Raw genomic sequence first — 46,216 nt, 5'->3', positions numbered from 1 at the left:
TGCAAAGCAATTCCTTCAAATTTAAAGTACACGGCAGGTTTTTCCATCAGCTTTAGGTAAATGTCCTGGTCAAAACGTACCTCGCGGTGGTAGCCGTACTCTTTTTCATAATAATCGGTAAGTTTCTCTACCTGAAGGCGGTACTCGTTACCCATAAAAAAACGGGAGGCTTTTACACGTTTGCCATCTATGCGCAGGTAATTAAGGCAATTGTTTTCTATATCTTCGGTGCTTAAGCTTTCTGAATTATACGGATTTAGCGCAATACTCCATGTGCCTGTCGAGAGTAACAAAAATGGCTTTTTTTTGCTTAGAATATACGGCAGCAATGCCGAAGAGCTGTCGTGTATGCCCACCCCTATTTTTATCTTTTTGTCTTTATAGGTGGTGTTTATACTGGCCGATGTAGGCACTATGGGCGGTAATATTTTGTCGATACCTTCGGCATGTACCCATGCGTGGTACTCTTCGGCATCAAAATTCCACAAATTGGTATGGCAGCCAATGCTGGTGTACTCGCTTACCGGTATACCCGTAAACAGATACGAAAGGTACTGCGGCAAATGCAGGCTGTATTTTATCTGGCTAAAAACCTCTGGCTTATAATATTTTAGCCAATACAATTGCATGCCCGAATTAAGCATACCCGATTGTGGCGATGCCGTTTGGGCAGCAATGGTTAACGAGTCGCCGTATTTTTTATAAAACTCATTGGTAATATCTGCGGGAATATCTTTGGTATAATTATACAGGGGCGTTAGCGCTTTACCTTTATAATCAAGGTGCACAAAACTGGCCCCGTACGATGAAAAGTTGAGCGTTTTTACATCAAACTCCGCATTTTCAAGCACGGTATCAAAGGTATCCTTCATCCAATGGCGAAGGGCCTCAAGGTCTTCGGTTTCAAAGCCATCCTCGTCTACGGTAAGCGGCAGGTTTACGTACTGGCGATGCACCTCATTATAATCGTCATCAAAAAGAAAAAATTTTTTGTTGGTTTTGCCAATATCAAAAACGGCATTAACTTTTAGCATAAGTACTGTTATTTACAAGCCTGTAGCTTTACTATTGCTTCCTCTTTCTGTAATAAGTGTGCTGCGTACAGCAAGCGACCTGTATGCCGCTAACGGATCTATGGCCCCACCCGCTTTTTGGCGTGCTGCCTTAAGTATAGGGCGAACATCGGTACGGTAGGCATCCTGCAAAATTTCCTGGCATTTAACCACATCATTGTCCTGCTGTGCCGCCCTAAGCTCATCCTGGTTAACCAGTAACGCCTGGGTGTAAGCTATTAAAATAGCTTCTAACGATTGTATTAAGTCTTCGAGTGGGTCTTTTGTATTATGGCTGGCATCTATCATCCAGGCAAGGTCAGGGTTTTGCGGGTTGTTTTCCATACCATACACCAACTCATTAAATATCAGGAATAACGGATACGGTTTTATAGAGCCCACGGTAATATCATCATCGCCATATTTACTGTCGTTAAAATGGAAACCGCCCAATTTGCCTTTGTACATTAGTGTTGCCACAATTTGCTCAATATTGGTATTAGGCAGGTGGTGACCAAGGTCTACAAGCGTGTAAGCCCTGTCGCCACAGGCATTTGCCAGCATAAGCGATGTGCCCCAGTCTTGTATAACGGTGCTGTAAAATGCAGGCTCGTACGGCTTGTATTCTATAAACAGGCTCCAGTCGGCAGGAAGACCGGCATAAATGGATTTAAGGCTGTCTTCGGCATGTTTTAGTACAGTCTGGAAGTTGCGCTGCCCCGGAAAGTTAGACCCGTCGGCAAGCCAGACGGTCAGGCTTTTAGATCCTAACTGTTCGCCTATTTTAATAACATCGAGGTTGTGCTGAATGGCGTAATCACGCGAGGCGGCTACGGTACTGCTTAGTGATCCATGCTTATAGCTCTCTTTAGCACCCTGCTGATCCTGAAACGTATTGGAGTTCATGGCATCAAAAATAATTCCGTGACCCGATGCCACTTCTTTTATGGCCTTATAATCCTGTGGGATATCCCACGGAATGTGCAATGACACGGCTCCGGCCGATTTGGTAAGGGCGTGAAGGATACCGATATCATCCAGTTTTTGCTCTAAAGTTGCAGGCTCGCCACCATAGGAAAAACGCCCAAAACGGGTACCCCCCGCGCCCAACGCCCAACTGGGAATAGCCACCTGAAAGGCGGCTACTTTATCTATAATACTGTTTACATCTACACCTTTTTTTGCAAACCTGTTGGTTATCAGGTCAAGTTCGGACGTAAATAGAGTATCTTCTTTTTTATTGAGGTCAGCTATATGCTGTTGTGTAATCTTCATTTAAATTGAGGTTTGGTTTATAGTTTGCCACGAATTACACTAATTTCTACAGAAAGAGCGGATTAGTACAGGTCGTGGCTTTAAATGATGTGTTTGTAACCTAATAGCTTAGCGCACAAAGGCATTAGCCATACCGCCATCTACGTTTATAGTGCCACCGGTACTTTTGTCAAGGATACCCACACAGGCAAATACGCCATTGGCTATATCATTTGGTAAAATAATCTCATTCAGCAGGTTACGCTTAGCGTAGTGCGCCGGGAGTTCTTCAACCGTAATGCCGTAAGCCTTGGCGCGGCCTTCGGCCCACTCGCCTTCCCATATTTTACTGCCCACAATAACACCATCGGGATTAACCGTGTTTACACGAATTTTATCGGCGGCAACCTCGGCGGCAAGCAACCTGGTCATGTGCTGCTGGCCCGCTTTTGCGGTACCATACGCCACGTTGTTAGGGCCTGCTACCAGTCCGTTTTTGCTGGCAATATTAACAATGTCGCCCCCAAAGCCCTGTTTGCGCATAACGGCAACACCGGCTTTAGCCATTAAAAACTGACCTTTAACCAGCACGTTTTGAAGAATATCCCAGTCTTTTAACGTAGTTTCTTCCAACGGCTTAGAAATAGCAAGCCCTGCAGAATGCACCACAATATCTACCCCGCCAAAAGCAAGGCAGGCTTTTTTATAAGCCTCAGTAATAGAGTCTTCGCTGGTAACATCGCACACCGCCCCGTCTGCTAAATCTCTTTTATAGGTAGCCAGTGCAACCTGTAGGTTCTCTTCGCTAAGGTCGGTTAACACTACGTTGGCGCCTTCTTTTACAAGCTTATCGGCAATAGCCTTACCAATGCCCCCTGCTGCCCCGGTTACTATGGCCACCCTGCGGCTTAATGGCTTTTCGGCAGGCATGCGCTGTAGCTTGGCCTCTTCAAGCAGCCAGTATTCTATATCAAATGCCTCCTGCCTTGGCAGCGATGTATAGGCCGTAATAGCCTCAGCACCACGCATTACATTAATAGCATTTACATAAAATTCGCTGGCTACACGGCTGGTTTGCTTGTCTTTAGCAAAGCTGAACATACCCACCCCCGGATAGATTATTATAACCGGGTTAGGGTCGCGCATGGCCGGGCTGTTGGGATGCTTGCAGGTTTCGTAGTACTCCTTATATTCCTGGCGGTACTGCTCAAAGGCAGGCTCCAGTTTTTTAAGTACTTCGGTAGTATTATACACATCCTCATCGGTACCTAAATTAAGCACAAGTGGCTGAATCTTAGTACGTAAAAAATGGTCGGGGCAGCTGGTACCCATCGGCGCAAGCCTTTCGAGGTCGTTACTGTTTATGTATTCTAATACGGTATCGCTATCGGTAAAATGGCCTATCATTTTATTTTCGGATGAAGCCAGTCCGCGCAATAAAGGCATAAGTGTTGCCGCCTTGTCTAAACGCTCATTTTGGGGCAAACTTTTCACTTTCGGACTTCCAAATACGCTTCCTTTCTCCTTTATTTTTTTCTCGATGTAAGCGCTTGCGGCTTCTATCACCTCAAGGCTGTTAATGTAACATTCGTAAGAGGTGTCGCCCCATGTAAACAAACCGTGGCTGCCTAAAATAATACCCCTTATGCCGGGGTTATCGGCAAGGCACTTTTCAAGCTGAAGTCCCAGGTCAAACCCCGGCCGCTGCCAGGGCACCCAGCCCATAGTATCACCCCAGATGTCTTTAGTAACCTGCTCGCTATTTTGAGCAGCGGCAACGGCAATAAGCGCATCGGGGTGCAGGTGGTCGATATGCTTAAACGGAAGCAACCCATGCAAGGGCGTATCTATCGATGGTGCTTTGCTATCGAGGTCGAAAATGCAATGGTTAAAAAGGCCTACCATACGGTCTTCGTCGGCCAGGCCGCCGTAAACGTTTTTAAGGTCGCGCAGCCTTTTGGTGTACAGGCCGGCAATGCCACTGCGGGTTAGCGTACCAATATCGCCACCAGAGCCCTTTACCCACATAACCTCAACGTCCTCGTTAGTAAGCGGGTCTTTTTCTATTGTTTTGCAGCTGGTGTTGCCACCGCCATAATTGGTTATCCTTAAATCAGCACCCAGAATGTTAGAACGGTACAGGAACAACGCTACCTGGTCGTTGCCCAATTGGGCTGCCTTTTGCTCATCCCATAGATAATTTACATATTGAAATGTTTTTTCCATTGTATATTTTTAATTTCAATTAAACCATTTTGAATTTCAAAAGTAGCAGGAAACAATAAGTACAGTATCCTGTGCTGTACTGCTTAAAAGTAATTTAGTATAACAACTTATAATTAGGCCGTTCTAACATTTGCTTTATCCGCAGGCGGCAGGACACTACAGGATACCTTTTAGCCATAGGATATTTAATATTGATGAAAATTTTAAATATTAATTAGCACATACATTTTTTTAAAGCCTTTTTAATACTTAAAATATAAAATTAATGCCACAAGGTTTTGTAGCCTGAAATATAAGGATAAATTTGACCTGTAAGCGAAAACGATATTGTTTTGCCGCCGGGTTTTTATAAAATAAATTATGCATGCACTTTTTGGAGTTTTCTTTCATTTAATAGGGTCTGTAGCCGCAGGAAGTTTTTACATGCCCTATAAAAAGGTAAAAGGCTGGCAATGGGAAAGCTACTGGATAACCGGTGGTTTCTTCTCGTGGCTTATTGCGCCGTTCCTGGCGTTGTGGATAACCTTTCCTGACTTCACCGCCCTTTTATTTAGCAATACAACGGTTATGTGCTATGCCATATTTTTTGGTATCCTGTGGGGCATTGGCGGATTAACCTACGGCCTGGGCATGCGTTTTCTGGGCTTATCGCTCGGCAATTCGGTAATGCTGGGGTTCAGTTCGGCATTTGGGGCACTGTTTCCGGCCATATATTACAACTTTAACCCACAGCACGGCAAAGTAAGCCTTAACGATATGATAGGCTCTACCGGGGGCAGGGTAATTTTATTCGGCATCCTTTTGTGCCTTATAGGCATAGCCGTATCGGGCCGTGCCGGTATGATGAAAGAAAAAGAACAGCGCATTAATGCAGTAGATAAACCAAAGACAGATACCGAATTCAGTTTTAAGAAGGGAATTATAGTAGCGGTACTTTCGGGTATCCTGAGCTCCTGCTTTAACTATGGTATAGAGGCGGGTAAACCCCTTGCCGAAGCTGCCGTACAACTGGGCGTTAACCCGCTGTTTCAAAACAATATTACCTTTGTGCTGGTGCTTTGGGGCGGCTTTACCACTAACTTTATATGGTGTACCTACCTTATCATCAAAAATAAAAGCTATACCGATTTTGCCAACAAGCGCATGCCGCTAACCAAAAACTACATTTTTTGCGCACTGGCAGGTACCACCTGGTTTTTGCAGTTCTTTTTTTATGGCATGGGCGAAAGCAGGCTGGGCAATGGTGCCAGCAGCTGGATACTGCACATGAGTGCCATAATACTGGTAGGCAACCTGTGGGGCCTCTATTTAAAAGAATGGAAAGGCGTTAGCAAAGCAACCAAAACCACCATGATTACCGGTGTGGCCGTTTTACTTATCTCGGTTATAATTGTGGGTTATGGCAATTATCTATCCTAACTAAATACATCAGAATATAAATTACAAGCCAATTAGCTAACTATGAGACTATCACATTACACACTTGTCCTGCTGCTGTCTGCTTCGGCATATACAACTACTGTAAAAGCACAGGATTATTACACCCCCGCACAACGCAAACAATGGCTGGCTGTAGCCGAAGAAAATAAGCCAAAACTGGTTGAAACCCTTAAAAAGCCGGTTGCCGTTGTTACTACCGTTAAAGATGCTGCCTCTTTTCAGGGTTGGAAAACCCAGCCTGCCGGTGGTGTAAACGAATTATTAAGCACTTCCTTCAAAAATAAAAAGGTGGCCACGCTCGATTTTGGCGAGCACCTTACCGGTCACTTTACCTTTAAAGTAAACAGCATTAACAGCACCCCCGATGCCCCACTACGCTTTAAGCTGACCTTTGGCGAAGTACCTGCCGAGGTAAGCGTGCCGTTCGACCCGTATGAAGGGATGCTGAGCAGGGCGTGGCTACAGGATGAAATTGTTACGGTAACCGAATTACCCGCCACCATTACCATACCCCGCAGGCTGGCCTTTAGGTATGTAAAAATAGAACTGATAGGCAGCTCGCAGTATTACGATTTTGGTATTACCGATGCTTACACCACCGCAACAACATCGGTTACTGCAAAGCCCGGTACACTGGCAGGAGCAACGCCAGCCCTTGTTTCTAAAATAGATGCCGTGGGGCTTAATACCCTTAAAGAATGCATGCAAACAGTTTATGAAGATGGCCCTAAGCGCGACCGCAGGCTGTGGATAGGCGACCTGTACCTGGAGGCACAGGCTAATATGTATTCGTTTAAGCAATACGGCCTTACCAAGCGTTGCCTGTACCTGCTGGCCGGCCTTGCGCAGGACGACGGGTATATGTACAGCAATGTATTCGAAACCCCGGAGCCTCATGCGCAAAAGCCCTCGCCGTTTTTGTTCGATTATTCGCTGCTGTATAATGTTACCCTAAAAGACTACCTAACAGCAACTAACGATACTAAAACCGCAAACGACCTTTGGCCCGTTGCCAAACGCCAGATGGATAATATTACCACCTACCTGGATGCCGATGGTGTTTTTAATGCCGACGAGGCGGTTAAAAACCATTGGTGGCTGTTTGTAGACTGGAACGATGCCTTAGACAGGCAGGGTGCCCTACAGGGCGTTATGATTTATAGCATGAAGCAAACACTGGAGCTGGCCAAGCTTTTAGGTAAAGAAAAAGAGGTGGCACAATTGCCTGCCCTTATTACAAAAATGACCAACGGTGCTAAAACAAAACTGTTTGATAAAAAGCAGGGTGTGTTTGTAAGCGGCAAAAACAAGCAGGTTTCGTATGCATCGCAATCATGGCTAATACTGGCCGGTGTGGTTAAGGGTAAAGATGCACAAAAGGTAATAAAGGCACTACAGGCCAATGCCAGTGCCGTTAAACCCGGCGGCCCCTACCTGTACCATTATTACGTGCAGGCACTTATAGACTGCGGCCTTACGGCAGATGCTAAAAACCTTATTACCAATTACTGGGGCAGCATGGTTACCAAAGGTGCCGATACGTTTTGGGAGGTATACGACCCGGCAAACGAGCAACTGTCGCCGTATGGCTTTTATCCTATAAACAGCTATTGCCATGCGTGGAGCTGCACGCCGGTGTATTTTATACGCAAGTACCCGCAAATTTTTCAGGTAAAAGAGTAACTATATTAATTTGGGTTATTAATATGTGTTGTGTGTTAGTTTCTATTTCCAAAAAAGCGGCTTTGCCTTTGTGCAGGCCGCTTTTCTGCACTTCATAACATTAAAAAAACGTTTGAAAGCCTTTGTAGCTAACAATATTTCTATACTTTTAGCATAATTATTTTATAGATAAAACTATGTCGCAATTGTTTGAAATACAAATCAACGAAAATTCCAGGATACCAAAATACAAACAAATTGTAGACTCTATTATTGGCGATCTTTCAACCGGCAAAATACGCGTGGGAGAAAAAGTGCCCTCTATAAACGAACTGAGCGAAACCTGTTACCTTTCTCGCGATACTGTAGAAAAGGCCTATAAATACCTAAAAGAGCGCAATATTATTGTTGCTGTGCGCGGCAAAGGCTATTACACCAGCAAGGCCGACCATACCCTAAAGGCAAACATCTTTTTTCTTGTCAATAAGCCCAGCACTTATAAAATGGAGATTTACAACTCGTTTGTTGATACCGTTGGCTTACATGCCAATGTAGATATGTTTATTTACCATTGCGATGAAACCCTGTTTATCAATTCGTTAGAAAAAAGCATTGGCCTGTACGATTACTACGTTATTATGCCCCATTTTAGGGATGCTAATTACAACCACGTTAGCTACACCCCGCAGGTACTTAAAACCCTGGAGCAGATTCCCAAAGACAAATTGGTAATGTTGGATAATACCAAACCCGGTATAGCGGGCAACTACGGTGCTATTTATCAGGACTTTAAAACCGATATTTATGATGCATTAAAGGAGGGGCTTCCTAAAATAAAAAACTACGATAAGATAATTCTGGTGTACCCCAACAAATCGGCAAACCCCTACCCGCGCCGTATAGTGCACGGGTTTCAGCAATTTTGCAGGGAATTTGACCTCGATTTTGAAATTTTAGACGAAATTTATGAGGATATGGAACTGCTTCGCAAAGACGTTTATGTTACCATACAGGAGCGCGACCTTGTAAATTTAGTACGCCAGGTGCGCAGCAAAGGCCTCACTCTTGGTACCGATATTGGTATAATATCCTACAACGAAACCCCGCTTAAAGAGCTGTTGGGCATTACTGTTATAAGCACCGATTTTAAAGCTATGGGAGAAACCGCCGCCTATATGGTTTTAAAAAACAAAAAAGAAAGGGTCAAGAACGTGTTTAAGTACATAGAGCGTAACTCGCTGTAGGTACATCTCCTACAAACACCAGTATAGTACAGGATACTAATTTGCTTTTATGTGCATAGGTTTGGCTATTATTTAGATAACCAAACTTATTATAATGACCTATACCACAAAATTAAAAGCCTTTGTATTATTTGCAGGACTATGGCATTTTAATGCCGCTGCACAAAAAGCCCCCCAGCTGGGCAAAAATTCTATAGACGATGTTATAAACGCGATGACCGTTGAAGAAAAAGCAAGCATGCTTATCGGGTCAGAAATGTTTGGCCCTACCTTAGAGGGCAACCCACGCCTAAGCGTGCCGGGAGCGGCAGGAGCAACCTTCCCTATTAAGCGATTGGGCATACCGCCAACAGTACTTGCCGATGGCCCTGCCGGGCTTCGCATACAGCCTACACGAGATAACGACAAAAACACCTATTACGCCACGGCTTTCCCCGTAGGTACGGCACTGGCCTCGACCTGGAATATCCAGCTTATAGAGCAGGTGGGCAAAGCCATTGGCAATGAGGTTAAAGAATACGGTGCCGATGTGCTTTTGGCTCCGGCAGTAAACATTCACCGTAATCCGCTTAACGGCCGTAATTTTGAATATTATTCGGAAGATCCGCTAATATCCGGAGAAATTGCCGCTGCCTATATTGCGGGGGTACAGGCTAACGGGGTGGGTACCTCTATAAAGCACTTTGCAGCCAACAGCCAGGAAACCAACCGCCTTAGCATTAACGAGCACATTAGCGAGAGAGCCATGCGCGAAATTTACCTGCGCGGCTTTGAAATTGCCATTAAAAAAGCACAACCGTGGACGGTTATGTCGTCTTACAATAAAATAAACGGGGTGTATACCTCAGCCAGTACCGATCTGTTAAATACTATCCTGAGAGAAGAATGGGGCTATAAAGGCTTTGTAATGAGCGACTGGTTTGGTGGTTACGAAGGTTTTGAAAACCTTGATAAACTATCCAGCAATGTGGTGGCACAGCTAACAGCCGGTAACGATTTGCTTATGCCGGGCACAAGGCCGCAGTACGATAATATTGTTGCTGCCATTAAAAGTGGCGCGCTAAGCAAAGAAACCGTACACCGCGATATAAAACGCATACTGCAAATGGTGGTACAATCGCCGGCGTTTAAAAAGTATAAATTCAGCAATAAGCCAGATCTAAAGGCCAATGCCCAGATAACCAGGCAGGCTGCAACCGAGGGTATGGTACTCTTAAAAAACGATAACAACATACTGCCGTATAAAAACAAGGCTACTGCTATAGCTGTTTTTGGCACTACCTCATATAATTTTATAACGGGCGGTACCGGCAGTGGCGATGTTAACGAAGCCTATAGTATATCGTTACTACAGGGCCTAACCAACGCAGGTTACAAACCCGAAGAAAAACTACAAAGCATCTATATGCCTTATGTAGAAAGCGAAGCCAAAAAAGAGATTACCAGAAGAGAAAAAGAAGGCGGTATACTGGCGTTCCCAAAACGAATGGAGGAATTAGAACTGAGCAACGACTTGCTACTACAATCGGCTAAAAGCTGCGATATTGCCCTGATTACTATTGGGAGGAATTCCGGAGAAAATACCGACAGGCAAATTTACAATGATTTTTACCTTGCCCAGGACGAGGTGCAGCTTATAAACCATGTGTCGAAGGTGTTTCATGCGCAAGGCAAAAAAGTTGTGGTAGTGCTAAATGTTGGCGGCGCTATAGAGACCAGCAGCTGGAAAGACAAAGTAGATGGCATACTGCTGGCCTGGCAACCGGGCCAGGAAGGCGGTAACTCGGTAGTAGATGTGTTGTCGGGTAATGTTAACCCATCGGGTAAATTAACCATGACACTGCCTGTAGATTATAACAACCATCCGTCGGCGGCAAACTGGCTGGGCACACCGGTGGGCAATCCAAAAAGTGTGTTGTACGAAGAGGGCATCTACGTGGGCTACCGCTACTTTAATACCTTCGGCGTAAAGCCATCGTATGAATTCGGTTACGGAAAATCATACACCAATTTTACATTTTCTGATGTTACTTTAAGCAGCCCTACATTCCAAAAACAAATTACGGTAAGTGTAAAAGTAACCAATATTGGTGCTGTAGCCGGTAAACAGGTGGTGCAGCTGTACCTTGCTGCCCCGGCTTTAAAGACCGATAAACCGGAATCTGAACTTAAGGCCTTTGCCAAAACAAAGATACTGGCCCCGGGCGAATCTCAGGTAATAACGCTTGTGCTAAACGCGAAAGAACTGGCATCGTTTGTAGAAGCTCAGGATGCCTGGGTTGCCGAAGCCGGTACGTATACCGTTAAAATTGGCGCATCATCTTTAGATATAAAAGCCACCAAAAGCTTTACCCTTAATGCAGAGCAGGTGGTAGAAAAAACACACGATACCTTTAAAGCCGATACCGACCTTAAGGTTTTAAAATCCAACTAAAAAATCCCCAATTACTAATAAAAGGCTACCTGTAGGTGGCCTTTTGTTGTTTCAGGCATTTGCAAAATATAAAATTGATATTTTTTGACGGAATAAAAACAAAACTGATTTTTATTACCCTGATTTTTTTAAAAATTTTCATCTAAAAGCATAACAGTACAGGATACTTAACCTAACGGTTCGCAGTAATATTGAATACTATTTCGATATAGTAAACAATACTAACCTAATTTAATTTATGATGAAAATTTTACTAATTAAGTATGAGCATTTATTACTCACACTTGTATGCTTTTTCACCCTTACCGTGGCTTCTGCCCAAAGCGTTACGGTAGCAGGAAAAATAAGTGACGCAGCCGGAGAGAGCCTCCCGGGGGTAAATATACTTGTAAAAGGCACTACTACCGGCACCGCTACCGATATGGATGGTAATTACTCCATAACCGTGCCCGATGCACAGGCAACCCTTGTGTTTACCTCTATTGGGTTTAAAACGCAGGAGGTTGTTGTTGGCAATCAGACCACTATAAACCTTGTAATGGCCGATGATGCAAAAGCATTAGACGAGGTGGTTATTGTAGCCTACGGTACTCAAAATAAACGCAATGTAACCGGTGCGGTGCAAACCGTAAATGCCGGCGAGCTAAAAGACCAGCCCGTGGGGCAAATTACCCAAAAACTACAAGGTAAACTGGCAGGCGTGCAAATTACCCAAAACACCGGTATACCGGGCCAGGGAATGACGGTACGCGTACGTGGATCGGCATCCATATCTGCAGGCAGCGACCCGCTGTATGTGGTAGACGGGTTTCCGTTACAGGGCAGCATCTCTAACATTAACCCCGATGAGATAGAGACCATTACTATTCTAAAAGATGCCTCATCTACTTCGTTATACGGATCGCGTGCGGCAAACGGCGTGGTGCTTATTACCACCAAAAGGGCTAAGGCCGGTGCAAGCCGTTTCTCTTTTAACTACTTTACAGGCATACAGGTAATTCCGGAAAAAGGCCGCCCTGATATGATGAACGCCCGCGAATTTGCCCAGTTTAAAAAGGAAGTTGCCATAGAGCGCGGCCAGACCGTGCCCGATGTATTTGCCAACCCCGAGCAATACGGCGAAGGCACCGACTGGTTTGACGCCGTTACCCGCGACGCGATCATCAAAAACTACTCGCTTACCTACTCCGCTTCAGGCGAAAAATTCAGTACCTCCGTAGTAGCCGGTTACCTTAAAAACGAAGGTGTTTTACTAAACTCATCGTACGACAGGATATCGGTAAGGATAAATACCGATTATAAACTTAACGATAAAATTAAGATAGGCTTTAATGTTGCACCCACCTACTCCAGCAGCAAAACCCCCCAAAGCGATGGTATCTGGTACAACTCGCCAAGCATTGTGCAGTCGGCCATGCTGTCATCGCCACTGGCACCCTACATAAATGCCGATGGATCTATACCACTAAACATCAGTTCAGAATACGGCACACCCGATGCGCCCAACTGGTACAACCAGGTTAAGATCGTAAAAAATACCTCTAAAAATGTGGGCTTACTTTCTAACGGTTTTGTAGAAATTAAACCGATAAAAGACCTTACGTTTAAATCGATGATAGGTGTAGATCTTGGCAACACGGTATCTGATTATTTTTATCCGTCTACAGCAGGCAGCATTTTTAACCCGCCAAATGCTAACGACCCATCGCGTATTAGTGCATCACACAGCAACCAATACGCCTATTCGTGGCTGTTTGAAAACACGCTTACCTATGCAAAATCTATAGGCGACCATAATTTTGATATCCTGGGCGGCTATACTACGCAGGCAGCGCATTCAGAAAGCGGCTCGCTAAGTGGCAGGGGCTTTCCTGACGACAGGGTGCAGACATTAAATGCGGCTACCATTATAACCGGCTCTACCGATGTGCAAGACTGGAGCCTGGCATCATTAGTGGCAAGGGTAAACTACAACTATAAAGACAAGTACTTATTCTCGGCATCCATAAGAAGAGACGGGTCATCTCGCTTTGGGTCAGATAACAAATGGGGTAACTTCCCTTCGGTATCCGCCGGATGGGTAATTACCGAAGAATCTTTTATTCCGGAAAACAACGTGCTGTCGTTCTTAAAACTTCGCACAAGCCTTGGTACCACCGGTAATAACAACATTGGCAACTACCTGCAATATGCAAACGTAGTGCCCACCAACAACCCATTTAACAACCAGCTTTTAAACGGCAGCAGTATTGCCGGGCTTAACAATACCGAGCTGGGCTGGGAAACATCGGAGCTTTTTGATGCCGGTATAGACGCCAACTTTTTTAACGACCGTATTAAGCTGAGCTATGGCTACTACAAAAAAACAACCGATAATTTATTGTATTCGGTAGATATACCAATTGCTTCGGGCTTTTTTAACTACACCACCAATATTGGCAAGATAGAGTTCTGGGGGCACGAGTTTCAGTTAACCACCATTAACCTAAATGGCGACTTTAAGTGGAGTACCGATTTTAATATATCCTTTAACCGCAATAAAGCGTTAGAGCTTGGCACAGCCAACTCGGCTATTTATGGCGATATGACCATTACACAGGTGGGTCAGCCCCTTGGCCAGCTTTACGGCCTTGTATGGGATGGTATTTACGAAACCCAGGCCGAGTTTGATGCCTCACCTAAGCATCAGGGTGCCGAAGTGGGCAGCGTTAAATATAAAGACATAAACGGCGATGGCGAAATAACTAACGATACTAAAGACCAGACCGTTTTAGGCAACACTGCACCAAAGTATAACTACGGCTTTACCAATACGGTAAGCTATAAAAACTTCGATTTGTCGGTAGTTTGCCAGGGTGCTTACGGCAACAAGATTATTAACACGGCTGATCGTTTTACGGGTAACCTTGACGGTAGTTTTAACGTTCAGAAAGACCTTGCCAACAGGTGGAAATCAGAAGAAGATCCAGGTAACGGCAAATGGGGCAAGGCATCGGGCAATACAGGGCCGGAGCGCGACTGGGCCAGCTCTAAATGGATGTATGATGGCAGCTACCTGACTATCAAGAATATTACACTTGGCTACAGCTTCTCATCAATAAATGTAGATTACCTTAAAGGGTTGCGCATTTATGCAAGTGTGCAGCAGGCTGCCGTGTTTACAAAATATCCGGGAGGTAACCCGGAGGTTTCGGCCGGTGCCGGATTATTCTCGGGTGTAGACAACACCACCTACCCTGTTCCAAGAACATGGACTTTCGGATTAAATTATAATTTCTAAAAATTACAACTATGAAAATCAAGATATTCAGCACACTTATAGCAGCTCTTATTTTAAGTTCCTGCTCTGAAGATTTTTTAACCCAATACCCGGAAACGGTGGTATCTGCCGAGACTTTTTACAAAACTGAAGCCGATTTTAGGCAGGCAGTTATTGGGGCATACGTACCCCTAAGAAACATTTACGGTACCGGCCTGGCCGATTACGGCGCCTGGGCAATGGGCGAAATGCGAAGCGACAATACCGCTTTTATATACAATGCTGCCAACCGTGGCTACGCCGACAGGGAATATATTGACCAGTTTATAGACGATTCTAACGGTGGCGGGGTTAGTAATAAGTACCAGAACGACTATATTATTATTGGCCGCGTAAACCAGATATTAAAAACCATTGATGCCGCCGACTTCGATCAGCCCCAAAAGGACAATTATAAAGGGCAGGCTTTGTTTTTAAGGGCTTTTGCTTACTTTGACCTTGTGCAGTATTTTGGCGATGTACCCTTAGTGCTAACCCCGCCAACCACTTATGATGAGACTACTGTGGGGCAATCGCCAAAGGCACAAATCTACGAGCAGATATTGCTCGATGCCGCCCAGGCCGCTACGCTATTGCCCAATAAGGCAAGTCAGGAGGCGGGTTTTGTGGCCAACGGCGCTGCTTATACCCTGTTGGGTAATGCCAACATTGTATTACAACGCTGGGCTGATGCCGAGGCTGCTCTTTTAAACGTGCAGGGATACTCTTTACTGGCAGATTATGCCGCCATTTACGACCCCAACAACAAAAACCACGCGGAGTCTATTTTTGAGATACAATATTACGATTTGCCAACTGCAAACAGTGCGAGCAACTTTGCCTATAACTTTTTACCAATACTGCAAAATCCGGGCGTAATACCGGGTTTCCCCGATGGAAATACAAATGCCTATGCAGGATGGAACACCCCTACACCCGATCTACTGGCTGCTTATGAGGCAGGCGACTTAAGAAAAGCTGCTTCGGTTGGATTTTACACCGGTGAAGGTTATGTTGATATTCCGTACATAAAAAAATACGTGCACGGTTCGGAAATTGCCCCTAACACTAACGATGACTGGCCGGTATACCGCTACGCCGAGGTACTGCTGTTTTTAGCTGAAGCCGCTAACGAACAGGGTAAACCCGAAGCACTGACGTATCTTAACATGGTACATGCCAACCCACGCACAGGCCTCGCTCCCATTGCAGCCGCCGGACAGGCAGAGCTGCGCGACCTTATTCAGCAAGAGCGCCGTATAGAGCTTGCCTTCGAAAATAAACGCTGGCTGGACCTTGTGCGTACCGATAAAGCCCTGCAGGTAATGAATGCACAGGGAGAGAACATCCGTAACAATCCGCAGGCATACTACTACCCTGCCGGCATTACACCTCCGGGTTATGCTGTTACAGCCAAGCACCTGTTGTTCCCGATCCCGCAGCGCGAAATACGTATTAACCCGCTGCTGGTTCAGAACACCGGTTACTAAAAATCTTTGAAATACCTATTAGCCATTATGGCCGGAACTGCGTCAGGCAACTCCGGCTGTAATGGTTTTTTCTTTTTAAAATAGCCATTCAACGTTACCTACGCGCCAAAATATCAGTCAACAATTAGTTTAATCTTAAATTTTTAAATCATGAAAATTAAAATTTTACTCTTCGCCATTACATTGCTGTTTATAAGTAAAGTAAATGCACAGGCACTTACAGCTTCTGATTTTTTAAAAACAAGCGGCACGGTAATCCGTAAAAATTCGGGAACCGGCGCGGTTGTTAATTTGCGCGGCACCAACTTAGGGTCGTGGCTAAGCATGGAATACTGGATGTGCCCTATGGGTACCGGATCGTTAAACCGCAGCCAATGGGTAGCCAGTGCACCGACTACTTTTGCAGGCACCAATTTGCAGAGTGTTTTCGATCGCGACCTCAGCACGCGCTGGAGTAACGGGGCAGCGCAGGTGCCTAACGGTTCTCAGTATTTTACGGTAGATATGTCTAAAAACGTAATCTTTAACCGCATATCTATAGAGACGGGCAATTTTACCGGAGATTATCCTCGTGGGTATACTATAGAGGTATCGGAAAACGGCACAACCTGGGAAACCGCAGCTACAGGCACAGGCACTACCGCTAACATTTATATTCAGTTGCCTAATATTTATTTTAAACGGTATGTAAGGGTAACCCAAACGGGCACGGCAACGGCCAACTATTGGTCGATAGCCGAGTTTAATTTATACATGGAAGATGATTTCTCGGTACGTAATTCGCTTATTGACCGTTTTGGGGTTGCGGGGTCTGATGCCGTACTGGATTATTACCAAAACAAATGGATTACCACTACAGATCTGGACAATATTAAAAACATGGGTATGAATATGGTGCGCGTACCCTTTTACTGGATGGAGATAATGAATAACGACGGCACTATAAAAACGAACGGGTTTACCCAACTGGACTGGGTAATTGCGCAATGTACTGCCCGCGGCATGTATGTAATTTTAGACCTGCATGGCGGGCCGGGTGGCATTAACGGCTTTATAACCAGTGGGCAGGCCGTGGTAAATAACTATTGGACAGATACTACAGCACAACAGCGCACCATAAACTTATGGAAAGCCATTGCCAACCGCTACAAAACCAATCCGGCTGTTGCCGCTTACGATTTGCTTAACGAACCCCTAAGCAGCAACCAGGCGCTCTACCCTATCCACCAGTTTTATAATACGCTGTATCAGGAAGTAAGGGCTATTGATGCCGATCATATCATCTCCATAGGGGCGTTTCCGGGGTTTTCGTTTGTGGTGCCTCCCACTACCTATGGGTGGACAAACGTGCTGTACCAAATTCATAATTACAATGAGGATAAGTTAAACTACGCCTCGCAAAACGGCTTTATAGATGCTGTATTGTTAGATGTTGCCAACCATCAGCACAACTGGAATGTGCCTGTGCTGGCGGGAGAATTCAACTTTTGGAATTTCCCTGACCTTTGGCAAAAATACCTGCGCGGCCTTAATGCGCTTAATGCATCGTGGTCTAACTGGGCCTACAAAACAAAGCGCGTAGATAGTCCTGTAGAAAACTGGGGTTATTACCAAAACAACACCAACCCCGCACCCGATATCCATTACGATTCGCAAACCACCATGCAATCTAAATGGAATTTGTTTACTACTTCAAATTTTCAGGCTAATACAGCCCTTATTAATTTGGTATCGGCGTATACAACTGTGGCAACATCAGTACCACCTGTGGGGCGAACCATCTGGCTTAAGGGCAACAACGACAAATATGTAAGTTCTGAAGGAAATGACAACCCCATGACCTGCACACGCACTACCTATGGCGGGTGGGAGCTTTTTACTATTGTAGACGCCGGTGGCGGCAAAATAGCCCTTAAAGGCTCTAACAACCTGTATGTAAGCTCTCAAAACGGCACTGCCGCAATGATTTGCAACAAAACCGCAATTGGCGAAACCGAGAAATTTACGTTTATAAATATAGGCGACTGGAAAGTGGCCCTGCGCGGCACCAACGGTAAATATGTAAACTCAGAGAACGGCAGCAACCCGATGATGTGCGATAAGCCCGAAATAGCGGTGTGGGAGTCTTTTACATGGGGCGATGGTATCTCAGGCGCTAAAATAGGCCAGACATCTACTATACACGGATTCTTTGCAGGTAAAGATGTTGAGATAGCCCCAAACCCAGCATCAGGCAGCATAAATTTAAAAACGGGGCTAAACAACTACCGTATAGAAATATACAACACCAACGGAACTCTTGTTATAACTAAAGATAATGTAAACGATACCGATAGCATAAGCACTAAAGAATTGCAGGCCGGTACTTATGTAATTAAAATTACAGGTCAGGGCAAAAGCACCTCTAAAAAGCTGATTGTAAAATAATGAAAGAACTTAGCCTACTTTATATTTTACAACTATTTAAATAATTTGAATCAATTACTTCTTTTTCATCAGTCCAGAATAAGACATCCAAACCGCTTTTTTTCGTTGTTATTTAAAATTTATCTTACAGATAATAGGCTAATTTCTTTAAATCCTGCATAAAATGGTTCGAAAATAATCCAGACAGGGTCACAAGCAAAAAGCTCCAATCATAATGATTGAAGCTTTTTTTATTTCTACAATACTACATAGTAAGAGATAAATTTAAATTTATAAAAATATACTGCTGGTTTGGTTGTGCTGAGTAGTTACTTGCGTGGATTAAAACCACAAAAATTTATGTTGAAATATTTTTATGTTTTACATCTTACAATAGCTTATCAAAATGAATAGGTAAAGTGTTTATGCGTTTACCGGTGGCGTGATAAATGGCATTGGCTATTGCGGCGGGCATGGCTACCAGGCCAATCTCTCCTACCCCTTTAATACCAAGCTCGTTTATCAGCTCGTCTTTTTCATCGGCAAAAATAACATCAAGCTCATGGATATCGGCGTGTACCGGTATGTGGTATTCGCCAAGGTTAGCATTCATGTATTTACCTAAATTTTCGTCCAATATAGTTTCTTCATGCAGTGCCTTGCTTATACCCCATATCATAGAGCCTAATACCTGGCTTCGCGCTGTTTTAGGGTTAATTATCCTGCCGGCGGCAACAGCTGTAACCGCCCGTGTAACGGTAATAGTGCCCAACTCCTTATCAACTTCTACTTCTACAAAAGAGGCGCTGTGGGTGGCCTTACTGTAATTTTTAAGCTTTAAAATATCCGGGCCTGCCATTTTTTTAGCCTTTATTTCCGGCTCTTTAATAAGTGCCATAACATCTTTAAAAGACAACGCCAGGTTGGTATCCGACTTTAACGCAATGGCACCGTCTTTAAAAATAATATCCTCATCCTTTATACCTTTAAAAGGCGAACCATCAATACCCCTGGCTTTTTTTAGTATCTTTTTCTTTAGCTCTTTTACCACCGCAACAATAGCTGCTCCGGTAGACGCTGTTATGGCCGACCCACCCTGAAACATGGAGAATGGCTTTTTGCTGTCGCCATAATCAAAAGTTATATCTTCTAACTGCAGGCCTATTTCGTCGGCGGCAATCTGGGTCATTACCGTCATGGTACCCGTACCTATGTCGGTCGTGGCATTGTGCAGTATCAGTTTACCCTCTTTTGTAAGTATAGCCTTTACACGGGCAGGAAACTGGTAGGCATCCCAAATACCGGTTGCCATACCGTAGCCCACAAGTTTGTTGCCTCTTTGCATACTGCCCGGCTCGGGGTTACGCTCGTTCCAGCCAAATTTTTCGGCTGCCTCCAAATAACATTGTTTTAAAGCTTTGCTGGTAAAAGGCTTACCGGTAGACGGATCGGTTTCGCTATAGTTTTTAAGGCGCAGTTGTAGCGGGTCCATTTTAAGCTCATACGCCAGCTCGTCCATCATGCACTCTATGGCATGCATACCGCTAACACCTCCGGGGGCACGCATATCTATAGGCGTGGGCAAATCAAGCGAAACCAGGTCGTACTCAAACAAGGTATTTTTTGCCGGGTAAAGCATGTGGCTCCAGGATACGAGTATTTCGGCATAATCTTCGTAAGATGATGTTTCGCCTACGCCTGTATGGTTCATAGCAGTTACATTACCTTCTGCATCTGCGGCAAACTTTAAATTTTGTATGGTTTGCGGGCGGTGCCCAAAGGTAAACATTTGTGCCCTGTCTAACGTTACGCGTACATTGCGTTTAAGCTCCAACGATGCCATAACAGCCATAAACAGTTGGTATTGCGGGCGTAACCCGGACCCGAATCCTCCGCCCACAAAAGGCGACAAAACCCTTACATCTTTAAAGTGCAGCCCAAAAACGTTGGCAACAAACAACTGGCTGTTTATAGTGCCCTGTGTTTTATCGTAAATGGTAAGTTTTCCTTTGCCCTCATACACCACGGTGCTGGCATACATTTCTAAAGGGTTATGATGCTCTGTAGCATGGGTATACTGTGCAGCCACCTTTACGGGTGCGCTGTTGTAGGCTTTCTCAAAATCGCCGGTAGGCGGTGGTGGTGGTGGCTTTAACATGGTAGCCAGGCCTTTTTTAGGCTCGTGTGCCTTATCAAGATTAGGTATAAGGCCAGTTATAAAAGCTTCCTCCTCATACTCAAACTTAATGAGGCTTGCAGCATAGCGGGCGGTTTCAAAATCTTCGGCAACCACTAACGCAATGGGCTGGCCGTTAAACTTTATCTTATTATCGTGCAGCGGTTTAAATACGGTGCCGGGTGGTGCATCCATATCGGCATATTGCATGTCGAACCATGCGGTAGACGGGCGGTTTTGGTGCGTAAAAATGGCCTCTACGCCTTTAAGCGCTTTGGCAGCTGCAGTGTCTATAGCTGTTATTTTGCCTTTGGTAATGGTGCTGTTTACAACATAACCGTACAGCAAATTGGGTACATTATATTCGCCTGCATACTTTGCAGATCCTGTAACTTTCTGGCGGCCTTCCAAACGGCTGACCGGCTGTCCTACAGAGGGTAACTTTGTCATACTTATTGTGTTTTGGTTGGCTTTATTAAAGAGATGGTTGTGCACCGGGGCGCTGGCTATCTGGGTTTAGTGCCATCATGCCATTACGGATTATAGCCCTTTTAGCAAGCGGTATCTTAAAATTGTTATACTCGTAGCCCTGGGCGCCTTGCAAAATTATATCTGCGGCAGCGGCAAAGTTATCCTGGGTGGCTTCTTTACCTTTCAAAAAGTCTTCTGCCGCCGTAACCCTCCACGGCTTGTGCGCCACGCCGCCAAGGGCAATGCGGGCTTCGTTAATAATAGTACCGTCAAGGTCGAGCCCGGTTGCCACCGATACCAATGCAAACGAATACGACGCCCTGTCGCGGAGCTTTAAGTACGAATAATTTTTTTCAAAACCCTTAGCGGGAAGGTCGATACCGGTAATGATCTCGCCATGTTTCAGGTTGTTGTCTATATGCGGGGTATCGCCCGGCAGGCGATGATAGTCGGCAAAGGCCAGAACCCTGTCGCCATCCGGCCCCGTAATATTTACAGTAGCATTAAGTGCCGCGAGTGCCACACACATATCTGACGGAAAAACCGCTATGCAATTTTCGCTTTGTCCCAATATGGCGTGTATGCGGTTATAACCCTTTATAGCCGAACAACCCGAACCCGGTTCACGCTTGTTGCAGGGTGTGTTAACATCGTAAAAATAATAGCAGCGGGTACGCTGGTTTAGGTTACCACCATTGGTTGCCATGTTGCGTATTTGTGCCGAAGCCCCTGCCAATATGGCTTTAGATAATAAGGGATATTTGGATTCTATAACAGGATTGTAAGCAGTATCTGCATTGGTAACCAGTGCGCCCAATCGTACACCGCCATTTTCTAATGGGGTAATGGCGTGGTTATCTATAAACGGATTAATGTCTACCAGCTTATCGGCTTGTGTTACAAAATATTTAAGCAAATCGTTAATGTTTGTGCCACCTGCAACTATTTTGTTTTGGGTGTTGCCATTAAGCTGTTCTATAGCCTGGGCAGCGTTGGTGGCTTTGGCGTAGGCAAAATTATTCATAACCGCCCCCTTCCTTCACTTCCATAAGGGCATCAATAATACCCTTACTGGCGCCGCAACGGCACAGGTTGCCACTCATAAGTTCGGCCACTTCTTCGCGGGTGTGGGCTTTGCCCTCTTTAAGCATGCCAATGCCACTGCAAATTTGCCCCGGGGTGCAATACCCGCACTGAAAAGCATCGTGCTCTATAAACGCTTTTTGCAACGGGTGCAGCTCCTGGTTTTTGGCAATACCCTCAATAGTAGTTACATCGCTGCCGTCTTTCATAACGGCAAGGGTAAGGCAGCTTAGCACGCGTTTGCCATCTACCAAAACGGTACAGGCCCCGCACTGGCCGTGGTCGCAGCCTTTTTTAGTGCCGGTAAGGTCGAGCTTTTCGCGAAGGGCATCCAGCAGCGATACCCACGGAAGCACATCCAGCCGGTAATCGGTGCCATTTACCCGTAACGAAGTAGTGTGTGTGTTGTTCGTTTCCATAGGCAGGTTATAAGTTGTTTTTGTTACTATCTAATTTCCGACTATAATGGCAGCGATGGTAATAACGTAATGTTAAGGTTATGAGATAGAAAACATAAAATATTGAGCTGCAAAATTACAAATAAGGGTAAGGCGGAGTACTGAAGTGGTTCTTGCAGTAAAATTGCTGAAGGAAATTTTATTTATAATTTGACCAATTTTATAACAGACAAGGCAATTTGTGCATTAGTGTGCAAAAAGTGCGTAACTCAGAGTCCGAAAGTGAAATATTAAGCACTTTTTGGATGTAAAATATAAGATTTTTCTTAATTGGCGTTTTCCGGAATTTGCGTATATTTAAGTCTGTAATTTTTGAATTGATGCCTGAAAGAAACAAAATAATATATTTAGACAATAATGCCACTACCCGGCTGGACAACAGGGTTTTAGAAGCAATGTTACCCTATTTTACCACTGATTATGCCAATGCAAGCAGCAGCCATTTGTTTGGACTTACTGTAAATGAGGCAGTTGAGGCCGCCCGAGAGCAGGTTGCCGCCCTGATTGGTGCCAGGCCAAAGGAGATAACCTTTACATCGGGCGCTACGGAGGCTATTAATTTAGCAATCAAAGGTTTAGTTAGTTCTACTAAGAAACATATTGTAACTGTAGTAACAGAGCATAAAGCTATTTTAGACACCTGTGCTTATATGGAGCAAAATGGCTTTGAGGTTACTTATTTACCTGTAAATCAGTATGATTTAGTAAATTTAGAAGATTTAGAAGCGGCCATAAGGCACGATACTTTACTGGTTTGTGTGATGCTTGCCAACAACGAAACCGGTGTTATACAGCCAGTTAGCCAAATTAGCAGCCTGGCCCATGCCAAAGGCGCCCTGTTTATGACTGATGCCACACAAGCCGTAGGCAAGTTACCTATTGACGTTCAGGCACTTGGAATTGATTTAATGCCACTTAGTGCCCATAAGTTTTACGGGCCAAAGGGTGTTGGGGCATTGTACGTATCATCTACAACCCGTCAACTTATTGAAGCACAACAACATGGAGGTGGCCATGAACGCAAGTTGCGCAGCGGCACCCTTAACGTACCCGGTATAGTGGGGTTAGGAAAAGCCTGCGAAATAGCTGAGGATGAGATGGATAACGATACAAATCGAATTGAACAATTACGTAACCACCTTGAAAATGAACTACTTAAGATAACCGACACCTATGGTAACGGAAGCAAAGAACACCGCCTTTACAACACTACTAACCTGTGCTTCAAGGACATAAGCTCTGAAAAACTGATATTATCACTCCAAAACATTGCAGTATCAAACGGTTCGGCCTGCTCTGCGGTTACTACAGAGCCATCGTATGTACTTAAAGCACTGGGACTTACCGATGCCGATGCATTGGCATCCATACGTTTTAGCCTTGGGCGATTTACAACTATAGATGATATTGAAACAACCATTACTAAGGTAACGGAACTCGTAGCAACACAAAGACAAACAGCAGGTTAGCTACTTAATGAGGTCGGTTTTCGCGTACATCAAACACATGCAATACCTGCGGAAAGAGTGCCTCCATGGTTTCCTGTGCCCCTTTTTTAGAGCCGGGCAACGTAATTACCAGTGTGTCAGCAGCAAAGCCGGCAACACCGCGCGATAGCATGGCTGTTTTAATACGCTGCTGGCCGTAGGCACGGGCGGTTTCCATAATGCCAGGAATATGCGTATCTATCAGGGGTTCAACAGCTTGTGGCGTAACATCTCGTGCCGAAAGGCCTGTACCACCGGTAAAAATCACAAGATCCTTACTTTGAGTCATGTAGTTTTTAAGGGTAGTTTGTATGGTATCAAAATCATCAGGGATAATGGTGTACTCAACATCTGTAAGTCCTTGTTTTTCAAGGATTGACACTATTGCCTTGCCCGATGTATCTTCTTTTTCACTGCGGTAGGCGGTGTCGGAACATACTACTACCGCGCATTTGAGGCCTTTATCGGCATATTTCTTACTATCTGACTTGCCACCATGCTTTTCCTGCAACCTAATATTCTGAATTTCAACGTGTTTGTCAATAGGTTTTAGCATATCGTACATAACCAAAGCTGCCACCGATGCGCCATGCATGGCCTCTACCTCTACCCCGGTTTTGTAAATGGTATGCACCTCTACCGAAATAATTACCGAAAGCCCCTCGACTTTATACGTAATCGCCGCATATTCAACAGGTAACGGGTGGCAATCGGGTATAACATCGCTGGTTTTCTTGATGGCGAAGAGCGCCGCCGCACGGCTAAACTCAAAGATGTCGCCCTTGGGCACTTTGCGCTGCTCTATGGCATCTATGGTTGCCTGTTGCGATGTTAGCACCGTAGCGGTAGCAATTGCCTTGCGCAACGTATACGATTTGTGTGTAATATCTACCATATCAATTATTTACCTTCCACTGGTGGGATTGGTCTTCAAAAATTTCTTTGCCCCAAACAGGTAGTTCTGCCTTAATGCGCTCTACAATTTCCTCGCAGGCATTTATAGCGGTTTGCCTATGCTTTGAGGAAGTGAATACAAACAGGCACAGCTCTCCAGCCTTAACCTTGCCCAGGCTGTGGTGCACATGCATGCAGCTAAGGTCGTATTTAGTAAAGAGCTCTTCACGCAATTCGTGCATTTTTTGCAGCGCAAGGTTCTCATAAGCAGTGTATTCTATGGCGACTACCGTCTTGTCTTCTATAACATCGGCACGCACCTGCCCTAAAAAAATGCTATGGGCGCCAATATCCTTTTTAGAAGCATGTTTAGCAATGCTATCTGCTATAAATGAGGGGTTTATAGCCCCTTGCATAAATATATTTTTAATAGGTTTATTCATTATATTTTTCTTGTAAGGCAATGATACCGCGCTGTAAGTGACTAATATTCTTTGTGTTACCAAATTTTTCTAACAATAACATACCCGCTCTAAGGCTGCGTTTGCCGCTTTGGCAGAACAAAATTATGTTATTGGCCTCAATTTCGGGTATTTTTTCGCTTAACGCTGATAACGGAATGTTAAGGTTTTGAAAATCAGCCTTTGGAAGCTCGCTAACCTCACGAACATCAATAACAATTGTGTCAGGTAGGTTAATTTTTTGAAGGAAGTTATTGGCATCCAATTCTATAACTCCATTTATAGATGTCCCACACAGCCAGTTGTAATCGGTTGCCTTAAAAGTAGTTGCATCTTTTGGAATGTGAGTGTTTGCGGACTCATCAGCTCTTATATCAATTATAAAACTATCGTAATTTAAAATACTGAAGGTCATTAATTTATTAATCATCACCTCGCCTACACCTGTAATTAGTTTTATAACTTCGGTAGCCTGCATTAAGCCAATAATTCCAGGCAAAACGCCAAGCACACCGGCCTCGTTGCAATCGGCCACCTCCAACGGATCTGGCGGCGTAGCAAACAAATGGCGGTAGTTGGCTTTATTACCCTGAGCATCAGAAACATTAAACACGGCAACCTGCCCTTCATACTGATAAACCGCCCCAAAAATCAGGGGTTTATTGAGCAACACACAGGCATCGTTAATAAGGTAGCGCGCCGCAAAGTTATCGGTGCAGTCAATAATTACATCATAATCAGCAATCAGCTCTAACGCATTGGTGCTGTTAACCAACATCTTAAAGCTATTAATGGTAATATCCGGATTTAGCTGTTGCAGTTTTAACGCAGCAACGGCAGCTTTGGCCCGGCCCACATCGTTGGTAGTGTACAATACCTGGCGTTGCAGGTTGCTAAGCGACACCACATCATCATCTACAAGGCCAATAGTACCCACGCCTGCCGCCGTAAGGTATTGCAGCACAGGACATCCCAGGCCACCGGCACCTATAACCAATACCTTGGCATCAGCAAGTTTTTGCTGGGCTTCAGCACCAAAATCCCTTAAGGAATAATGGCGGGCGTAACGGGAGTTGTGATTTTCCATGTATTATCCTCCTGAATATGGCGGCATAAGTGCCACGGTGTCGTTATCTGTAAGTATCTGATTATCTGTGACTAATATTTTATTAACGGCAATGGCGTACTTTTTTTCGGCTAATGCCGGAAATTTATCGCGTAAAGCCTGTTGTAATGATGCTGTATCCAAAGCCTCGATAACCAGTTCTTTACCTGTAATTTCGGCTATCTGCCCAAAGGCTATAATTTTGATTTTCATTATTAAGCAGTTGTAAATAATAATTTATAAGACGCCAGCAGCAATACAGTAGCCAGAACGTACTTTAAAACATTCTGGTTGAACTTTTTAGAGCCAAAATAAGCACCTAAAAGTCCGCCAACAAAGGCCACAACAATGTACATAACCATATCGCCGGTAAAGCTAATGCCCTGGGTAAGCATGCCCCCCAGCCCCGCAACCGAATTTACAAATATAAAGGCAGCGCTAATAGCCGCGGTTTGCTTTTGGTTGGTCCATTGCAGGAGTAACAATATGGGCGACAGTATAATACCCCCGCCAATACCTATCATACCCGAAAGTAAGCCAACCACAGCGCCGGTTACTATTGCTATGGTTAAGTTTGAGGGCTTAAGGTCTTTATCTTCAACGTTTTTGAATAAGAAAAACCGTATTACCGGGAACAATAGCAACACCCCAAGTACACGCTTGTAGATGTTCTCTTCCACCATTATCATGCCACCAATAAAGGCCATAGGTATGGAAGCAGCGGCTATAGGTATAAATAACTTCTTTAAAAAATAACCGCCCCTGTAGTATTGTATAAACGAGGTAAGCGACACAAACAGGTTAAGCATCAATGCGGTAGGCTTCATTTCTTCGGGAGCTACACCATACAATGCCATTAAGGCAAGGTATCCGCTGGCACCGCCGTGACCAACAGCCGCATACAAAAAGGCAACAAAAAAAAGTATACCGTAAAATAATTCTATCGACATAAATTAAAGGGGTAATAAGTGTACATCAACGGTGTCTCCTGCTTTGCAACCTGTTGATTCTTCGGGCAATATAATAAAACAATTGGCTTGCGCAAACGAGTGCAGCCTGAACGATTCCTGAGCATGCAGCGGTGTTGCCCTGCCCTCTTTATAAAAGGCTTTTATAAAATGTGTAAGCCCTGCCGATTTACTGTAATCGTATGTTGCTTTTGCAGTTACAGCAATAACACTTGGCTCTTTATGCATGGATTTTTCGAGAGCAGGCAATACGTATTCGTAAAAACAGGTCAGCCCGCTTGATGGGTTGCCCGGCAGCCCGAAAACCAGCTTATCCTGCTTAGTGCCAAAAAACAGGGGTTTACCCGGCTTTTGCTTTATCTTATGGAATTTCTGCTCAATGCAGCAAGCTGCAGCCGCACCAACTACATAGTCGTAATCGCCTACGCTTACACCACCGTTTAGCAACACTATATCGCTGATTTCTAATGCGCTTTGCAATACCGATGCTAATACATCCAGATTGTCTTCGCTGCGTAAAATTGTTATATCGTTAATTCCCGCCCTATTTAAGGCTGCGGTTAGCAGTACTGAATTAGCTTCGTATACCTGCCCAAATTCTAACGGTTTACCTGGCTCCTGCAACTCATTTCCCGTAAGGATAATGGCCACTTTTGGCGCGGCGTAAACACTGGCATGCGTACAGCCAATTCCTGCTAAGAAACCAAGTGCTGCCGCCGATAAGTAGGTGCCTTTAGCCATTGCAAGCTCGCCACTCTTAACCTCAGCACCTTTTGGGCGAACGTTAAGACCGTGCGAAAGACTATCATCCTGCAACGTAAGCAACTTATTATCAACGCTTACCTTTTCCTGCATTATAACCGTATCGGCACCATTGGGCAGGGGCGCACCGGTAAAGATGCGGGTTGCCTGTCCGGTTTGTATAGTAAGCTGAGTGCTAACGCCGGCCGCCATTTCGCCAATGATAGTTAACGGTTTATCTTTATCTTCAAACTTAACGGCATAACCATCCATAGACGATTGCGCAAAGTTGGGTAAGTCTGTTGTTGCAATAATGTCTTCAGCAAGTGTGTAGCCAAAGGCCTCCTGTAAGGGAAATTCTTTAATTTTACCCTCTGTTACAGCATCTTGTATAATTTGCTTTGCCTGTTGTACCGCGATCATTACTGGTTGATAAGGTTATTATAATCGTCCATAGTATCTATATCTACTGCACCCTTTTCGAAAGGTACCGAAGCTACATCATTGTTATGAAGCTGAATTACGTTTTTGGCGCCTTCATGCCCTTTAAGGTTTTCAAGTGTCTCAAAATAAGTACTGCTAAACAACACCGGTGTGCCCAATGTTTCGGCATACGCCGATGCCACTATGCCTTTACCAGATGTATTATGACTATCTATCAGATCTTTAAATACCTGTGCGTTTAGGAACGGCTGGTCGCATACTGTAAAAATACAGGTTTTAATTTGTGGATTAAGTGCGCGTAATTGCTGTAATCCTATTGCTATAGATGATGCCATCCCTGTCTCCCATTCGGGGTTATTAACCACTTTAGCAGCGGTGTAGGCCAGCTCTTCGTCTATATTTTTTTTATAAGCGCCCGTTACCACAATAACAAAGCTATCGGGAATTAATTTTGCCTGTATTATGGTGTTACGCAACAGCGTATACCCGTTGTATTCAAGTAACTGTTTTGGTTTTCCTAAGCGCGACGAATTACCGGCCGCTAATATAATAATGCCTGTTTCTTCCATATTATCCTCCAATTGTTATCATGCTGCGGTTTTCTAACGTGGATGTATCGATATTTTCGAACACCCCGCTAAACTGGCCGCCCAACGCTTTAGCTTTAGATTGTATACTTTCGTGAATTAAAGGTAACACTTCCTGCCCATTACGCAATGCGCCAAGCAAATCAGTCTCTGATTTAGAGAACAGGCAGTTTTTAAGCTTGCCATCGGCCGTAAGGCGCATACGGTTGCAGGTGTCGCAAAATGGGGCACTCATGGTGCTTATAACTGCAAACGACCCCACATGGCCGGGAATCATATAGCGTTTAGAGGTATCATTAGCCTCCGGCGACACCGGCAGGGCATCGTATTTAGTGGCAATTTGAGATAGTATTTCGTGCAGTGTAAAAACCTGGTTGCTGCTCCATTTGTTGCCGGCAAACGGCATAAATTCTATAAACCTGATCTCTATATTGTTGTGCTTGGTAAGGGCAATAAAATCGAGTATCTCATTCTCGTTCAGGTCTTTCATTACCACGACATTGATCTTCACACGAATGTTATGATGCAACAGCAATTCGATGTTACTGCGAACCCTATGATACAAATCGCGACGTGTAATTTTCAGGAATTTATCGGGCTGAAGCGTATCCAGGCTAATGTTTATGGCACGTATATTAGCCGCCAGCAGCTCGGGCAGCATTTCGTGCAATCGGATGCCATTGGTTGTTATGGCAAGCTCTACATCGAGCTTACCCAAAGCCTCTATAATTTTAGGGGCATCTTTGCGCACCAAGGGCTCTCCGCCGGTAAGGCGTATCTTTTTAACACCCTGTGCTACAAATAGTTTAGCAAGCGTTTCAATTTCGTGCACCTGCATTAGTTTGGCAGCCGGGGCAAAGGCGTACTTTTCCTCAGGCATGCAGTAAAAGCAGCGCAGGTTACAGTTATCGGTAAGCGATATCCGCAGGTAATCGTGCACACGGCCAAAGGTATCCTGTATCATAAATCCGTATTTTAAACTACCAGTGTAGCTGTGTGTATTTTATCTTGTTTGTATTTTAACGATGTACCCAACTTGCCACTCATAACCCCCTTAATTTCGGCCACTACAGACACCGCAATCTCTTCTGATGTCTCAGCGCCTATATCAAGGCCAATAGGCCCGTAAATGCTGTTTAATTGCTTATCTGTGAGTGTAATTCCTTCATCAGCAAGGTCGTTAAACATGCGTTGCAGCTTTGTTTTAGGCCCCAGGATGCCAATATAGTTGCAATCCGTTTCCAGTAACAATTTCAACAAGGCCAGGTCGTACTTGTAGTTATGCGTCATCAGCACAAAAAACGTTTGTCTATCAACAACCACATTATCAATCAGTTCCTGTGGTTTGGCTATGTAAACATTTTTAGCTTTTGGAAAGCGTGGCGCGGTAGCATGTGTAGCGCGGCCATCTGCAACAGTAACTTCCCATCCTAAAAGCGATGCCATATCTACAAGAGGCTTAACATCATTACCCGCGCCGGCAACAATAAGAGCAACCGGCGGAGCAACGTATTCTATAAGTGCTTCGTAAGCAATACTTTGTAATTCTATTTTTTTAATGATGGATGCTTTATCAGTCAGAACTTTAGAGGCATCATTAAATAAAGCGTCGTAACTGTTATTTTGAGATTGGCTGTTCCCATCCCTGTAAAACAACACCGTTCCCGGCTGGGCAACTTTCCTGTTTACAGAATATAGTGTAACCACCACAGCATCTTTACGTTCTGTTTCCAGTTGCTGAAGTAAATCTATGGGGTTGTTTACCACAGCCTCATCTATATACTCGAACAATATATGAACAATACCATTACACCCCAGTTGTACACCGAACTCTACATCATCTTCGTTACTCGTGTCATACGTAATTAGCTTATTTTGCTGCTGATTGATGGCAAGCAAAGCTTTGCGAAGAGCATCACCTTCCAGGCAACCACCGCTAATGGCACCGGTTAGCTGGCCGTCTTCGGTAACAAGCATACGGGCACCGGGCTGCCTGTAAGACGAACCCTCTACCTTTACAACCGTTGCCAAAGCCGTTTTTTTTCCGATAGCATTAGCTATGGAATACGCTTTTAGTATATCGCTAATTTCTTTCATGTGTGTTACAAAAATAAACTACAAACGCCCGCCACGCCCATATTTTATCAAAACTTTATACTTCAGATAAGCTAAACGGCAATGTGCGTATTCTTTTACCGGTAAGGTCGAAAATAGCATTGGTAAGTGCCGGTGCCAGTGGTGGCAATCCAGGTTCTCCCACTCCGCCTGCATCGGCCTCGTTTTCCATGATGTGTACTTCTATCGGCGGAATCTCGTTAATGCGCGGCATAGGGTAATCGTAAAAATTATGCTGCTCTACAACATTATCCCTAAAAGTAATCTGGTGCGTGGTTGCTGCGCCAATACCCATAACAATAGACCCTTCAACCTGTGCATGGATGATGTCGGGGTTTACATACCAGCCGCAGTCCATAACGGCCCAAACCTTATCTATTTTAACGCCTCCGGCAGGGTTTTTAGATACTTTAACTACCTGCCCTACCGTGGTTTCAAAACATTCGGTTATAGCAATGCCATAGCCTTCGTTTTTCTTTCTTTTTTTCCATCCCGACACTGCTTCCAGCTTATCGATAAGTTTTTGGCAACGCTCTTCCTGCAAATGTGTCCTGCGGAAATCTAACGGGTCTTTGCCTGCCTGATGCGCCATTTCGTCCATAAAACTTTCGTAGGCAAAACCGTTTGTGGAAGCATAAACCGACCTCCAGAAACTTGTTGGTATAGACGTTTCGAACAATACATCGCTAATGCTCAAGTTTTTAATACTTTCGTAATAAGGCTTAAGAAAACCCTCGCTGGTGCTGCGGTTGGGTTCGGTTTTTTTACCACCGCGCCAATGGTCGTTATTTTGGCCTGCCATACGGAATTTTAAAGCCCCGATTTTTCCGTTCTCTAAGGTACCCTCACAACGATACGATATTCCCGGGCGGAAAGGCCCTAAGGTAGCATCGTCTTCGCGTGTCCAGATAACCTGTACGGGGGTGCCAATTTCTTTGGAAATAGCTACCGCTTCATGCGGATAATCGGTCATGGCTTTACGCCCAAAGCCTCCGCCAAGAAAGGTCATGTTTACTAACACTTTTTCTTTTTCTACACCAAACTGCTTGCTTACATAATCCTGAACCCAGCCCGGTGCCTGTATAGGTCCCCATATTTCTATCGAATCGCCTTTATGATGGGCAATGCAATTTAGGGGTTCCATAGCGCAATGCGACTGGTAAGGCGTTTGATACGTAACATCTATTTTTTTTGAAGCCTTTGCCAGTAAACCATTAGGATCTCCCTGCGTTTTTAGCGGCATGCCTTCCTGTGTTTGTATAAGTTCGGCTTGCTTTTTTAAAATATCCGGAGTACTCCAGTGCTCAAAACCGCTCGAATCCCACTCTACTTTTAAAGCCTTTCGGCCCTGTAGCGCTGCCCAGGTAGAGTTGGCTATTACTGCAACGCCTTCTCTTTTATATTCGTAATACCCCATGGCAACCTTAAATACTTTTTTTACCCCGGGCACATTTAGCGCCGCAGAAGCATCGAAGCTTTTAACTTTGCCCAAAAAACGCGGATCGCGCTCTACCGATGCAAATTGCAATCCGGCAATACGTTTATCAAGCCCAAATACAAGGCTTCCGTTTGTTTTGGCTGCGGTATCTATACGGCGCAGCGGCTTACGGATAAGCTTATATTCTGATATTTTTTTAAGCTTTGGTTCTTTTGGAGCTTCCAGTTTTGATGCTGCCAGGGCAAGTTCGCCATAACTGGCTTTTTTGCCCGATGGCTTGTGGATAATGTGCCCCGATTGGGCATAACACTCTGATACCGGAACACTCCAGGCAGCAGCGGCAGCGGTGGTAAGCATTTCGCGGGCAGAGGCGCTTAGCTTTAGCAAATTTTTATACGACCCTCTAATGGTAGAGCTCCCCCCGGTAACCTGCCCCCCGTATTTTTTTTCGTTGCCCGGGGCAAATTGCACGTTAATATCTTTAAGGTCTACCTCCAGTTCTTCGGCAACTATTTGCGGAACAGAATGATACGACCCCTGCCCCATTTCGGCACGGTGGTCTATAATGGTAACTTTACCTGTTGGGTCTATAATTATCCACGGATTAAACTCAATGGCCGCCAGGCTTGCCTCATGCGGTTTTATAATCGCGGCATTTGCCTCGCTTATAAAATTTAAACCTAAACATAAAGCCGTACCTCCAAGCCCTGCTATTTTTAAAAAGCTCCTTCTCGAAAAATTATCGTTATCTCTGGACTGTGTCATAATAAAATCTTTATTAATTAATAGTACTTAACTATTGCTTAGGTGCATAAGCGCCTGTTTCCAGCCAGGTTATCCAGGCTTTTTTAAATTCTTTATGGCTTATTGGCGGCAGCTTTAAGCCTTCTGCGGGTTTCCACCCGGCAAGCACAAGGCCATCATCGGCATGCTCAATAAGCTTTTTCATATCCTTATGCCCATTTTGATTGGGGTCTATTAGTTGTTTTGCCAGCTGGTTTGCCGTTTTGCCTTCAAAAACCATTTTCATATCGGCAGGTGGCAAATGCCAGTTGGGGTTGCCCGGTGGCGCATGCAAGCCGGGTGTATTTTCGGGTTGGTGGCAATTGGCACATTTCATGGCATACAGGCCTTTACCATCTTTACCGCGCTTTGGCTGCATGGTGTGTATATGGCTGTCTTCGCCCTGTAACGGAATATCGCCTATAGGGTGGCAGTTCATACAGCGCGGACTCATTAGCACGCTGTACACCTTTTCGAATGCTTTTACAGATGCCACACTGTCTTTTTTCTTTTCTAAAAAATCAGGAGATTTTACGTAAGTGCTTGTTGTTAGTTCTGTGTTATAGCTAAAGGCTGTTAGTGAACCTGTTAGCAACAGTACAGTTACAGGAACTGCTATTTTTTTTAGTTTGATGTTTTTGTTTATTTTGAATGGATTTTTCATGGTAGTAGATTTTAATTAATATAAGTGTGTAATTATATAGGCTTAATCTACTTACGATTTGGTTGAATTACGCTGTATCTCGGCTGCATTGTGTATGGCCTTGCGTATTCTTGGATAGGTACCGCAACGGCAAATATTGCCCGCCATGGCAGTATCTATATCTTCATCGGTTGGGTTAGGATTTTCTCTTAATAATACCGCAGCCGACATAATTTGGCCTGAGTGGCAGTAACCGCATTGCGGTACATCTATATCCTGCCAGGCCTGCTGTACAGGGTGGTCGTTGTTTTTAGATAACCCTTCTATGGTAGTTATCTGCTTGCCCTGTGCACGGCTTACCTTTGTAACGCAAGACCGTACGGCCTCGCCATCTAAATGTACCACGCAGGCACCGCACTGCGCTACACCACAGCCAAATTTTGTACCGGTAAGGCCAGCAATATCGCGTATTGCCCACAGCAACGGCATGTTTTCATCGGCATCTATGGTGTAAGATTTACCATTAATTTTTAATACTGACATAGTTTACTTAATTTATTGATTATTAGCTGATAAAACCTAATTCTCCTTATTTATAAAATTACCCAAATATTTGCTTTCAGGCTAATGAATTTCAAATAAAAAATTGCAAAATTCAAACACTAATGCTAAAATTTTCTTAAAAAGCCGACTTCTTTTTACCCCTAAATTAAATATTAAAGATGATAAGTGAGCGCAGTGTAATATAACCCGCCTATTGCCGGCCCTCCTAAAAACGAATTGTAATAATTGTTGGTAAGGTTTGTGGCACCTAATTTAATTCCTAATTTTGATTTGTACAGCTCGTAGCTTATCTGGGCATCGAGCGTTCCGTAAGCCTTTACATTGCCATTAACTAAAAAAGAGCGCCAGTAAAAACTGCTCTGCCTCCTGTACGTAACATTAAAACTAAGGGCTTTATAAACATTTTCTCCGGCAAAAGAAACATTACCCATCCATTCGGGCGTGTTAAAACCGTCTTCAAAACCATCGTTATTATCTGTGCGGCTTAATTTAGCGTACGATGCATTGCCACTTATAGTGTAATGATTTGCAAGCAGGTAGCTTAACCCCAGGCTGGCACCCAGATTATACACCACACTTTGCGAGTTGGTATACATGCGGTAACGGCTTTGCTGGCTCCTGTCGTTTAGGGCGGTAGGAATTAGTGCTGCATCAGTAGTATTGGGCACATTCATTTCTACCTGAGCTATAAAATTGTCGTATTTATTAAAATAAAAGTCGGCATCTACTTTAAGGCTTCGCTTTGCAAACAGGCCTTTATACCCCACTTCGAACGAATTGATATGCTCCGGCTTTAAGTAGGTATAGTAGTTTTTAACCAGCAACCCTTTTTGCTGCTCAATAGCATCGGTAAGGGGCACGCCATTATTAAAATCGCTGTTAACGGCCGACTGGAACTTATCTATAGAACTACGCAAATAAGCATTTTCGAAAACCCCGTTAGACATAACCTTTAGTCCGCCTACCCTTTTTACGCCACCACTGTTTACATTAGAAAAGGCTTCGAAAATACTTGGAAAACGCGAGCCGCTCTGGAAAGACATCCTGATGCTTTGGCCGTTGCCGGGAGTAATTACGGCAGCCACACGCGGATTGTATTTTACATCAAAATAATCGTTTTTATCTATCCTTAATGTAGCCGATAATTTTAGCAAACCGTTAAACAGGCTTTTACCCGCCTGAGCAAAACCACCTGTTTTGCCGTAGCTAAAGGTGTCAAAGGTTTTTCCTTCGGCAGGGTTTATAAAGTAATTGCCATCGGGCTTTATAATGTATGCCTGATAATCTGCCCCAACCAGTAGGTCCAGCCCAGTGTTTTCTTTAAAGTTACCTCCCAATACTTTAGAAATATCTGCCTGGGCTTCGCCATGTACCAGTTTATCTTTTACGCGCAATGCCGCACCCTGATCCCAGTTATTAATGTTAGCTAATGCGTTTAATGTATTTTTAAAGGCAGTTGTTCCGGGTTGCAGCCTGCCCATATCAGCTGCTGCTCGTGCCTGGCTGAGTGCCTGGTCTGCGTTGACTCCCTGCACTGTAATGGCATTGTTAAATGCTGCTGTATAATCAGCGTACCAATTGTTATCTGATTTAAAGCTACGATCCATGTTTTCTGCCGCCGATCGCAGGTTGTACGACTTTCCGGTGTTCTCTGTAGTAACAAACGCCCTTACCTGAAAAATATCATTTTTAAGCTCTAACGCATGCTGCTGTAATATATAATCTTTAAGAGCAAAGCGGTTAGCGCGTTGGTATACATTATTAATATCAGCATAACGGTACGTATAACTAAGGGTAGTTTTAGGGCTTAGCTTGTAATAAAGCCCAACATCTGCCTTAATGTTTTGTATATCATAGTCTGCAACATCCTGTTCGCTGTAGCCTGTGCGTGCCACAACATAGCGCTTGCCATTAAGGGTTATCGTACGTCTGTTAGACGACTCGTTACCATAACCATTAACCGGGTCGTAAGCCGGGTTATTAACTCCCCCTGCAATATCTACACCTGTATTGGCATTGGCATTAAGGTCGGTTCGGTCATCGGCTATCCAATCAGAGCCCTTGGTAAAGCTACCGTTAAACTTAAAAGCAAAACGGTTAGATAGTTTCTCGGCAACCCTAAAGCTGGTTTCTGTAAATATTTCAGCGCCGGAATTACTATCATTAACATGATTTACACCTGTTTTTTGCTGAAAAGTAATGCCTGTGTTTTTAAACGGGTCTTTAGTTATAAAGTTGGCAAGGCCGTTAATGGCATTTAACCCATAAAGTGCCGATGCCGTACCTGGAATTATCTCTACACGTTCAATATCCAGGTCGTTTGGCCCCATAGCGTTGCCTATAGGCGCACCTATGTGTGGTGCCTGATTATCTATGCCATCTACCATTTGTGTAAACCTAACGTTAGTAGTATTAGCAAAACCACGGGTGTTGATAATTTTAAAACCAAGGCTGGGAGTAAGCATTTGCACGCCTTTTACGTTTTCGAGCGCATCAAAAAATGAAGGTGAAGCGCTCTTTTTAAAATACAAGCCATCAACAGTTTCTATGCTTACCGGCGATTTCATGATACTCTCGGCCGTTCTTGATGCCGATATAACCACTTCATCTAAAGAATGATTCCTGATAGAATCAATTGATCTAATGCTGTCCTGTATTGGCTTCGTTTGTGCCCGGACAGCAGTTGTTAACAGCACCAAAAAAATAAAAAGTAATTGTAGTGTTATCTTCATAAACATTAATAAAATAAGGGCTTCGACTTATTAAATTTGTGCAATAGACAAATGTATTTTTACATCGTCAACTGTTTTAACAAATTAAGGCAGTTTATTAAGAATTACGGTTCTTCATAATTTATGCATACGAAGTTCCGCCTTTTGATTTTAAAAAAAGTATACGAATTACTGTTTTCCCTACCAATATTACTGATAATAGAAGTTGCCCTATGATCAATACAATTTTATAAGCTTTTATTTTAAACCTGCCCTGACATAATTAGGGCAGGTTTGTATTAGTATTAAGCTACGCCATATCAATCATAAATTATAAAGATGACATTAAAATGTATAATAAGAACTTTGTACTTGATGGCACAACGGAAAATTCAGATTTTATACAAAAATTGCAGACCGATCCTAAATTTTTCTTTTCGGCTACCGCAGAGCTAACTTAATATTACCTTAAGATAAAACTACAACCTAATAACCAGCACGATCGCCCGTAAAATTTGCAGTTAAATCGCAAATCATGGATACACGATCAGGTATTAAACGGACAAGTTTAGGCAGGTACAGATGCCATTGCAGCCTGAAAAGGTTTGGCTTGGGTTATTTCGTTAATTCCCAGTTCGTCTCGGGCGTGTGCCTCGAGGGCATTATGTGCTGTAAGTTGCAGGGCTACTTCTTTTGCAAGCTCAGCTGTTAGTCCTCGCTGAATATAAATTTCTGTAAGCTCTGCAAGTTCATCTTCAGGCATTTCTAACAGTTCTTTTTTCTCCCTCTCTAAATCTGAAATTTCAATATCGCTTTGAGAGCTTACCGATACATATTCTCCTGCTGCCATAGAAAGCGCTCCTGCAACCACTCCAGCAAGGGCAGCCAATACAATTGGATTCCTCGAATCGCTTGCTGCCGCAATACCTATGGCAAGACTGGTAGTCGACAAAATTCCGTCGTTGGCACCAAGCACGGCAGCCCTAAGCCAGCCACTTCGATTTATAAAATGTATTTCGGTTTGTGTATTCATCAATTTTATTTAGCGCACTAAAGCAAAAAAGAAATTTATGTGCTTAGTAAAATTATATGATTTTTATTTAAGTCTGCTAAATTGTAATGCATAGTTATTGTAATACTACTGTTTACAAGTATCGATAGGGCATAATTTTAATTTATTCCAAGTCTATATTGGCAAGCTTCTTAGAATAGTAGCCTCAATATTTTTATATTTGATAATATCAGAATAAATACTATGTTACAGTTTAAAGACAGAAGGCTAATAAAGTTTGGGGAGCATGTGGCTGCATTGCGCCAAAAGCTTGGTATTGAAGTTAAAGATGTAGCTGCCAAGTGTTCTTTAAGCATAAAAGATTTACTTTCTATTGAGCAGGGAAATAAAAATTTTGGCTTTACAACTTTATTAGAGCTATCTAAAGGTTTAGGTGTTAGCCCGGCCGATTTATTAGATATAAATTTTGAGTAGCCCGGTTATATTTCCAAAAAATAGCATCGTACAATTTTAATTGCATTACAATTATACGTAATTGTTAAGCTAATTTACTCAGCTACTTTATAAATACTTTAAAAAGTGGTCGATTCTGGATTTGGATTGAATAACAAAATGAGCCTTTTTTGTTTTTATTTAGAATTAGTAAAGATAATTTTTGGATTGTGAAAGGTACATGTTTACATTTGCGCAAAAATTAGGAATAAATTCCGGCGCAAAAATGAAAATGCAAAAACTCTGTACTATTATTATCTTACTTTTTAGCTGTTTAAGTAGTTTTTCTCAAGAAGACTCTACAACACTGGTTGGCCAGGTGTTGCTGGAAAATGGAAAACCCGCCGAATCGGTTTCTATATCTTTTAAAGGAACCGCTTATAGTACTGTTACTAATAGTAATGGGATGTACAAACTTATTGCTGCTCCGGGCAATTATACTCTTGTAATTTCATCTACGTCATTCAAAACTTCAGAAAAACAAATAACCTTAAATAAGGGCTCTAACACCTACAAAACTCAAACAATAGAACAGGATGCCACCCAGTTACAGGAAGTAGAAGTGTCGGGCAAATCAACCGTTCAGCGCGTTCAGGAGCAGGCTTTTAACGTTACTGCTATCGATTTAAAAACAATACATAATACATCTGCAGATCTTAATCAGGTGCTTAACCGTACAACAGGTGTTCGTGTAAGGGAGTCTGGCGGAATGGGATCTAATTTTAACTTTTCGCTAAATGGTTTTTCGGGCAACCAGATTAAATTTTTTATGGATGGCATTCCCATCGATAATTATGGTTCATCGTTTACTCTTAACAACATTCCGGTTAACATGGCAGAGCGTATTGAGGTATACAAAGGCGTTGTGCCCATTGAATTAGGAAGCGATGCTTTAGGCGGAGCTGTAAATATTATTACCAATAAATCGGTTAAGCGCTATGTTGATGCATCTTATAGTTTCGGGTCGTTTAATACGCACAAGGCAGCAGTAAATACCCGATTTACCAATAAAAATGGATTTGTTGCTAACATAAATGCCTTTGCAAATTATTCTGATAATAGCTACGATGTAGATGTAAGTGTAGCAGATGCCTCTACAGGGGCTTTTGCACCAGAGCGAAAATACAAGCACTTTCATGATGGTTACAAATCTGGCGCTATTATGGCCGAAGTAGGCGTAAAAAATAAAAAGTTTGCCGATTATCTTTTATTAGGAGCCATGGTAACCGGCAATAAAAAAGAGATACAAACCGGTACAACAATGCAAAGGGTTGTAGGCGATGCCTTTACAGATAGTAAGGCCTTTGTATCATCGCTTAAATTTAAAAAAGACAGCCTTTTTACTAAAAACCTGTCTGCCAGCATTGCAGCATCTTATAATATTGTAAATAGCCGCTCTGTAGATACATCGTCTAACAGGTACAGCTGGGATGGCAGCCATACTGTAGCTAATTTAAATAGCGGTGGCGAAATTAACCGCGAAAAAACAATTTACGTATACGATGATAACTCGCTACAAACCAACACCAATTTAAAATACGATTTTACTGATAATCAATATGTGGCTTTTAATCACTCTCTTGTTAGCTTAAAACGTAAAGAAGATGACGAATACAAAACCATTACTAAACCGGGTTCACCCACAATAGATAAAAATATTTTAGGGCTTTCTTATAATCTTGCCGCATTTAATAAAAAACTATCGGTTATAGCTTTTGGTAAAAAGTATTTTTTAAATACCAGTATGATTGCTGTAAGAGATGATTATGCAGATGTTAAAGAATATGATATTGTAAAAAATTCTTTTGATGATTTGGGATACGGAACGGCTTTAGCTTATTTTATTACGCCCGATGTACAATTAAAAGCATCTTACGAGCATGCGTTTCGTTTACCTACTGCCGAAGAAATGCTGGGCGATGGCTTACTACTTTTGCCAACATTAGGCCTAAAACCAGAGTCAAGTGATAACTTTAACACAGGCCTTAGCTTAAGAAAAACCTACAATAAACATTCGTTTGGGTTTCAGGGAAATTTTGTTTATCGAAACGCAAAAGATTTTATACAAATTCAAACTCAGGGTGCGCAGTCTCAATATATTAACATGGATAATGTAAGGGTTACAGGCTTTGATGGTGTTTTACATTATGGATATATGAACTGGCTTACATTTGAGATAAATGCAACACATCAAAAAACAATTAACACCAATAAATTCGACCCGCCGGGCTCTAACATTCCGGATGCTTTAAACGGCACCCAGTTGCCCAATGTGCCTATTTTTTATGGTAATGCCAACTTAGGGTTTAATTTTAGAAAAATAAGAACAGATAATGATAACCTAACGGTTAACATATTTGCAAACTATATAGATGAGTACTATTTGGTATCTACAACGTTAGGCCAGGCCGATACCCGAAGAACAATACCGGAGCAATTTACACAAAGTATTGCTACTGCTTATGTGTTTGGAAAAGGCAAATACAATATAGGTTTAGAGTGTAATAACATTACCAACACCAAGGTGTACGACTATTTTAAGATACAAAAACCCGGTAGGGCGTTTACAATAAAATTCAGATATTTTTTAACTAATTAATAATTTTAAACTTTATATTAATGATAAGCAGATTTAAAAATCTTTTAGCTTTACTTGTATTGCCTGCAATGTTTTTTTCATGCAGCGACGATGATTCAGGTACACCAACAGAAAATCCGGCAGACGTAAGTTATGTACTTTCGTACCAAACAACAGATTACAAACCGTATATCTGGCAATTTGAATCGCTGGAGCAGCTTATGACTGGTACAATTAGCATGATTGGCCAAGGTATAGAACAACCGGGAGGCTGTATACCTGTAGCAAATACTTTTTTTGCACTTACAGGTGATGATGAAGGCTCTGTAGCTTACTATCTTAACCAGGATGGTATGCTGGCTAAAACCAACCATTTATTTACAGGCGATACGTATGCTTACGGAACTACCGATGATGATAAGCTTATCCTTATCAATTCTCCATGGGATGCAAGCTCAACTCAAAATGAATTGATGATCTACGATCCTGCCACTGTAACTATTTCTGCCCGTAAAGTTGATGATTTTGCATTGCCTAATGGCCACTTTTTATGGCCTACAAGTGTAAATGTTTCAGGAAACAGAGTATTTGTATCTACATTTGAGCGTGATGCCGACTGGAACCTTTACCAGGAAAATGCTGTTATAAAGGTTTACGAATACCCGTCTTTAGCGTATGTTAAAACAATTACAGATACTCGTACAACTGCTATTGGCCAGTATTACACTAATACAGGTATGGTTCAAACAGAATCTGGAGATATTTACACTTTCTCATCAAATTCGGTTACAGCCGGTTATACACCTTCAGCTTCTCATTCTGGTATTCTTAAGATCAAGAAAGGTCAGTCAGAATTTGATTCAAGTTATTTCTTTGACATAGAGTCAAGCAGCATTAACGGAAAAGTTTTATCTGCCTACCCTATTGGAGGCGAAAAAGTACTTATCAACTACATGCCTGCAGCTATTGATGCTGAGCAAGGTAACTGGAGTTTCTTGAATTATGGTACCTTTAAATTTAAATGTGCTATTTTAGATCTTAGCACAAAATCTATTACCGAAGTTACAGGTTTACCAGACCACTCTGGAGATAACTACTACGGTTTTGGAAGCGCTTATACTGAAAACGGAAAAATATATAAAAGCTTTGTAACAAATACCGAAGCACGTGTGTATCAAATTGATGCTACAACAGGTGCAGCTTTACCTGGTGCAACTATTACAGGTGGTACAGATTTACCTGCTATTACAAAATTGACAAAGAAATAAAATACAATATTTAGTTTCAGAATTATACCATATAGTCCTTACTGAAAGTATTGATTATATGGTATTTTTTTTAACTATTTTCTGCCAAACAGATATAACTTATGAATGCCGATAAAAACAATCTCCCAAAGAAAAAAAAAGGAAAATCACGCTTTAGCAAAGTTAATGCCTGGCTGCATTTATGGCTTGGGCTTGCCTCGGGAATTATTGTTGTAATAATGGCTATTACCGGGTGTATATTGGTGTTTGAACAGGAAATAAAGCAATTAACCTCTCCTTATTTGCATGTAGAGGCACAAAGTGCTGAAAAACTATTACCCCCATCAAAAATTTACGATTTAGTACATAAATCATTCCCTCAAAAAGAAATACACGGCTTATGGTATAATGGTTTAGACGGAACAATTAAAGTTGATGTAGAGTCAGACTCGCTGATATATGTAAATCCGTATAACGGTAAAATTGCCGGAATTGTAGATCATGAAGATTTTTTTCATTATGTAGATGATGGGCATCGCTACCTGTGGCTTAATGAAGAAATTGGATCGCAAATTACTGCTTTTGCAACCCTGATTTTTTTCTTTTTGCTTATTAGTGGCCTTATTTTATGGTATCCAAAAAAATGGAATAAAACAACTTTTAATGCCGGGTTTAAAGTTAAATGGAAAGCTAACTTTAAACGATTAAACTACGATTTACATAATGTAACAGGTTTTTACATTATGCTTCTTGCGGTGCTAATATCTTTTACAGGACTGCTAATGAGTTTTAATTGGTTAAGAGAAAGTACGTACTGGATAACCGGCGGTTGGGCGGATGATGTAGTTACCGAACAAAAAGCAACGCTTAAGCAAAATGATACTGCTACCATACAGCAAACAAAGATGTTAGCTTCTGCTGATTATGTCTGGAAAAAAGTGCGTACACAAATAGCCCGGGAAAATAAAGAGGCCGTTATTATACATTTTCCTGATAAACCCAGCGAAGATTTTTACGCGTGTACTGATATGGATAAAGGTGTTTGGCGCGATTTATATTTTGATTGTAAAACCTTAAACCTTTTACCAAAATCTCAAAAGAACATTAGCCAGGAACCTTTTTCTAAATGGCTTATGCGCTCTAATTACAGCCTTCATATAGGGGGTATATTAGGGCTGCCATCAAAAATTATTTATTTTATAGCCAGCCTGCTATGCGCCACATTGCCTATAACCGGATTTTATATCTGGTGGGGTAAACAGAAAAAATCAAAAGTTAAACGTTAAACTCTTTTATTGGTAGTAGAAGAAATTAAATCCTGACCCATAAAAGTTTGTATTAATTTGCATCAATACTAAAAGCCCCCTTATCATTTAAAAAAAGGAGGCTTTTATATTTATTTTTAACGATTTAACGCCAGCCCAGTGCCGGCGCAATATGTTTTAGTATAGACGATAGTATATGCACATTATACTCAACACCCAAAGTATTAGGTATGGTTAAAAGTACTGTATCTGCCTCCTGAATAGCTTCGTCCTGAGCCAGCTCTGCAATTAGTTTATCGGGTTCAGCCGCATAACCTTTTCCAAATATTGCCCGTTTATCACTCTCAATATAACCAAAGCTATCACTTCCCCTGCCCTGCTCTCCAAAATAGTACCTGTCCTGGTCGGTAACCAGTGCAAAAATAGAACGGCTTACAGATACCCTTGGTTCGTGCTTGTGCCCGGCCTTTTTCCATGCCTCTTTATATAACCGTATCTGTTCGGCCTGCTGAATGTGAAATGGCTTACCGTTTTCATCATACTTTAGGGTAGAGCTTTGCAGGTGCATACCATTTTCGGCCGCCCAAACTGCAGTAGCGTTAGATGCTGCACCCCACCAGATACGCTCCCGTAACCCTTCAGAATGCGGCTCCAGGCGCAGTAAGCCCGGCGGGTTTGGAAACATTGGGTTGGGGTTAGGATGTGCAAACCCATTACCGTTAAGCATATCTAAAAACTCCAGGGCTTTTTTTCGCCCCATATCAGCGTCTGTATCACCCACTTCGGGTTCGTAGCCAAAATAGCGATACCCCTCAATAACCTGTTCCGGAGATCCGCGGCTTATTCCTAATTGTAAACGCCCACCCGATATGAGGTCGGCAGCACCGGCATCTTCCACCATATACAGGGGGTTTTCATACCGCATATCTATTACGCCCGTGCCAATTTCTATTGTACTGGTTTTGGCACCGATGGCAGAAAGCAATGGAAATGGCGATGCCAACTGCCGCGCAAAATGGTGTACACGGAAATAGGCGCCATCCAAACCAATTTCTTCGGCAGCAACAGCCAGATCGATAGACTGAAGCAGTGTATCGCTTGCTGTCCGGGCCTGATAAGAAGGATGATCTGCCCAATGCCCAAACGATAAAAATCCTATTTTTTTCATAAAATAGCTTTATTATTTACTACTCAAAGATACGGATCATTACCGGGTAAGGCTAAATTTTGGTTAAAAAATCTGCTTTGCCATCATTTGTGATTTTTATTAATTTAACCTGAATTATATAATAAAAGCACCGCTACAGGTGCTTTTATTATATAATTCAGGCAATTAAAAGTAAAGCCTTTTAGTAGCTGCTTATTTGATAAGGTGATTCGGAAAATCCTCAACCCTCTCGCAGCATACCTGCTCCATAACCTGCTGTAATTGTATTTTAAGTAGCGATATAGCATGATTGCCACCCTGGTTGCCCAATGCAGCTACACTGTACATAAAAGTGCGGCCCAAAAACGTAAAATCGGCACCACTAGCTAACGTTCTCGCTACATCTACACCGGAGCGGATGCCGCTATCCATCATCACTTTTATCTGGCCTTTGTATTTTTCTACAATAGGATGTAGCGATGCTATGGCACTTTGCCCGGCATCAAGCTGCCTGCCACCGTGGTTAGATACTATAACCCCATCAAAGCCAAGGCGTATTGCCATCTCCACATCTTCTTCGCTGGCTACGCCTTTAAGCACCAGCTTGCCTTTCCACTTATCCCTTATGGGCGCAATGCGTTCTTCGTTTAACCTGCCCGAAAATGTTTTGTTCATAAACTGGCCTAACTGCGCCATGTTCAGGTCTTTGGGCATGTAGGGCTTAAGGGTTTCAAAAGCGGGTTGCCCATGCACAAGCGTTTTAAGTGCCCATTCGGGCCTGCCCATTATTTGCAGTATGTTTCTAAGGGTCATTCGTGGTGGCATGGCAAGGCCATTACG

33 protein-coding genes and 1 pseudogene are annotated in these 46,216 nt (G+C 43.1%); 12 read left to right on the top strand and 22 right to left on the bottom strand.

From position 1 onward, the window contains the following. The 3 genes from G509_RS21915 to G509_RS0111190 form a co-directional block, all read right to left on the bottom strand. The coding region (locus tag G509_RS21915; protein WP_051200146.1) for an FGGY family carbohydrate kinase at nt 1–1,034 on the bottom strand (1,034 nt) is incomplete at its 3' end. 12 nt (nt 1,035–1,046) lie between these two features. Further along, nucleotides 1,047–2,327 carry a sugar isomerase gene (locus G509_RS0111195; protein WP_026991624.1) on the bottom strand — a complete coding sequence of 427 codons (1,281 nt, stop codon included), beginning with the start codon at nt 2,325–2,327 and terminating at the stop codon, nt 1,047–1,049. 108 nt (nt 2,328–2,435) lie between these two features. After that, complete coding sequence (locus tag G509_RS0111190; protein WP_026991623.1) at nt 2,436–4,532, bottom strand: bifunctional rhamnulose-1-phosphate aldolase/short-chain dehydrogenase; 2,097 nt, start codon at nt 4,530–4,532, stop codon at nt 2,436–2,438. A 360-nt stretch (nt 4,533–4,892) separates the two neighbouring features. Between G509_RS0111190 and rhaT the strand changes: the two genes are divergently transcribed. The 7 genes from rhaT to G509_RS22880 all read left to right on the top strand — a co-directional run bounded on the left by rhaT (nt 4,893) and on the right by G509_RS22880 (nt 18,527). Continuing rightward, nucleotides 4,893–5,951 carry an L-rhamnose/proton symporter RhaT gene (gene rhaT, locus G509_RS0111185; RefSeq protein WP_026991622.1) on the top strand — a complete coding sequence of 353 codons (1,059 nt, stop codon included), beginning with the start codon at nt 4,893–4,895 and terminating at the stop codon, nt 5,949–5,951. Nucleotides 5,952–5,993: 42 nt separating this feature from the next. Beyond that, on the top strand, nt 5,994–7,655 hold the full coding sequence (locus tag G509_RS0111180) for an alpha-L-rhamnosidase-related protein (protein WP_026991621.1): 1,662 nt from the start codon (nt 5,994–5,996) through the stop codon (nt 7,653–7,655). A 176-nt stretch (nt 7,656–7,831) separates the two neighbouring features. Continuing rightward, nucleotides 7,832–8,878 (top strand): GntR family transcriptional regulator, encoded by a 1,047-nt coding sequence (locus G509_RS0111175; protein WP_026991620.1) that lies wholly within the window; start codon nt 7,832–7,834, stop codon nt 8,876–8,878. A 94-nt stretch (nt 8,879–8,972) separates the two neighbouring features. After that, nucleotides 8,973–11,312, top strand: coding sequence for a beta-glucosidase (locus G509_RS0111170; RefSeq protein ID WP_026991619.1), 2,340 nt, complete (start codon nt 8,973–8,975; stop codon nt 11,310–11,312). 238 nt (nt 11,313–11,550) lie between these two features. Next, on the top strand, nt 11,551–14,592 hold the full coding sequence (locus G509_RS0111165) for a SusC/RagA family TonB-linked outer membrane protein (protein WP_242604896.1): 3,042 nt from the start codon (nt 11,551–11,553) through the stop codon (nt 14,590–14,592). An 11-nt stretch (nt 14,593–14,603) separates the two neighbouring features. After that, on the top strand, nt 14,604–16,100 hold the full coding sequence (locus G509_RS0111160) for a RagB/SusD family nutrient uptake outer membrane protein (protein WP_026991617.1): 1,497 nt from the start codon (nt 14,604–14,606) through the stop codon (nt 16,098–16,100). A gap of 150 nt (nt 16,101–16,250) precedes the next feature. Next, nucleotides 16,251–18,527, top strand: a complete 2,277-nt coding sequence (locus tag G509_RS22880; RefSeq protein ID WP_051200144.1) for a cellulase family glycosylhydrolase — start codon at nt 16,251–16,253, stop codon at nt 18,525–18,527. A gap of 367 nt (nt 18,528–18,894) precedes the next feature. Here G509_RS22880 and G509_RS0111150 read toward each other — a convergent pair whose 3' ends face one another. Genes G509_RS0111150 through G509_RS0111140 form a run of 3 tightly spaced genes read right to left on the bottom strand, consistent with a single transcriptional unit; the run spans nt 18,895 to nt 22,655 of the window. Continuing rightward, a complete protein-coding gene (locus G509_RS0111150; protein WP_026991616.1) occupies nt 18,895–21,132 on the bottom strand; it encodes a xanthine dehydrogenase family protein molybdopterin-binding subunit in 2,238 nt (745 codons plus the stop codon). A 25-nt stretch (nt 21,133–21,157) separates the two neighbouring features. Then, nucleotides 21,158–22,177: an FAD binding domain-containing protein gene (locus G509_RS0111145; RefSeq protein WP_026991615.1), complete on the bottom strand. Its 1,020-nt coding sequence runs from the start codon at nt 22,175–22,177 to the stop codon at nt 21,158–21,160. After that, nucleotides 22,170–22,655 (bottom strand): (2Fe-2S)-binding protein, encoded by a 486-nt coding sequence (locus tag G509_RS0111140; RefSeq protein ID WP_026991614.1) that lies wholly within the window; start codon nt 22,653–22,655, stop codon nt 22,170–22,172. The genes G509_RS0111145 and G509_RS0111140 overlap by 8 nt, the downstream gene beginning before the upstream one ends. A gap of 359 nt (nt 22,656–23,014) precedes the next feature. Between G509_RS0111140 and G509_RS0111135 the strand changes: the two genes are divergently transcribed. Then, nucleotides 23,015–24,163 (top strand): cysteine desulfurase family protein, encoded by a 1,149-nt coding sequence (locus tag G509_RS0111135; protein ID WP_026991613.1) that lies wholly within the window; start codon nt 23,015–23,017, stop codon nt 24,161–24,163. 4 nt (nt 24,164–24,167) lie between these two features. On the opposite strand, the gene moaCB is transcribed toward G509_RS0111135, so the two are convergent. The 14 genes and pseudogenes from moaCB to G509_RS21905 all read right to left on the bottom strand — a co-directional run. Further along, nucleotides 24,168–25,076 (bottom strand): bifunctional molybdenum cofactor biosynthesis protein MoaC/MoaB, encoded by a 909-nt coding sequence (gene moaCB, locus G509_RS0111130; RefSeq protein ID WP_026991612.1) that lies wholly within the window; start codon nt 25,074–25,076, stop codon nt 24,168–24,170. A gap of 1 nt (nt 25,077) precedes the next feature. Then, nucleotides 25,078–25,518: a molybdenum cofactor biosynthesis protein MoaE gene (locus tag G509_RS0111125; protein WP_026991611.1), complete on the bottom strand. Its 441-nt coding sequence runs from the start codon at nt 25,516–25,518 to the stop codon at nt 25,078–25,080. Further along, nucleotides 25,511–26,623 (bottom strand): ThiF family adenylyltransferase, encoded by a 1,113-nt coding sequence (locus G509_RS0111120; protein WP_026991610.1) that lies wholly within the window; start codon nt 26,621–26,623, stop codon nt 25,511–25,513. Before G509_RS0111120 ends, G509_RS0111125 begins: the two co-directional genes overlap by 8 nt. A gap of 3 nt (nt 26,624–26,626) precedes the next feature. After that, a complete protein-coding gene (locus G509_RS0111115) occupies nt 26,627–26,854 on the bottom strand; it encodes a MoaD/ThiS family protein (protein ID WP_026991609.1) in 228 nt (75 codons plus the stop codon). 2 nt (nt 26,855–26,856) lie between these two features. After that, nucleotides 26,857–27,591, bottom strand: a complete 735-nt coding sequence (locus tag G509_RS0111110) for a sulfite exporter TauE/SafE family protein (RefSeq protein ID WP_026991608.1) — start codon at nt 27,589–27,591, stop codon at nt 26,857–26,859. Between the two features lie 3 nt (nt 27,592–27,594). Next, nucleotides 27,595–28,773, bottom strand: a complete 1,179-nt coding sequence (locus tag G509_RS0111105) for a molybdopterin molybdotransferase MoeA (protein WP_026991607.1) — start codon at nt 28,771–28,773, stop codon at nt 27,595–27,597. Continuing rightward, nucleotides 28,773–29,363: a nucleotidyltransferase family protein gene (locus G509_RS0111100; protein ID WP_026991606.1), complete on the bottom strand. Its 591-nt coding sequence runs from the start codon at nt 29,361–29,363 to the stop codon at nt 28,773–28,775. Before G509_RS0111100 ends, G509_RS0111105 begins: the two co-directional genes overlap by 1 nt. Before the next feature lies 1 nt (nt 29,364). Beyond that, the gene (gene moaA, locus G509_RS0111095) at nt 29,365–30,345 is read right to left on the bottom strand and encodes a GTP 3',8-cyclase MoaA (protein ID WP_026991605.1); all 981 of its coding nucleotides are present in this window, start codon (nt 30,343–30,345) and stop codon (nt 29,365–29,367) included. Nucleotides 30,346–30,356: 11 nt separating this feature from the next. Then, on the bottom strand, nt 30,357–31,478 hold the full coding sequence (locus G509_RS0111090; RefSeq protein ID WP_035738894.1) for an XdhC family protein: 1,122 nt from the start codon (nt 31,476–31,478) through the stop codon (nt 30,357–30,359). Between the two features lie 55 nt (nt 31,479–31,533). Then, complete coding sequence (locus G509_RS0111085; RefSeq protein ID WP_026991603.1) at nt 31,534–33,699, bottom strand: xanthine dehydrogenase family protein molybdopterin-binding subunit; 2,166 nt, start codon at nt 33,697–33,699, stop codon at nt 31,534–31,536. A 31-nt stretch (nt 33,700–33,730) separates the two neighbouring features. Continuing rightward, a complete protein-coding gene (locus tag G509_RS0111080; RefSeq protein ID WP_026991602.1) occupies nt 33,731–34,381 on the bottom strand; it encodes a cytochrome c family protein in 651 nt (216 codons plus the stop codon). Between the two features lie 51 nt (nt 34,382–34,432). Beyond that, the gene (locus G509_RS0111075) at nt 34,433–34,903 is read right to left on the bottom strand and encodes a (2Fe-2S)-binding protein (RefSeq protein WP_026991601.1); all 471 of its coding nucleotides are present in this window, start codon (nt 34,901–34,903) and stop codon (nt 34,433–34,435) included. A gap of 173 nt (nt 34,904–35,076) precedes the next feature. After that, nucleotides 35,077–37,656, bottom strand: coding sequence for a TonB-dependent receptor (locus G509_RS0111070; protein WP_026991600.1), 2,580 nt, complete (start codon nt 37,654–37,656; stop codon nt 35,077–35,079). A gap of 559 nt (nt 37,657–38,215) precedes the next feature. Next, nucleotides 38,216–38,668 (bottom strand): annotated as a pseudogene (locus tag G509_RS21905) (VIT1/CCC1 transporter family protein); the annotation flags it as partial. Between the two features lie 222 nt (nt 38,669–38,890). On the opposite strand from G509_RS21905, the gene G509_RS0111055 reads away from it, so the two are divergent. The 4 genes from G509_RS0111055 to G509_RS0111040 all read left to right on the top strand — a co-directional run bounded on the left by G509_RS0111055 (nt 38,891) and on the right by G509_RS0111040 (nt 44,250). Next, nucleotides 38,891–39,121 (top strand): helix-turn-helix domain-containing protein, encoded by a 231-nt coding sequence (locus G509_RS0111055; protein ID WP_026991599.1) that lies wholly within the window; start codon nt 38,891–38,893, stop codon nt 39,119–39,121. A gap of 250 nt (nt 39,122–39,371) precedes the next feature. Beyond that, complete coding sequence (locus tag G509_RS0111050) at nt 39,372–41,738, top strand: TonB-dependent receptor (RefSeq protein ID WP_207382723.1); 2,367 nt, start codon at nt 39,372–39,374, stop codon at nt 41,736–41,738. A gap of 20 nt (nt 41,739–41,758) precedes the next feature. Then, nucleotides 41,759–42,985: a DUF4374 domain-containing protein gene (locus tag G509_RS0111045; RefSeq protein ID WP_026991597.1), complete on the top strand. Its 1,227-nt coding sequence runs from the start codon at nt 41,759–41,761 to the stop codon at nt 42,983–42,985. Nucleotides 42,986–43,086: 101 nt separating this feature from the next. Beyond that, a complete protein-coding gene (locus G509_RS0111040) occupies nt 43,087–44,250 on the top strand; it encodes a PepSY-associated TM helix domain-containing protein (RefSeq protein WP_051200142.1) in 1,164 nt (387 codons plus the stop codon). A 124-nt stretch (nt 44,251–44,374) separates the two neighbouring features. On the opposite strand, the gene G509_RS0111035 is transcribed toward G509_RS0111040, so the two are convergent. Together G509_RS0111035 and G509_RS0111030 are read right to left on the bottom strand one after the other, a co-directional pair. Next, the gene (locus G509_RS0111035) at nt 44,375–45,397 is read right to left on the bottom strand and encodes an LLM class flavin-dependent oxidoreductase (RefSeq protein WP_026991595.1); all 1,023 of its coding nucleotides are present in this window, start codon (nt 45,395–45,397) and stop codon (nt 44,375–44,377) included. A 192-nt stretch (nt 45,398–45,589) separates the two neighbouring features. Beyond that, the coding region (locus tag G509_RS0111030; RefSeq protein WP_026991594.1) for an alpha-hydroxy acid oxidase at nt 45,590–46,216 on the bottom strand (627 nt) is incomplete at its 5' end.

It is taken from the genome of Flavobacterium subsaxonicum WB 4.1-42 = DSM 21790, assembly GCF_000422725.1.
Classification (GTDB): Bacteria; Bacteroidota; Bacteroidia; order Flavobacteriales; family Flavobacteriaceae; genus Flavobacterium; species Flavobacterium subsaxonicum.
The sequence above is the reverse complement of the archived record's forward strand: the minus strand, read 5'-3'. Positions and strand labels throughout refer to the sequence as shown.

Bases quoted from the DNA above. Each gene is read 5' to 3' on its own strand.
- G509_RS0111180 (WP_026991621.1), top strand. From the start codon at position 5,994: ATGAGACTATCACATTACACACTTGTCCTGCTGCTGTCTGCTTCGGCA.
- G509_RS0111150 (WP_026991616.1), bottom strand. From the start codon at position 21,132: ATGACAAAGTTACCCTCTGTAGGACAGCCGGTCAGCCGTTTGGAAGGC.
- G509_RS0111165 (WP_242604896.1), top strand. From the start codon at position 11,551: ATGATGAAAATTTTACTAATTAAGTATGAGCATTTATTACTCACACTT.
- G509_RS0111125 (WP_026991611.1), bottom strand. From the start codon at position 25,518: ATGAATAAACCTATTAAAAATATATTTATGCAAGGGGCTATAAACCCC.
- G509_RS0111195 (WP_026991624.1), bottom strand. From the start codon at position 2,327: ATGAAGATTACACAACAGCATATAGCTGACCTCAATAAAAAAGAAGAT.
- moaCB (WP_026991612.1), bottom strand. From the start codon at position 25,076: ATGGTAGATATTACACACAAATCGTATACGTTGCGCAAGGCAATTGCT.
- G509_RS0111040 (WP_051200142.1), top strand. From the start codon at position 43,087: ATGAATGCCGATAAAAACAATCTCCCAAAGAAAAAAAAAGGAAAATCA.
- G509_RS0111100 (WP_026991606.1), bottom strand. From the start codon at position 29,363: ATGGAAGAAACAGGCATTATTATATTAGCGGCCGGTAATTCGTCGCGC.
- G509_RS0111075 (WP_026991601.1), bottom strand. From the start codon at position 34,903: ATGTCAGTATTAAAAATTAATGGTAAATCTTACACCATAGATGCCGAT.
- G509_RS0111160 (WP_026991617.1), top strand. From the start codon at position 14,604: ATGAAAATCAAGATATTCAGCACACTTATAGCAGCTCTTATTTTAAGT.
- G509_RS0111045 (WP_026991597.1), top strand. From the start codon at position 41,759: ATGATAAGCAGATTTAAAAATCTTTTAGCTTTACTTGTATTGCCTGCA.
- G509_RS0111105 (WP_026991607.1), bottom strand. From the start codon at position 28,773: ATGATCGCGGTACAACAGGCAAAGCAAATTATACAAGATGCTGTAACA.
- G509_RS0111110 (WP_026991608.1), bottom strand. From the start codon at position 27,591: ATGTCGATAGAATTATTTTACGGTATACTTTTTTTTGTTGCCTTTTTG.
- G509_RS0111175 (WP_026991620.1), top strand. From the start codon at position 7,832: ATGTCGCAATTGTTTGAAATACAAATCAACGAAAATTCCAGGATACCA.
- G509_RS0111140 (WP_026991614.1), bottom strand. From the start codon at position 22,655: ATGGAAACGAACAACACACACACTACTTCGTTACGGGTAAATGGCACC.
- rhaT (WP_026991622.1), top strand. From the start codon at position 4,893: ATGCATGCACTTTTTGGAGTTTTCTTTCATTTAATAGGGTCTGTAGCC.
- G509_RS0111170 (WP_026991619.1), top strand. From the start codon at position 8,973: ATGACCTATACCACAAAATTAAAAGCCTTTGTATTATTTGCAGGACTA.
- G509_RS0111090 (WP_035738894.1), bottom strand. From the start codon at position 31,478: ATGAAAGAAATTAGCGATATACTAAAAGCGTATTCCATAGCTAATGCT.
- G509_RS0111055 (WP_026991599.1), top strand. From the start codon at position 38,891: ATGTTACAGTTTAAAGACAGAAGGCTAATAAAGTTTGGGGAGCATGTG.
- G509_RS0111115 (WP_026991609.1), bottom strand. From the start codon at position 26,854: ATGAAAATCAAAATTATAGCCTTTGGGCAGATAGCCGAAATTACAGGT.
- G509_RS22880 (WP_051200144.1), top strand. From the start codon at position 16,251: ATGAAAATTAAAATTTTACTCTTCGCCATTACATTGCTGTTTATAAGT.
- G509_RS0111085 (WP_026991603.1), bottom strand. From the start codon at position 33,699: ATGACACAGTCCAGAGATAACGATAATTTTTCGAGAAGGAGCTTTTTA.
- G509_RS0111190 (WP_026991623.1), bottom strand. From the start codon at position 4,532: ATGGAAAAAACATTTCAATATGTAAATTATCTATGGGATGAGCAAAAG.
- G509_RS0111080 (WP_026991602.1), bottom strand. From the start codon at position 34,381: ATGAAAAATCCATTCAAAATAAACAAAAACATCAAACTAAAAAAAATA.
- G509_RS0111070 (WP_026991600.1), bottom strand. From the start codon at position 37,656: ATGAAGATAACACTACAATTACTTTTTATTTTTTTGGTGCTGTTAACA.
- G509_RS0111145 (WP_026991615.1), bottom strand. From the start codon at position 22,177: ATGAATAATTTTGCCTACGCCAAAGCCACCAACGCTGCCCAGGCTATA.
- moaA (WP_026991605.1), bottom strand. From the start codon at position 30,345: ATGATACAGGATACCTTTGGCCGTGTGCACGATTACCTGCGGATATCG.
- G509_RS0111035 (WP_026991595.1), bottom strand. From the start codon at position 45,397: ATGAAAAAAATAGGATTTTTATCGTTTGGGCATTGGGCAGATCATCCT.
- G509_RS0111050 (WP_207382723.1), top strand. From the start codon at position 39,372: ATGCAAAAACTCTGTACTATTATTATCTTACTTTTTAGCTGTTTAAGT.
- G509_RS0111120 (WP_026991610.1), bottom strand. From the start codon at position 26,623: ATGGAAAATCACAACTCCCGTTACGCCCGCCATTATTCCTTAAGGGAT.
- G509_RS0111135 (WP_026991613.1), top strand. From the start codon at position 23,015: ATGCCTGAAAGAAACAAAATAATATATTTAGACAATAATGCCACTACC.